Source organism: Streptomyces sp. NPDC008092, from assembly GCF_042957285.1.
In the GTDB taxonomy this organism is placed as follows: domain Bacteria; phylum Actinomycetota; class Actinomycetes; order Streptomycetales; family Streptomycetaceae; genus Streptomyces.
On sequence record NZ_JBIBHY010000004.1, the window covers coordinates 623,993 to 681,105 of the forward strand.

Genomic DNA, 57,113 nt, shown 5'->3' on the forward strand with positions numbered 1-57,113 from the left:
AGCGATCCGGCGACGCCCAGCACACCGCCACGAATCCTCGGGCTGACCCGGGCGGCGTTCGGCTTTCCGGTCGCTCCGTTGAAGACCCTGCCCGTGTCGAATCCTGAGTCGGGGTGCAGCACACGGACCCGAGAGTCGCCGGCATAGCTGTTGGCAACATCATTGGCTTGGTTGGCACTTTGGGCGATGTACATCACGTTGTTCGCCTGCCCCTTGCCGTTGGGATTCATCTTCCCGTTGATGTCACCCTGGATGTAATGGAGCGCCTTTCCGTCCTTGGAACTCGTCGCATCGAAGTCGATCACGTCGACTATCTTTCCGTCCTGGTAGGTGACCTCGATGAAGTCGGACGTGGTTCCGTTGAGCCGGACCTTTCCGTCCTTGTCCGTGAACGAGCCCTTGCCCACAAGCGGGTTGGCGTCATCCTGCGGCCCAGCAGCTGTCGTACGGCCTCAGCTCCGCCGATCTGACCTTCCGGCTCGACCCGGTCACCGGTGTGCTGGGCGCTGAGAACGCCTACGGGAACGAGGTCGCGGTCTCACCGACCCCGCTGATGTGGGACAGCACCGGCTCACCGGCGGTCACCGACGGCGGCGTCGGCGCCACCGCGCAGCCGACCGCCGAGGAGAACCCGCAGCCCAGCACCTCGGCCTCCGACGAGCCGAGCGGCAGCACGAGCCCGGCCGAGGAGCCGATCGAGACCGACGAGCAGGGCGACACCAACCCCGAGATCCTCCCGCCGGCCACGGACGGCCCCGCGCCCACGGTGTCGGAGTCCCCACCGCCGTCCGCCCCGGCCGAACCGACGCCTGCTCCCTCGCAGACCGGTTCCTCGGCCACGCTCAGCCTGCCAGGACTCGACGGGCCCTCGCCCGACTCGCGCGGTGAACTCGTCGAGGCCGGCTTGTCGGGCGCGAACTGGCTGCTCACCCCGGACCCGGACTTCCTCACCGACCCGGCCACCACCTACCCGGTGTTCGTCGACCCGTCGGTGAAGAAGCACACGCAGAACTGGACCACCGCGTACAGCCGCCACCCCAACGCCACGTTCTACAACGGCAAGGGCTTCAACAAGGGCGGTACCCACGAGGCCCGGGTCGGCTTCGAGTCGGACACCTGGGGCACTTCGCGCTCGTACTTCAACATCGCCTTCGACAAGGATCTCAAGGGCACGAAGATAACGAGTGCGAAGCTGCGCATGCTGGAGACATACTCCTGGTCGTGCAGCGCCCGATCGATGAGCGTCCACCTCACGGGCGCGATCGACGGTCACACCAACTGGAAGAACGCGCCCAGACTGCACGACGGCAACAAGTTCGCGTCCAAGAGCTTCGCACACGGATACAAGTCCGGATGCCGGGACGCATATGAGACCTTCGATGTGCGCAAGGCCGCACAGAAGCGAGCCGACGAGGGCAAGGACTCGATCACGTTCGGTCTGCGGGCCACGGACGAGAGTTCGCAGTACGCGTGGAAGAAGTTCCAGGCGAACGGCGACAACGCCCCGGTCCTGGAACTGGTCTACAACCGCAAGCCGACCATCGACTCCAAGTCGCTCGACCTCGGCCCGGACGCGAAGTGCACCACCACCGAGCCGTACGTCCGCATGGGCGCCGGAAACGTGACGTTCACCGCGCGCGGATCCGACAAGGACAAGAACCTCGACCATCTGGACTTCGACCTGTGGCCGCACGGCAAGTGGAACACCACCGGCGACCTGCTGGGCGCCACAGGCAAGGTCTCGGTCGGCGGCGACACGGACACCGCGCTGCGTACCACCGCAAACTTCCCGACGAGCAAGCTCACCAACGGCACCCTGTACTCCTGGCGGGTGCGGGCCGTGGACGACGCGAACACCAGCTCCGCGTACGCGCCGGCCACGACGCCCTGCCGGTTCGTCCTCGACACCACCGCGCCCAAGCCGCCGAAGGTCAGCTCCACCGACTTCCCGAACGCCGACGGCGACGAGAACGGCTTCGGCAACGACGCCGATGACGCCAACTGGTCCACGAAGAAGTTCGGAACGGCCGGTTCGTTCACCGTGCGTGCGCTCAACACGGACGTCGTCCGCTACGAGTACGGCTTCAACTCGGCGAACTACCCCTTCTCCCTGAGCCGCGTCTCCGGTACGGCCACGAGCGTCAGCGCGACCCTCGCGAACGCGAAGCCGCCGACAGCCGGACCCCATGTGCTGTACGTGCGGGCGGTCGACAGCGCGGGCAATCCCTCTCAGCCGACGAAGTACTTCTTCTACGTCACCCCTCGCGACCAGGCCGACTCCCCCGGCGACTTCACGGGCGACAAACTGCCCGACCTGATGGTCGTCACCGACGCCGGCAATCTCGCCATGTACCCGTCCCAGGCCACCGACAACGACCTGACCAAGGGCACCGGCGACCTGGACTACTCGATGTCGGGTGCCTACCGGAGCAACCCTGACAAGGACCCGAACGGCGACGACCTGCCCCCCTTCGTCGCCGCGCCCACCGGACACTTCAAGGGAGCGTTGATCACCCACAACGGCGACGTATACGGCGGTGACGGCCTCCAGGACCTGGTCGTCCGGCTCGGCGACAAGCTGTGGGTGTATCCCGGTGACGGCTACGGCGCGTTCAACATCGACCGGCGGGTGGAGATCCTCCTCCCGGCGAACGCGCCCAGCCCCGCGACTCTCACCCAGATCGTCTCGGCGGGCGACGCCACCGGAGACGGCCGCACGGACTTCTTCGCCACCATGGGCGACGAGCTGTGGGCCTTCACGGGATACCACGGCGCCACCATCGACCAGGCGATCCGATTGTCCGGCGCCGCCTGGACCGAGCGGGACATCGTCACCGTGGCGGACATCAGCGGCGACGGCGTGACGGACATGGTGTACCGCACCGACATCTCCAGCCGTCTCCTCTTCCGCAAGGGCATCAAGGCGAGCAGCGGTGGCACGGACCTGAACTCCCTGGCTGCCGCCGCCAACTCCGCCGACGGCGCGGACGGCGTCCACGGCACCTCGGGCTGGGGCAGCGACAACATCTACCTGCTCATCGGCACGCCGGACGCCGACGGCGACTCCATCCCCGACATCTGGACCGTCCACACCAACGGCACCGTGCGCTTCTACTCCGGCAGCCGCGCGGCCCTCTCGGGCTCGGGCACGGAGGTCATCGGCACCGCGAGCTACTGGAAGAACCGGATCGCCATCGGCTGAGGCTGTTCAGGGAAAGCCGATCAAGAGGGGCGGGTTACGCCCGCCCCTCTTCTCGCACTGCAGCTCGTACCAACAGAACCGTTCCACCGCTGCCGCTCGGCGTCGGTGACCGTCCGCCAGTCGTGCGCGCTGGACCACTTCGGCACCGAAGGCTTCTTACACAAGGGGGCTGTTCTGGGCAGCGGCTCCAACGGGAGCGTTTGGCCATGGCCAAACCGGAGGCCGCACAGCGTCATCCAGCGCCTTCACCCGTCACCCGTATGCCCGGATTCACCCACCTGCACAGCAGAGCCGCAGGTCACGCTATGGATACGAAACAGGTTCGAGTCCCGTCACTCACCCTTGCAGGAAAAGGTCCCCGTCCGGTCGAGCGGTGGTGCCCGGTGCCGCGTGGGACGGAGCGGTCGTCTCAATTTCCGCCCGCACCCTTCGGGTTGCGGGCTCCTCCGGTGGGTGCGGCCCGCTGGGGTCGGGCCCCGGTGCGAACGCCGCTCCCGGAGTGCTGTCCTGACGTGGCCCGTACGCCGCCCCGGGTACGGACGCCACCCGGCGCCCGGCCCGCGCCGCCTCCTGACCCGACGTCAGCCGCGCCGGGCGTGGTCCCGGCCGGGCAGCGCCCCTGGTCCACCCGACCCACGAAGGGAAACGACATGCCGTACATCACCGTCGGCCAGGAGAACTCCGCCGACATCGAGCTGTACTACGAGGACCACGGGAGCGGGCAGCCCGTCGTGCTGATCCACGGCTACCCGCTGGACGGCCACTCGTGGGAGAAGCAGCTGCCGGCCCTGCTCGACGCGGGCCACCGGGTCATCACCTACGACCGGCGCGGTTTCGGCCGGTCGTCACAGCCGACCACGGGCTACGACTACGACAGTTTCGCCGCCGATCTCGACGCGGTGCTGACCGAGCTGGACCTCACCGACGCGGTACTCGTCGGGTTCTCCATGGGCACCGGGGAAGTCGGCCGCTACCTGGGGACGTACGGCTCGCAGCGCGTCGCCAAGGCCGCCTTCCTGGCCTCCCTCGAACCCTTCCTGGTCAAGACCGACGACAACCCGGGCGGCGTCGACCAGTCGGTCTTCGACGGCATCCTGGCGGCGGTCACGAAGGACCGGTACGCCTATTTCACCGGCTTCTACGAGGCGTTCTACAACCTCGACGAGACGCTCGGCAGCCGGATCAGCGAGGAGGCCGTGCGGGCCTCCTGGAACGTGGCGGCGGGCGCGTCGGCGTACGCCTCGGTGGCCTGCGTGCCCACCTGGATCACCGACTTCCGCGCCGACGTCGCCAAGATCGACGTACCGGCCCTGATTCTGCACGGGACGGCCGACCGGATCCTGCCGATCGACGCCACCGGGCGGCCCTTCCACGCGCTGCTGCCCTCGGCGGAGTACGTCGAGATCGAGGGCGCCCCGCACGGTTTGCTGTGGACGCACGCCGAGGAGGTCAACGCCGCGCTGCTGGCGTTCCTGGCCAAGTAGTCGCGCGGCCGGGCCGTCGCCGGGGACCCGGACCGTGCTGCGGCGCGGTCCCGGTCCCCGGCGGCAGGCTCCGGGCACACACACCCTCACCTGCACGGACACCGCCCGGCGCAGCGAGCCCCTCATTGTGGATTGACTATTCCAGAAAGCGCGCTACGCTGTCCCCATGGCACGCATCAGGGAATTCGACATCGACCGGGCGGTGGACCGCGCCATGGACCTCTTCTGGCGCCAGGGCTATGCCGAGACCTCCCTGCAGGACCTGCTGAAGGAACTGTCGATAGGCAGCGGCAGCTTCTACGCGGCCTTCGGCTCGAAGGAGCAGCTCTACATCCACTCCCTCGACCGCTACCTCTCGCTCCAGGGCCGCGACCTGGAGACGACCCTGGACGAGACGCCCGGGATCCGGCCCGCGATCCGCCGGGTGCTCACCGCCCTGATCGAGGCGGACCTGGCCGACCCCACGCGCGGCTGCCTCGTGGTCAGCACCGCCACGCAGTGTGCCGACCAGCCCCTGGCGGCGGACCGCGTCAACACCGCGATCCGGCAGGTCGAGTCCGCCCTCACCGGCGCCCTGGAGCGGGCGCAGGCCCGAGGGGAGATACCTCCCGAGAAGAGCCCGAGAGAACTGGCCAGGTTCCTGACCACGTTCATCCAGGGGATCCGCGTGGTCGGCGGAGCGCGCATGGGGAGGGAGTTCATGGAGGACGCCCTGTCCACGGCGATGCACGCGCTGGACTGAGAGACCCCGGAAAAACCGCGGCGCCCACGTCCGTGGTTCGCCGCACCCAAATTGTGTATTGATCAATCCAGAAAGGATCCGTCATGGAACTGCACCTCAAGGACAAGGTCGCCGTCGTCACCGGAGCCAGCAAGGGCATCGGCCTGGCCGTGGTCGGGAAGCTGGCCCGCGAGGGCGTCAAGGTCGTGGCCGGCAGCCGCTCCTCCACTCCCGAGCTGGACGCCCTGGCGGCCGAGCACGACGTCACGATCGTGCCGGTCGACCTGGCCACCAGGGAGGGGGCGGAGACCCTGGTCCAGCAGGCCCTGGAGCACCACGGGCGCCTGGACATCCTGGTCAACAACGTCGGCGCCGCCGAACCCCGCGAGTCGTTCCTCAAGGTCGACGACGCCGACTGGCAGCGGATCTTCGACCTGACCTTCTTCAGCGCCGTCCGCGTCAGCCGCGCCGCCCTCCCCCACCTGATCGCGGCCGGGGACGCGGCCATCGTGAACATCAGCTCGATCAACGCCCGGCTGCCGTTCCCCATGGTGGTCGACTACTCGGCGGCCAAGGCCGCACTGACCAACCTCAACAAGTCCCTGTCCGAGGAGTTCGCGCCGCAGGGCGTGCGGGTCAACGCCATCGCCCCGGGCCCGGTCCGCACACCGTTCTGGACCGCGCCGGGCGGCTTCGCCGACGCCACCGCCGCGGCCGCCGGGACCACCGCGCAGGAAGCGCTGGACGTCGTCGTACCGCAGAGCATGGGCATCACGTCCGGACGGATCAGCGAGGCGCACGAGATCGCCGACCTCACCCTGTTCCTCGCCTCCCCCCTCGCCGCGAACATCACCGGCACGGAGACCGTCGTCGACGGCGGCCAGATCAAGACGCTCTGAGTCCCGGACGGCCGCGGGCGACCGCTGGCCAAAAACCGTTCACAAATCAACCTCTGATCCGAGTGGAGAGAGAAATGTCGGTCACCGACCCGATCACCCCTGAGCCGCTGCTGCAGCTTGGCCTGGGCTTCATGGCTTCCAGGACGCTGCTCAGCGCAGTGGAGCTGGGAGTCTTCACCACGCTGGCGGACGGCGGCCGCGACCGTGCGTCGATCGCCGCCGAGACCGGCCTGCACCCCAGGTCCGCCGCGGACTTCCTGGACGCCCTGGTCTCGCTCGGCGTGCTGACCCGCGACGAGGACGGCACCTACCGCAACACCCCCGCCGCGGACGCGTTCCTGGACCGGGCCAAACCGTCGTACGTGGGCGGGATCCTCGAAATGGCCGGCGCGCGTCTCTTCGGCTTCTGGAACAACCTCTCCGACGCGCTGCGGACCGGTACCCCGCAGAACGAGGTCGCGCAGAGCGGTGCCCCGTTCTTCGCGACGCTCAGCCAGGACCCGGCCGCCTGGCGGAACTTCCTCAACGGCATGAACGGCGTCAGCACCCCCTCGCCGCCGCGCTGGCCGCCGACTTCGACTGGACCGGCCGCCGGCACGTCGTCGACCTCGGCGGAGCCCTCGGCGCCGTGCCCGCCGCCGTCCTGCGCTCCCACCCCGACCTCACCGGAGCCGTCTTCGAGCTTCCCCCCGTCGGCCCGGTGTTCGAGGAGTTCGTCGCCACCCACGGCCTGACCGGCCGCCTCACCTTCCACGGCGGGGACTTCTTCTCCGACCCGCTGCCCGAGGCCGACGTCTACGTCATGGGACAGATCCTCCACGACTGGAACCTGGAGCAGCGCCGGTTCCTGCTCCGGAAGGCCTACGACGCCCTGCCCGAGGGCGGCACCCTCATCGTCTACGACGCCATGATCGACGACGACCGCCGCCACAACACCTACGGCCTGATGCTGTCGCTCAACATGCTCATCGACACCGAGGGCGGGTCGGAGTACACGGTCGCGGACGCCACCGGGTGGCTCCGGGACGCCGGCTTCGCCAAGGTGGAGGCCCGTCACCTCGTCGGTGGGTACACCGCCGTGTACGCCACCAAGTGAGCGCCGGTCACACCGCGGCGCGTCGACGCGCGGTCGGCGAACGGCCCGTACCGGGGCCGCCGCCGGACGCGCCGCGGCGCAGACCGCCCCGGGCACGGGCGGCCGCCGCCACGCCCACCACGGCAGCTCACGCCCGGTCCGGGAGATGCGGTTGCGCGCCCGCGTCCCCGCCGCCGACAGGGCCGTGACGGCCCCCCTGCGACGGAGCCGTGCGGGCCCCTAGGAAGACGCCCGGACCACCAGCTCCGCCGGCAGTACCGCGTGCCGCCGCTCCAGCTCCCGGGAGGCGGCCGGGCGGCGGTCGGCGATCTCCGCGAGGAGGAGGTCGATCATCGCGCGGCCCATCTCGACGATCGGCTGGCGGACACTGGTGAGCGGCGGGTCCATGTGGCGGGCGATGGCCGAGTCGTCGTACCCGACCAGCGCCACGTCGTCGGGGATCCGGCGGCCCGTCTCGCGCAGCACCTGGCGGGCGCCCGCCGCCATCACGTCCGAGCCGGCGAAGACGGCGTCGAGGCCGGGGTGCCGCTCCAGCAGCACGGACATCGCGCGCCGGCCGCCCTCCTCGGTGAAGTCGCCCGGCGCGATGAGGAGTTCGTCGACCTCGTGGCCGGCGTCGCGCAGGGCGTCGCGGTAGCCGTCGACGCGGCGCTGGGCGCCGTAGACGTCCAGGCGGCCGGTGATGTGGGCGATGGTGCGGCGGCCGGAGCCGAGCAGGTGCTCGACGGCCGAGCGGCCGCCGCCGTAGTTGTCGGAGTCGACGGAGGTCAGCGTCTCGGCGGCGGAGCGCGGGCCGCTGATCACGGCCGGGATCTCCAGCTGGGCGAGGAGGTCGGGCAGCGGGTCGTCGGCGTGCACGGAGACCAGCAGGACACCGTCGACGCGGTGCGCGGCCAGGTACTGGGCGAGCCGCTGCCGCTCCCGGTCGCTGCCCGCGAAGATCAGCAGCAACTGCATCTCGGTGTCGGAGAGTTCGGCACCGACACCGCGGAGCATGTCGGAGAAGTACGGCTCCGCGAAGAACCGGGTCTCCGGCTCGGGGACGACCAGGGCGATGGCGTCGGTGCGGTTGGCGGCGAGGGCGCGGGCGGCGGTGTTCGGCACGTAACCGAGCTCCGCGACGGCGGCCTCGACGGCGGCCCGGGTGGCATCGCTGACCCGCGGCGACCCGTTGATCACCCGGGACACGGTGCCGCGCCCCACCCCGGCACGCGCGGCCACCTCTTCGAGGGTGGGCCGACCCCCACTACGCCCCCGCGCTCCGTGGCTTGCCATGGGCTCCGCCCTCCTCACCGACGTACAACTCGCTGGCCTGGAATCTATCGCTGGCCTGGAATCTAACAGTGCCGTCCACCGGCCCAGCGGCGGCCGATTTGTCATGACATGTACCGCCGGATGCGTCACGCCCCGGAGTTAGTTAACAGGCAGATAACTGAACGCGGTTCGCCGTGCTCGCTCCCTTGACACCCCGCTCCGAACCGACGACTCTTCAACACATCACCGGTGGGAGCGCTCCCACAGTACCTGACACATACACATCCCGCACGTTCCCCGCCCGAGCCGCAGCGTGAAACAGACGGGCCCAACAGAGCAGTTGGCCGGGGGGTCGGCACGTCAGGGCAACAGGAGGACGTAATGCGCGCACGTACCCGAACCGCCTCGCACAGGGCGGTGGTCCTGGCGGCCGTCTTGGCACTGGGAGGAGCGCTGCTGGCCGGCTGTGCCGACGACAGCGGCGGCAGCAGCGACGGCACCAGCGGCGGCGGCAAGGGCAAGACGACGATCACGCTCGGCCTGTTCGGCACGTTCGGCTTCAAGGAGGCCGGGCTCTACAAGGAGTACGAGAAGCTCCACCCGAACATCACCATCAAGGACACCTCGGTCGAGCAGAACGCGAACTACTACCCGGCGCTGGTCAACCACCTGACCACCAACAGCGGCCTGATGGATGTCCAGGCCGTCGAGGTCAGCAACATCGCCGAGGTCACCAGCACGTTCGCGGACAAGCTGGAGGACCTGTCCAAGGTCTCCGGGGTGAAGGAGAGCAACTGGCTGGACTGGAAGTGGAAGCAGGCCACCACCAGCGGCGGCCAGACCATCGGGCTCGGCACCGACGTCGGTCCGCTCGCCATCTGCTACCGCACGGACCTCTTCAAGGCGGCCGGCCTGCCCACCGACCGCGACGCGGTGAGCAAGCTGTGGGCGGGCAGCTGGGACAAGTTCATCAGCGTCGGCGAGCAGTACAAGAAGAAGGCGCCCTCCGGCACCACCTTCATGGACTCCCCCGGTGGTCTGCTGAACGCGATCCTGTCCAGTGAGAGCACCAAGTTCTACGACTCCTCCGGCAAGATCATCTACAAGACGAACCCGGCCGTGAAGACCGCGTTCGACCAGACCGCGAAGGCCGCGCAGGAGGGCCTGGTCCAGGCGCAGACCCAGTTCCAGCCGTCCTGGAACAGCACGATCGCCAACAACAAGTTCGCGGTGATGTCCTGCCCGCCGTGGATGCTCGGCTACATCAAGGGCCAGTCGAAGGCGGACGCGGCCGGCAAGTGGGACGTCGCCCAGGCGCCGCAGGCCGGCAACTGGGGCGGGTCCTTCCTGACCGTGCCCAAGAGCGGCAAGAACGTCGCGGAGGCCGAGAAGCTGGTCGCCTGGCTGACCGCACCCGAGCAGCAGGCCAAGCTCTTCAGCGTGCAGGGCTCCTTCCCGAGCGCGCCGTCGACGTACACCTCGGCGGCGGTGACCGGCGCCAAGAACGACATGACCGGTGACGCCCCGATCGGCACGATCTTCGCCGAGGCCGCCAAGAACAGCCCGGTGCAGGTCATCGGCCCGAAGGACCAGATCATCCAGGACGGTCTGGCCAACAACGGCGTCGTCCTCGTCACCAAGGGCAAGACGGCCGCGGAGGCCTGGGCGAACGCCACCAAGACCATCGACAACAGCCTGGACAAGTGACCGATATGGCCACCCGGCACGACACCGCCGCGCCCCCCGCGAAGGAGGGGGGCGCGGCCCCGGCCCGCCCGCCCGCCGCCCCCACGGAGGCGGAGCGGCGGCGCCGCGCCCGTCTCTCGCGCCGCTGGCAGCGGGACATCAAGTGGAGCCCGTACGGGTTCATCTCGCCGTTCTTCGTGCTCTTCCTCGCCTTCGGGCTCTTCCCGCTGGTCTACACGGGCTGGGCCTCGCTGCACACGGTGGAGCTGACCGCCCCCACCGACATGCAGTGGGCGGGACTGCACAACTACACCCGGATCTTCGACGACGACTTCTTCTGGAACGCGGCGAAGAACACCCTGACCATCGGGATCATCTCGACGGTCCCGCAGCTGCTGATGGCGATGGGGCTCGCCCACATCCTCAACTACAAGCTGCGCGCCTCGACCTTCTACCGGGTCATCATGCTGGCGCCCTACGCCACCTCGATCGCCGCCGCCTCGCTCGTCTTCGTGCTGCTCTTCGGCCGCGACTACGGGATGATCAACTGGGCGCTGCACTTCTTCGGCGTCGGCAAGATCGACTGGCAGAACGACAAGTGGCCGTCCCAGATAGCCGTGTCGTCGATCGTGATCTGGCGGTGGACCGGCTACAACGCGCTGATCTACCTGGCGGCGATGCAGGCCATCCCGACGGACCTGTACGAGTCGGCGGCCCTGGACGGCGCCTCGCGCTGGCAGCAGTTCTTCCACGTCACGCTGCCGCAGCTGCGCCCGACGATCCTGTTCACCTGTGTCGTCTCGACGATCGGCGCGAGCCAGCTGTTCGGCGAGCCGCTGATCTTCGACGCGAACAAGGGCGCGTCGGGCGGCGCGGAGCACCAGTTCCAGACGCTCGGCCTGTACCTGTACGAGCAGGGCTGGGTGAACCAGCACCTGGGCCGGGCCTCCGCCATCGCCTGGACGATGTTCCTGATCCTCATCGTGATCGGGATCGTCAACTACGTCATCTCGCGCCGGCTGCGCGCCAGTAGTTAGGAGACCGGCCGTGACGACGACCCTGACCAAACCCTCCCCGTCGGTCGAGCCCAAGCGGGTCCGGCGCCCGAAGTCGGCGCGTGCCGGCGGCACCATGCACGCGGGCCCGATCGCGTACACGATCCTCGTCCTGTTCTCCATCGGCTCGCTGTTCCCGCTGGTGTGGACGGCGATCGCCGCGTCCCGGAACAACAACCGGCTGGCCGAGACCCCGCCGCCGTTCTGGTTCGGCGGGAACCTCTTCCACAACCTGGACGTGGCGTGGAACGAGGCCAACCTCGGGCAGGCCTTCCTCAACACCACGATCGTGGCGGGCATCTCGGCGATCACCATCGTCGTACTGTCGACGATCGCCGGGTTCGCCTTCGCCAAGCTGCGCTTCCGGGGCCGCAACATCCTGATGCTGACGGTGATCGGCACGATGATGGTGCCGCCGCAGCTGAGCATCATCCCGCTGTACATGATGGTCGCCAAGCTGAACTGGGCGGACCAGCTGCAGGCGGTCATCTTCCCGTCCCTGGTGAGCGCGTTCGGCGTGTTCTTCATGCGGCAGTACCTGATCCAGGCGCTGCCGGACGAGCTGATCGAGGCGGCCAGAGTGGACGGCGCGAGCAGCTGGCGGGTGGTGTGGCACATCGTGTTCCCCGCGGCGCGCCCGGCGATGGCGGTGCTCGGCATGCTGATGTTCGTGCAGGCCTGGAACGACTTCCTGTGGCCGTTCCTGGTCCTCACCCAGACCGGCAACCCGACCGTGCAGGTCGCCCTGGCGGGCCTGGGCCGCGGCTACACCCCGGACCAGTCCCTGATCATGGCGGGCGCGCTGCTCGGCACGCTGCCGCTGCTGCTCGTGTTCGCGATCTTCGGCAAGCAGATCGTGGGCGGCATCATGCAGGGCGCCGTGAAGGGCTGACCGCCTCCCTTCCGCGCGCCGCCGCCCGTGCGACGGGGGGCCGGGTCACCGCCGTCCCGGCCCCCTCTCCTCCCCCTCCCCACCCACTCACCCGTCGGTCTCCACGACCTCTTATGGGAGCGCTTCCATGCCTGAACCCATGACCTCCGTGACCTTTCCTCCCGCCTTCCTCTGGGGCGCCGCGACCTCCGCGTACCAGATCGAGGGGGCGGTGCGGGAGGACGGCCGCACCCCCTCGATCTGGGACACCTTCAGCCATACTCCGGGCAAGACCGCGGGCGGCGAGACCGGTGACATCGCTGTCGACCACTACCACCGCTACCGCGACGACGTGGCGCTGATGGCGGACCTCGGCCTGAACGCCTACCGGTTCTCGGTCTCCTGGTCGCGCGTCCAGCCGACCGGCCGCGGCCCGGCCGTCCAGGTCGGTCTCGACTTCTACCGCCGTCTGGTGGACGAACTGCTGGCCAAGGGCATCAAGCCCGCGATCACCCTCTACCACTGGGACCTGCCGCAGGAGCTGGAGGACGCGGGCGGCTGGCCGGAGCGGGACACGGCGTACCGGTTCGCCGAGTACGCGCACATCGTCGGCGAGGCGCTCGGCGACCGCGTGGAACAGTGGATCACCCTCAACGAGCCCTGGTGCAGCGCCTTCCTGGGCTACGGCTCCGGCGTGCACGCCCCCGGCCGTACCGACCCGGCGGCCACCCTGCGCGCCGCCCACCATCTCAACCTCGCGCACGGCCTGGGCACGTCGGCGCTGCGCTCGGTGATGCCGGCCCGCAACCAGGTGGCGATCAGCCTCAACTCCTCGGTGGTACGGCCGCTGTCGCAGAGCCCGGCCGACCTGGTCGCCGCCCGCACCATCGACGACCTGGCCAACGGGGTCTTCCACGGCCCGATCCTGCACGGCACGTACCCCCGGTCGCTGTTCGCGGCGACCGCGTCGGTGACGGACTGGTCGTACGTCCTGGACGGCGACCTCGCCGCGATCCACCAGCCGCTGGACGCCCTCGGCCTGAACTACTACACGCCCACCCTGGTGTCGGCCGCGTCCGACACGGCCGCCGGTCCCCGCGCGGACGGCCACGGCGCCAGCGCCCACTCGCCCTGGCCGGGCGCCGACGGCGTCGCCTTCCACCAGACGCCGGGCGAGCGCACGGAGATGGGCTGGACGATCGACCCGACGGGCCTGCACGACCTGATCATGCGCTACACCGTCGAGGCCCCGGGCCTGCCCCTCTACGTCACCGAGAACGGCGCGGCCTACGACGACAAGCCCGACCCCGACGGCAGGGTCCACGACCCGGAGCGCATCGCCTACCTGCACGGCCACCTGTCGGCGGTGCGCCGGGCGATCGCCGACGGCGCGGACGTGCGCGGCTACTACCTGTGGTCCCTGATGGACAACTTCGAGTGGGCGTACGGCTACGAGAAGCGGTTCGGTGCGGTGTACGTCGACTACGCGACGCTTGCGCGGACGCCGAAGTCGAGCGCCCGGTGGTATGCGGAGGCGGCCCGTACGGGGACGTTGCCTCCGGCGGGGGCGGCGGCCTGACACGCCGTTGTTCGGCCGCGGCGCCGTCGTGGCTGGTCGCGCAGTTCCTCCCCCAGCCTTCGGCCGGGGGTGCCCCCAGCGCCCCTTTGGGGCGCTGCCGAGCGGGGCGCGGAGGGGGCCGCGCCCCGCTCACAGGGAGTGCTCAGGCGTCGATCAGCGGTCTCTCAACTCCCGGGCGTCTCATGAGTCGTACGAGGTGACCGAGCGATCCTCGTGGACGTGGACACCGGAGGGCGTCATGGGATTCATCGCGCTGGTGCTGCTGGCGCTGGTCATCGGGTCGGTGGTGGCCGCCGTCGGCCGGAACCGGCAGCGCGCCGCGGCCGGCGCCGGGCAGACGGCGCAGCAGGACCTCGCCGCCGACGCGGGGGCGGAGGCCACCCGCTGGGTGGACCGGCTCGGCGGCGGCATCGCGACGCTGGCCGCGGGCGACGACCGGGCGGCCCGGCAGGCCCTGGCGGACGCGACCGAACGCCACCGCGCGGCCCAGGCCCAGCTGGCGACGGCGTACACCCCGGCGCAGTACGCCCTGGTCACCCAGACCGCCGTCGAGGGCCTGCACTACGTGCGGGCGGCCCGCACCGCCCTCGGTCTCGACCCCGGCCCGGCCCTGCCGCCGACGGGCACCGCCGCGGCCGGCCGGCAGGTGACGGTGAACGGCCGGACGTACACGTCGTCGGACCGCCCGGGCGCGGGCACCCCTTATTACTACCCCGGCGGCCTGGTAGGCGGCCGAACCGTCCCCGGCGGCTGGTACAGCACCCCCTGGTGGAAGACGGCCCTGGTCGCGGGCGCCGCGGGCGTCGGCGGCATGCTCCTGGCGGACGCCCTCCTCGACGGCTTCCACCACCACGGCCCGCCGATGGGCGGGCCGGGCGGTTTCGGGGGGTTCGGCGGGCCCGGCGCCTTCTGAACCGGGCTCCGGAACTCCGGGGGGCCGTCAGCCGATCGCGGCGAAGGCCTTCGAGAAGGCGTACTTGTCCTGGGTGACGGAGCTGCAGGTGGCGTCGGCGGTGGACTTGGCGCCGCCGGCGCACTGCTGGTCGCGGGTGGCCGACCACATGGAGAGCCAGCCGATCCCCTTGGACTTGGCGAAGTCGACGAGCTGGGTGGCGTCGTCCACCTTGAAGACCTCGGAGGAGACGTCGTTGACGCCGATCATCGGGGTGACGGCGACGGCCTTCCAGGCGGCGGCGTCGGAGAGGCCGAGGACGCTCTTGATCTGGGCCTGGGTGGCGGTGGCGGCCTGGGTGGCGTAGGTGCCCATGTCGCCGTTGTACGAGGCGCCGTAGTCCATCGCCATGATGTTGACGGCGCTGATCTTCACGCCGTTGGCCTTGGCGTTGGAGAGCAGGTTCACGCCGTCCTGGGTGAGGCCCTCGGGCATCACCGGGAGGGTGAAGGAGACGTCCAGGTTCGGGTGGGCGGCCTGGAGCTTGGCGATGGCCTTCGCGCGGTTGGTGTTCGCCGTGGTGTTGGGCAGCGCGCCGCCCTCCACGTCGAAGTCGACCTTGGTCAGGCTGTACGCGTCGACGACCTTGCCGTACGCCGCCGCCAGCGCGTCCGCCGAGGAGCAGGTGGTGGCGAGCTCGGAGCCGGAGGCGCCGCCGAAGGAGACCCGGACGTCACCGCCCTTCGCGCGCAGGGCGCCGATCTGGGACGCCACACCGTCGCTCGCCAGGTCCGTCACCCCGCCCCACTTGGGCGTGCAGCCGCCGCCGTCGGTGACGAAGGCGAGGTTGTAGTTCTTCACGCCGGTGGCGTTCGCGGCCGCGAGCAGGTCGAACGCCGGGTAGAGGGAGGTGTCGACGTAGGGGGCGAAGCCGGCGGAGGTGGTGGTGCCGCCTCCGGTGCCGGTGCTCTGGGTCGGGGAGGCGGTGGGGGTGGCCGTCGCGGTGGGGGTGGCGGTGGCCGTGGGCTTGGGGGTCGCCGTGGCCGTCGGGGTCGCGGTCGCGGTCGGGGTGGCCGACTGCGTCGGGCGGCCGCTCGGCTCCGGGGTCGCCGTACCGTCCGCCGAACAGCTCGCGTTGTCGATACGGCAGCCGGTCGGGTCCCCGCTGCCGTTGACCACGAAGCCCACGGTGTCCGACTCGCCGGCCGCGAGGCCGTCCGTGTCCCACTTCGGCGGCTTCACGGTGACGTGCTGGCCGCTGACGCTGTACTCGGCGTTCCACAGCGAGCTGAGCTTCGCACCCGCCGGCAGGTCGAACTCCAGCGTCCAGCTCTGCTCCCTGGCTCCGGTGTTGTTCGTGACGACGTACTGCGCGGTGTACCCGGTCGACCAGTCGCTGGTCTTCGTGTACGCGGCGCCGACCCCGGCCGCCTGCGCGATCCCGGTGAACAGGATCGCCCCGCCACCGACCACGGCCGCGGCGACCAGACCGCCTATCACCTTGTTCCTGCTGCTGATTCTGCGCCGGTGCGTGCTCATGCCGTGCCTGCCTTCGCCTGCCAAAGGGGGTGGGGTGCGGCAGCACGCTAGCGGCCGTGAACCGGACAAACGGCCTGATAGGGACGGCTGTTGAGGATCTTAGGGTGCGCTTAAGGAAGGCATCGGGAGCGATTAAAGGTCGAGACCAATTCGCCCGGTGGTTCCCCCGGTTCCGCCGGTTCCTCTCCGGCCCGGGTCCCCCGGCTGCCTGCGCGAACGGCGTCGGCGCACCGCTCCCCGGTGCCCCTTGCGCTCCGGCTTGCGGCCGTCCAGCTGGATCCAGATCCGCACCTCGGTCCCGCCGAGCACCGACGACCCGATCCGCACGTCGCCGCCGGTCGACTCGGCGAGCCGGCGCACGATGTCCAGGCCGAGGCCCGTCGACCCCGCCGCCCCCGAACCCCGCCCCCGGGCCATCGCCGCCTCCGGGTCCCGGATGCCCTGTCCCGCGTCGGAGACCAGCACGATCACCGCGTCCTCCGCGTTGTGCACGTCGACCGCGAAGGCGGTGCCCTCGGCGGTGTGCCGGAAGACGTTGCCCAGCAGTGCGTCGAGCGCGGCGGCCAGGTCGGCGCGGGCGACGGGTATGCGCACCGGCCGGTCCGCGCCGGCCACCCGCCACTTGCGGCCCTCGTCCTCCGCGAGCGCCGACCAGAAGCCCATCCGCTCCCGCACCACCTCGGCCGCGTCGCACCCGGCGCCCGGCCCGGCGGCCGCGGTCTGCGGCTTGGCCTCCCGGGCGGTCCGGATGATGGTGTCGACCTCGCGCTCCAGCTGCGCGACGGCGGCCCGGGTCTGCTCGGCGGCGGTCCCCTCCCCGAGCGAGGCCGCGTTCAGCCGCAGCACGGTGAGCGGAGTGCGCAGCCGGTGCGACAGATCGGCGGCCAGCTCCCGCTCGTTCGCCAGCAGTTGGACGACCTGGTCGGCCATCGAGTTGAACGCGACCGCCGCCAGCCGCAGTTCGTTGGGCCCCTCCTCGGGCACCCGCGCCCCCAGCTTGCCCTCCCCCAGTTCGTGCGCGCCCTCGACCAGCCGCTGGGCGGGCTGCACCATCCGTACGCCCAGCCGGTCGGCGACCGCGACCGAGCCGACGATCAGCGCCAGGCCGACGGCGGCGAGCACCGCCCAGGCCGTGCCGACCCCGTTGGTCACCTCGGACTCGGGCACGTACACCTCGACGACCGCGATGGCACCGGAGCTGAGTGCGACGGGCTGCAGCAGGGTCGACCCGCCGGCCACCCCGGTCGTGGAGGCCCGGCCCAGCTTCCGTACGGCCGCGATGTCCCGGTCGGCGGCGCGCTGCCGCCCGATGTCGACGGCGCCCTGGCCGCCGGCCGCCGGTATGTGCACGGCCATGCCCCGGTCGGCGCCGGCCGAGGCCACCACCCGCTCCAGCTTGTCCCGGTCGGTGGTGATGGACAGCGCCGGGGCGACGGCCGCGGCCTCCCGCTCGGCGTTGGAGAACGCCCGGTCCCGGGCCAGCTCCTTGACGACCAGGCCGAGCGGGACCGCGAAGGCGACCACGACCATCGCGGTGACCGCCAGACAGACCTTGACCAGAGCCCATCTCATCCGACCGGCCTCGCTTCCCCGCCGGGCGGCTCCAGCTTCACGCCGACCCCCCGCAGCGTGTGCAGATACCGCGGCCGGGCCGCCGTCTCCCCCAACTTCCGCCGCAGCCAGGACAGATGCACGTCGATGGTCTGGTCGTCCCCGTACGACTGCTGCCAGACCTCCGCCAGCAGCTCCTTGCGCGGCACCACGACCCCCGGCCGCCCGGCGAGGAAGGCCAGCAGGTCGAACTCCCGCCGGGTGAGGTCGAGCCGCACCCCGTCCAACTCGGCCTGCCTGCGCAGTGGATCGACGGCCAGTCCGCCGACCCGCAGCACGCTCGACGGTGCCGGCTCGCCCCCGCCGGACCGCGCCCGGCGCAGCACGGCGGCCATCCGCGCCGACAGGTGCTCGACGGAGAACGGCTTCGTCAGATAGTCGTCCGCCCCCGCGTTGAGCAGCCGGACGATCTCCGTCTCGTCGTCCCGGGCGGTGGCGATGATGACGGGCACGTCGGTGATGCCGCGCAGCATCTTCAGCGCCTCGGAGCCGTCCAGGTCCGGCAGTCCGAGGTCCAGCACGACCACGTCGAAACGGAAATGGGCGACCTCGCGCAGCGCCTCCAGTGCCGTGCCGACACTGCGCACGGTGTGCGCGGCGTCGGTGAGATGCCGGATGAGCGCCGAGCGTACGAACTGGTCGTCCTCGACCACGAGCACACTTGCCATGCGCCGCACCGTACGCCATGCGGCAGGCGCCGGTCGGAGCCTGTGGATAACTCGGGTCGAGTGCGCATGGCGGTACCCCTGAGGCAGTATGGCCCGCGATGCGCAGAGGACTCGTACACGTAATGGCCTGGCTGCTCGCCACGGGCGCGGCGGTCACGCTGTCGTGGTGGGGTGTCCACACGGTGATGGCGGCCACGGCCTACGCCCCGCCCCGCGCCCTGCCCGTCACGGCGGCGGACGACGACCCGACGGCCCAGGGCGCCAAGGCCCTCGCGTCTGCCACGTCCCGCGCGCCGCGCCCTTCGCGCACCGCTTCCCCGCACCCGTCGGCCTCTCCCACGCCGACGCCGTCCAGGTCCCTCGCGACCACCCCGAGCCCGTCCGCCACCGCTTCTTCCTCCCCTTCCGCCTCGGGCCAGGTCAAGGCCTACGACACCGACGGCGGGCGGGCCGTGTTCGACCTGGGCACCACCAGCGCGACCCTGGTGTCGGCGACGCCGGGGACGGGCTGGTCGATGCAGGTCTGGAAGACGGAGACGTGGATCCGCGTCGAGTTCAGCAGGAGCACGGACCGGGTGACGGTCTTCTGCACGTGGCACGACACCGCGCCGCAGGTGCAGGTGGAGACCTACTGAGCGTTGGCTGGGGCCGGGGGGTGGGGACGCTCACCGGCGCTTGCCGAGTGCCGCTGCGCCCACCCGTGCCGCCCCAGCGGCACGACTGCCCGCAGCTGTGTCTTTGTCTTTTAGGGGCGCGGGGAACTGCGCGATCAGCCCCCGCCGGCCCGCAGGTTCAACGAAACACCGAAGGCGGCGGCGGAGGCGAAGCCACCGCCACCGCGTCCGTCACGGGAACCGCCCCACCCGTGAAGTCCCTCAAGGACCGCCCGTGTTCGACCCGCCCGGGGTGCGGATCGGATGCGCAGCGCCGGGTGAACTCCCCGACAGGGAGCTGTACGTCGGCCGCCACCAGCACCGCGTTGCCGAACCGCTTCCCCCGCCACACCCCCGCGTCCGCCACCACCGCGACCTCCGCGAACCGCGCCCCCGCGGTGGCGATCTGCCCCCTCAGATGGGTCAACGGCGGCCCGTCGGCGAGGTTGGCGGCGTACACACCCCCCGGCCGCAGCACCCTCCGCACGGCGTCCAGGAACTCCGTGGACGTCAGATGCGCCGGAGTGCGCGCCCCGCTGAACACGTCCGCTATGACCAGGTCCGCCCAGGCGTCCGGGACCTTGCCCAGTCCCTCCCGGGCGTCCACGGACCGCACCCGTATCCGCGCGTTCGCGTCCAGCGGCAGCTCGCGCCGGACCAGTTGGACCAGGGCCGCGTCCCGCTCCACGACCTGCTGCGTGGACCTGGGCCGGGTCGCGGCGACGTACCGTGCCAGCGTCAGCGCACCGCCGCCGAGGTGCACGACCTGCACGGGCCTGCCGGGCGGTGCCACCAGGTCGATCACATGGCCGAGCCGGCGCTGGTACTCGAAGGAGAGGTACGCCGGGTCGTCGAGGTCGACGTGCGACTGCGGGGCGCCGTCGATGAGCAGCGTCCAGGCCCGGCCCCGGTCGGGGTCGGGGATGAGCTGGGCGAGGCCGCCGTCGACGGCCTCGACCACGGCCTCGGCAGCGGCGGCCGACCGGCGACGTGAGTTCCTGGACTTGCCCATTCCGCCATTTTCCCAGGCGGCGGCCGTCCGGGAAATTCAGCGGCAGCTGTCCGCGGCCGCGATCATCCGGGCCGCCTCCCCGAGCGCCCGCCGCAGCACCGCCGGATCGGTCGCCAGCTCGGCCTCACCGGGCGGCAGCAGCCAGTCGGAGCCCTCGACCGGAGGCTCCGGGTTGAGCCGCAGCCCGCGCCCCTCGGTCTCGGTACAGGTGCTGCCGGGTACGTCCCAGCACGCCGCCGTACCGGCCGGCACCACGAAGGCGAGGGTGCCTCCCCCGTCGTCGTGGAGCACGGGTCCCACCGCCTCCCCGGCCCCCCGGCGCAGGATGTCGACCGCCTCCAGGCCCTGCCGGGCCGGCACCGTCACGAGGTCGCATCCCGCATCGTCACAAGGATCGTTGCTCTGGCTGGTCTCCATCCCGGCCTCCACCGCGCAGCCCTCTTGCCGTCCATGAGGTCCAACGCGCCACCGCGTCAACGGCTACGGCGGAAGTCAGCCGCAAAGGATGGCAGTTCATGGCAGATCGTGGATGAGATATCCGGTTTGTAGCCAAACCCAGCGTCACGGGTCCGACACAGCAGGTACGTTCTTGCCCGCCGGAATCAAGGGTCCACTCGGACAACTCACCATGAGTCCGGCATGGTTCGACGGTTCGCACGAGAGGACCCGGCCATGACGTCGTCAACCACGACCTCGTCGCAGCCCGATCGGCCGGTACGGCCGAACGTCGCCTTCCGGCAGGTACGCGGCCGGCACTCGCCGGCCGAGTTCGCCGCGCTGGTACGGCGTGCCGCCCGCGAGATCGGCGAGCGGGTGAGCTGTGACGCGCGCTACATCGGCCGGGTCGAGGCGGGTGAGATCCGCTGCCCGAACTACGCCTACGAACGGGTGTTCCTGCACATGTTTCCCGGTCGCACGCTCGCCGACCTCGGTTTCGCACCCCGCTCGTCCGTCCGCGGACGGGCGGCGCGGCCGCCTGAGGACGTGCCCCTGGTTCTCGCCCCGGGTGAGACGCAAGGGGCCGCCGAACCGTATGACCCGCATGAGATGCGGTACCCGCAGGACCCGTACGAGACGCACGACAACTACGAGGAGAGCGACGTGCTGCGTCGCCTATTCATGACCGGCGGGGGCGCCACCGTGGCCGCCGCCACGCTGGGCCCGCTGGGGTTCACCATCGACGCCGTGGCAGCGGACCGGCCGGTGCGCCGTGCCGGGTCCTCGCACGCGGCCGCCCTGGAGGAGGCCGTACGCCGGATCCGGCTGCTCGACGACCGGCACGGCGCGGACGGGCTGTACCGGCGCGCGGCGGCTCCGCTGCGCGCGGCGTACGCGCTCCTCGACGCGGGCGCGACCCGGCAGACGACCGCCGAGCGGTTGCACTCGGGCGCCGGTGAGCTGGCCATCTCGGTGGGCTGGCTGGCCCATGACTCCGGCCGCTTCGACGACGCCCGCTCGCACTACGCGGAGGCGCTGGCGACGGCAAGGATGACCGGGGACCCGGGGCTGGAGGCGCACGCCTTCTGCAACACGGCGTTCCTGGCGCGGGACGCCGGGCGCCCCCGGGAGGCGGTCCGCGCCGCCCAGGCCGCGCAGCGCGTCGGGCGCCCGCTGGGCTCGGCCCGCCTCATGTCCCTCCTCGCCCTGCGCGAGGCGGGCGGCTGGGCGGGGCTCGCCGACCGCACCGGCACCGAACAGGCGCTGGCCCGCGCACAGGCCCTCTTCGAGCGGGGCCACTCGGACGCCGACCCCGAGTGGATGAGCTTCTACGGAGAGGCCGAGCTGGAGGGCCTGGAGGCGCAGTGCTGGTCCATGCTGGGCGACTGGCGACGCGCCGCACGCCACGCGCACCGGGCCGCCGAGCTGCAGGATCCGCACTTCACGAGGAACATCGCGCTGTACACGGCGGAACTCGCGGACGACCTCGCGCGCGGGGGGCGTCCCGACGAGGCGGCGACGGCGGGCATGCGGGTGCTGGACCTCCTGGACCAGGTCCAGTCGTCCCGGATCCAGGGGATGCTGGCGGGCACGGCCCGGGTACTGCTGCCGCACCGCCGGGCGAGCGGGGTCCAGGAGTTCCTGGACCGGCACGCGTCCACGCCAAGGGTTGTGTAGGCCGGGTTTCGGCCGCGGGCCGGTGGGGGCCGTTCGCGCAGTTCCCCGCGCCCCTTACGGGGCGCTGCAGTCGCGTCAGCCACCCAGCTGCGGGCAATCGTGCCGCAGGGCGGCACGGGTGGGCGCAGCGGCACCCGGCAAGCGCCGGTAAGCGCCCCCCCAGCCCCCACCAGCCGTCGGCCGTCAGCCGAACAGGTGCCCCAAGTCGTTCCAGCTCTCGATGGCGGGCTCCCCGTACGCCCACCCGAGTACCGAGAGCGACGTCGGGTTCAGCCGGATGCGTGCCGCGAAGTCCAGCGGCAGGCCCAGCCACCGCGCCCCGATCGACCGCAGGATGTGCCCGTGGGCGAACACCAGGACGTCCCGGTCCGCCGACCGCGCCCAGGACACCACCTCGTCCGCCCGCTCGGCCACCTCCGCCAGGGACTCGCCCCCGGGGACACCGTCCCGCCAGATCAGCCAGCCGGGGCGGGCGGCCTGGATCTCGGCCGGGGTCAGGCCCTCGTACGCCCCGTAGTCCCACTCCATCAGCGTGTCCCAGCGGGCGGCACGCTCGCCGAACCCGGCGAGTTCGCAGGTCTCACGCGCGCGTGCCAGCGGGCTGGTGCGTATCTCGGCGTCGGCGAGGCCGTCGAACGGCGGCCGGTGCAGGCGCTCGCCGAGCAGCTTGGCCCCCCGCCGGCCCTCCTCCAGGAGCGGTACGTCGGTCCTGCCGGTGTGCTTGCCGGACAGCGACCACTCCGTCTGTCCGTGCCGGGCCAGCAGGATGCGCGGTGCCATGGAGGGAGAACCTTTCGGGAGAAATTCGGAAGCGGGACACCTCCATCATCGCCCACCCTGGGAAGGCGCCGGGAAGACACCGGAAACGGGCCGGGAGGGCGGGCAACCCGGCACGCGTTCTCCGCGTCTTTGAGTGCTGAGCGCCCTGCATGGGCGGGAATACGCGCAACGTAAAGTGTCACGGTCGGCCCGCCGGGTGCCGCGCGGACAGGGACCAGAAGGGGGAGGCAGTCGGATGCCGCAGACCGAGAAACCAGGCACCGAGGTGGCTGCGCGAACCCGGCTGCGCTGGTGGACCGAGCTGCCGCTGATCCTCCTGGTGTACGGCTGCTACACGGCCGGCCGCCTGCTCGCGCGCGGGGACACCGCAACCGCCGTCGACCACGGCCTGGCGATCCTGCGCGTCGAGAAGGCCCTGCACCTCAACGCCGAGCACCCGCTCAACCGCCTCTTCACGCGGGAGGCGTGGCTCGGCGTGCCGGCGGACTTCTGGTACGCCTCGCTGCACTACCTGGTCACCCCGGTGATCCTGGTCTTCCTGTTCCGCAAGCGTGCCGAGGTCTACCGGCGGGCCCGCACCTGGCTGATGACGTCCACGTTCATAGGCCTGATCGGCTTCACCCTGCTGCCGACCTGCCCGCCCCGGCTGCTGGACGTGAAGTACGGGTTCGTCGACACGATGGCCCAGTACAGCTCGTACGGCTGGTGGGGCGGCGACGCCAGCGCCCCGCGCGGTCTCGGCGGCATGACCAACCAGTACGCGGCGATGCCGAGCCTGCACTGCGGCTGGGCGCTGTGGTGCGGGGTGATGCTCTGGCGCCACGGCGGCAACCGCCTGACCAAGGTGCTCGGCGTGGCGTACCCGCTGCTGACCGCGATCGTGGTCATGGGCACCGCCAACCACTACTTCCTGGACGCGGTCGCGGGCGTCTTCGTGATGGGCGTGGGCTACCTGCTGGCGCCGTACGTGATGCGGGTCGCGGACCTCATCAGGGTGCGGATCACCCCGCGCGCCTCCCTCGTCGCGGCCCGCTCGGACGGCGCAGGCTCCCCGATTGTCAGTGCCGGATGCCAGACTTCGGCGGGTGAGCGAATTCCATCGCAGCGCGAGTCCCGGCTCGCCGCCGCAGCCGAACCGGACGCTTCCCCCACAGACGCGGGGGACGGCGCTCCGGCACCGGCTCGCTGAGCTGCGCGGCCCCGCCGTCCCGGCCAAGGCCCTCGACGCGCGCGCCCTCGCGGCGCTCGCCGCGAACCCGGGGTGCCGGCGGCGGGCGATCCTGGACGGCGCCGGGGTGGACAAGACCGCGCTGGCGAGCGCCCTCGGCTCACCGTCGGCCTTCGGCCAGTCCCAGTTCGCGCTGACCCGGGGCAACGCCTTCGAGGCGAAGGTGAAGGCGGACGGCGGCGCCGAGCTGCTGCGGCTGGTGCGCACCCGCCTCGACCCGGGCGCCGAGCCCGCCGAGCGGGCCGCCGTGCCGGACCTGTCCGCGATCGGGCCCGAGGGGCGTACGGCCCGTACGGCGCTGGCGCTGCGCGAGGCCGTCGAGGCGGGCGGCTGGGCGCTGTTCGACCATCCGATGCTGGCCCTGGAAGTGGCCGGCTCGCCCGCGTTCCTGGAGCCGGACGCGGTGGTCGTGCACCCGGACGGCAGCTGGACGGTCGTGGAGATCAAGTCCTTCCCGATGCTGGACGGCGCCGCCGACCCCGCGAAGGTGGGCGCGGCCGCCCGGCAGGCCGCGGTGTACGTGCTGGCCCTGGAGCAGGTCGCGGCCCGGCTCACCCCGGCCCCGCGGGTCCGCCATGACGTGCTGCTGGTCTGCCCCAAGGACTTCGCCAACCTGCCGACCGCCGCCGCGGTGGACGTCCGCAAGCAGCGCGCGGTCACCGCCCGCCAGCTGGCCCGGCTCACCCGCGTCCAGGACATCGCCGACGCCCTCCCCGAGGGCACCTGCTTCGCCCCGGACCTGCCGGCGGAGCGGCTCACGGCCGCCGTGGACGCCGTCCCCGCGGCGTACGCGCCGGAGTGCCTGTCCGCCTGCGAGCTGGCCTTCCACTGCCGGCAGCGGTCCCGCGCGGCCGACGAGGTGACCGCGCTGGGCCGCGCGGCCCGCGCCGAGCTGGGCGGGCTGGCCACCGTCGAGGACGTACTGTCGGCGGCGCGCGGCGAGAGCGGCGATCCGGCCGACCCGGCGGTGGCGGCCCTGCGCCGGGCGGCGGCCCTGCGGGCGGAGGTTCTGCAGGGGGCCCGGTGTCCCTGATCACCACCCTCGCCCGCCTGGAAGCCGTGAGCTCGGGCACCGCCCAGCCCGCCGCGACCGTCCGCCACCGGCACCTCTCCGACCACCCGCTGGTCTTCGTGCCGCTCACCACCGCCGGTGAGGCCGGTGCCCCGCTCGGCGCCCTGGTCGGCACCGACCGGGACGCCCCGCGCCTGCTGACCGTGCCCCAGCCGCGCGACCGCGACCTGCGGTTCGCGTTCCTCGCCCAGCTCGCCGACGTCGTCCTGCCCTACCTGGACTCCTACGCGGACAGCGTCGAGGCCGCCGAGCGCACCGAGACCGACCCGGAGACCGGCAAGCGGGTCAAGGTCGAGGTCGAACTGTGCGCGGACGCACCCCAGCTGATCGTCCCGGGCCGCGCGGGCATCGAGTACGTACGGCTGCTGGGGCGGTCGATGCGGTTCCGGCGCACGGCGGAGCAGGACCCGGAGACGCCCTACCCGGCACCGCCCCGGGTGCCGTTGCTCGGCCGCTGGCTCACCCACTTCGGCGAGCGTGCCCGGGTCCCCGGCTCCTCCCTCCTGCTCGCCATGACGGACCTGCTGTCCCGGCACTGGGCGACCGGCCAGTCCGGCATCGAGGACCAGCACCTGGGCGCGCTGCTCGCCTGGATCGCCCCGCCGGCGGGCAGTACGGGCGCGGCGGCCGCGCGGGTGGCCGAGCTGGCGCGGGACGGCGACGGGCAGTTGCTGTGCCCGCCGGCCGGCCCGGCCACCGACCCGGCCTTCGACAACAGGCTGCTGGCCCCCGCCTTCGAGCGCTACGACCGGGCCCGTACCGCCCTCGCCGAGGCCGAGGACGGTCTCCAGGCCGACGACCGGCTGGTGATCCTCACCGCCGCCGAGCGGGAGATCCGCGACCTGGTCGAGAGCCGTACCCGGCCCACCTGGGACGCGGTCTGGCAGGGCCTGGACCTGCTGCGCGGGCTGCCGGAGGGGGCCAGGGCCGAGGAGCGGTGGACGCGCGACCGCTGGTCGTTCACCGGTCACCGCGACCGGGTGCTGGCCGGAGAGCCCCCGCAGCCGCGCCGCGACGACGCGGTGACCGCCGCCAACAAGCTGGCCACGCGCGAGCGCGAACAGGCCCGTCTCGACGCCCAGGAGGCGCTCGACGACCCGCTGGTGATGGCGGGGCGGCGGCTGTCCGGGGAGGCGTTCGCGGGCGAGGTCCTCGACGTCGTCATGGCGTACAGCGAGGGCAAGCGGCCCAGCCCGCGCCCGCTGGTGACCGTGCGCACGGAGGACCGGCCGCAGCTGGGCGAGCGCGCCAAGGCGTACCGCTCGCTGGGCGGCAAGCCGCAGTCCATGGAGTTCGTCGGGTACGAGGCGGAGGGGGTCCTGGTGCTGCGCGTCCTGGACAAGATGGGCCGCGGCAAGGAACCGGAGGAGGGCTCCGTGCCGGAGAAGGGCGACCGGCTCGTCTTCACCCTGTTCGAACACGAGCAGCGCGGCGGCGCCAAGCTGCCCGACCCGGAGGACACCCCGTGGACGCACGGCGGCCCGCCGGGCGAGACGGCACCGGAGGCGGCCGACACCATGACGGCGGAGGACGTCCTGTGACGACCACGGACTTCGATCCGGGGACGGCCGCCGCGCAGGCCACCGCCGCGATCCTGCGCGACACCCTGCACGGCACCGACCGGGGCGTGGTCGTGGACTCCCCGCCGGGCGCCGGCAAGTCCACGCTGGTGGTCCGCGCCGCGCTGGAACTCGCGGACGCCGGCCGCCCGCTGATGGTGGTCGCGCAGACGAACGCCCAGGTGGACGACCTGGTCCTGCGGCTCGCCGAGAAGAACCCGGAGCTGCCCGTCGGCCGCCTGCACAGCAGCGACGCCGACCCGTACGACAAGGCGCTGGACGACCTGCCGAGCGTCCGCAAGTCGGCGAAGGCGGCCGACCTCAGGGAGGCGCAGGTCGTGCTGTCCACCGCCGCGAAGTGGGCGCACGTGAAGGTGGACGAGCCCTGGCGGCACGCGATCGTCGACGAGGCGTACCAGATGCGCTCGGACTCGCTGCTCGCCGTGGCCGGCCTGTTCGAACGGGCGCTGTTCGTCGGCGACCCCGGCCAGCTGGACCCGTTCGCGATCGTGGGCAGCGAGCAGTGGGCGGGCCTGTCGTACGACCCGTCGGCCTCCGCCGTCTCCACGCTCCTCGCCCACAACCCGGGCCTGCCCCAGCACCGCCTCCCGGTCTCCTGGCGCCTGCCGGCCTCTGCGGCCCCGCTGGTCTCCGGCGCGTTCTACCCCTACACGCCCTTCCGCAGCGGCACCGGCCACGGCGACCGGCGCCTCGCCTTCGCCGTCCCCTCCGACGGCTCAGGGCCCGACCGGGTGATCGACGAGGCGGCGGAGTCCGGCTGGGGCCTGCTGGAGCTGCCCGCCCGGCACACCCCGCGCACCGACCCGGAGGCGGTCCGGGCGGTGGCGACGGTGGTACGACGCCTCCTCGACCGCGGCGGCGCGGCCCTCTCGGAACGCTCCCCCGACCCCTCCCCCCTCACCGCCGACCGGATCGCCGTCGGCACCGCCCACCGCGACCAGGCGGCGGCCGTCCGCGCGGCCCTGGCGGAGCTGGGCGTGCCCGAGGTCACCGTCGACACGGCGAACCGCCTCCAGGGCCGGGAGTACGACGTGACGGTCGTCCTCCACCCGCTCTCCGGCCGCCCCGACGCCACCGCCTTCCACCTGGAGACGGGCCGCCTCTGCGTCCTCGCCTCCCGCCACCGCCACGCCTGCATCGTGATCTGCCGCGCCGGCGTGACCGACCTCCTGGACGACTACCCGTCGACAGAACCGGTCCAGCTGGGAACCCTCGTGAAGTTCCCCGACGGCTGGGAGGCGAACCACGCGGTGCTGGCGCATCTGGCCGAGCACCGGGTGACCTGGCGGCCGTGACCGGCACACCGGGCACCAGACCGGCGGACACCCGCCTCAGCGCCGCCCCCCTCGCCGGACGGAGTCCGGCACGCCGCCGGAGGCGGCCAATGGTCACAGCCCCCGACGGCTGGGAGGCGAACCACGCCGTGCCGGCGCATCTGGCCTAGCACCGGGTGGGCTGGCGGTCCTGACGGGCAGCTGTGCGGCCGGGCGAGCGCAGCGTGAGCCACCGGCCTCAGGGTCCCCTTGCGCGGGCGCGGGACAATGGACGGTGGTCATCGGACCGTAGTCATCGACACCGTACGAGGAGGACCAGACATGGCGGAGCCCACGCCGCGTCGGAACGAACCGCGGCTACGCCCCGCGCCCCTGCTCTTCGAGCCTGTGGAAGCGGTCGCCGACCCCGAGCACTTCTTCGGCCTGGAGTCGGTCGACGACCCCGGGGCGCTGCTGGCCCGGGCGACGGAGCTGGCCCAGGCGTTCCGGATCGCCACCGACCGGGCGGTGGAGTTCCAGGCCATGGCCGCCGCCCAGCTCGCCGACCCGCGCCGTTTCGACCGTCTGACCCCGGCCGACATCGCCGAGCAGGCCGAGTGGACCGAGGACTACGCGAAGAAGATGGTCGAGTTCGGCCGGGATCTGCTGCGCGGGAGGGAGGGGCAGGGACCCGAGCAGATCTAGGCGGATCCAGCGGGTGGCATATGCCGGGTGGGCAAGATACGCCTCTCCGTTCGGCCCTGTCCGGGTTTTCCGCAACTGACGGCGAGCGGGCGTTCACGAGGGGTATCAATTCCCCATGAGCCGCACACCGTACGAGACCTTCCCCGGCAGCCTCGCCGACCTCGGCGACGCGGCCGGGGTCACCTCCGACGGAGCCGCCTGGCTGGCCTCCGCAGGAACGTATCCGCGGAGCACGCTCGCGTTCTGGGAGGAGCGGCCGGACGCCCCGGTCGTCCTGCCCTGCGGGGCCGTGTTCGACGTGGTGAACGCCCCGGCGATCTTCGGCCGCCGCATGCTGGACCGGCTGTGGGACGAGGGGCCGGGCTCCGGGCCGGTCGCGGTCTTCCGGGGCCGGATGCTCCTGTTCGCCGCTCCCGGCACCGCCGCCCGGCTGCCGTCGCTGCTGGGCTGGGAGGAGTGGGGCGGCCGCGGCGGGACCGTACCGCCGCTGCTGTGCCACGGCACCGGCGACGCGGTGACCGTCCCGGCGCCGGGCATCGGCCCCTCCCCCGCCCCGGCCGGCACCCGCTGGCTGGTCGCCCCGGACACCCGGCACCCGTGGCTTCCCGGCCCGGAGATCCTGCTCTGGGCGGCCGTCCGCGCGGCCCGCTCGACCGTGCGCATATCGATTTTTCCTCCCGCCGATCAGGATGCTAAGGTCTACGACGTCAGCAGGCGCCGCTAGCTCAGTTGGTTAGAGCAGCTGACTCTTAATCAGCGGGTCCGGGGTTCGAGTCCCTGGCGGCGCACGCGAAGTAGGCGAAGGCCAAGCTCCTGTGAGCTTGGCCTTCGGCTTTTGGCCGGCTGGGTTCGGCAGGGTTCAGTCCGGCTTCGCCGGTGTGATCTTCACGTTCCAGGCGCCGGACTCCGTCCGCCCCTCCACCGCCACCCGCACGCCGTCGCCGGGCACGGTGAAGCTCTCGCCGAGGGCGACCGGGGCGTCGGCCAGCGGCGGGTAGACCGAGTTCTCCCAGCAGGCCTCGGTGTGCGGATGGGCGTCGATCACCTCGACCGGGCCGCTGCCGGAGGCCGTCTCGTCGCGGACCCGGTAGACGAGGACGCCCTGCCGGCAGGCCGCGCTGTCGTTGCCGGACGCGCCGCGCGCCTCGAAGGCCAGCACGGTGTCGGGCCCGGTGCGCACCACCGCCAGCTTGGTGCCGTCGCCGAGCCCGAAGGCCGGGGCGCCTGCGGCGCCCTGCGCGGGCACGCCCGGCCCGGCGGAGAGCGGTTCCAGGGTCAGCCGGGTCGGCGCGGTCCCCCGGACGCACACCACCTGGCGCGGATCCAGCCATCCGAGCTTCCACTTGTGCCAGGCGAACAGGTCCGGGGAGAGCCCGAACTGGCTGCCCATCAGATCCCAGTCGCCGACGTAGGTGTCCCAGTCGCCCTTGCCGTCCACCGGGCGGTGGTAGAGGTCGGGGAGGTCGAAGACGTGCCCGGTCTCATGGGCGAGAACCAGCCGGTCCGGCGGGTGCTTCTCGAAGACCGTGACGACCCGGCGGACGTCGGTGCCGTCCAGGTGCACCGGGGTGTCGAGGTTGACCACCTTCGTGGCGTCGGAGTCGACGCCGGGCGCGTCCGGGTCGGCCACGAGGTACACGACGTCGTAGCGCGAGAAGTCGACCTCGGGATCGGCCGCCGCGAACGCGTCCCGCAGGTAGGCGGCCCGCAGCGGGACGCTCCAGTCGCGCCTTATGCCGTACGAGACCGAGGGCCGGGGCATCCGCAGCCAGTGGGTGAGCGGGTGCGGGCGGATGGTGAACTTCCCGTAGGAGGCCTGCTCGTAGTAGCGGCTGGTGGCCGGGAAGTGGTCGGCGGCGAGCTCCGCGGGCGTGGTCTGCGGGACCGCGTCCGGGAAGGAGAGGAACACCATCACGGCCGAAAGCGGGTGGGTGGGGCGGGTGTAGTCGGGGTTCCAGGTGTCCACGCCCTCGGAGTGGTGCGCGTCGGTGCGGTGCAGGGCGCAGGGGGCCGTGGAGAACGGCTCGGCGGACGACGGCCCGGTCAGGATCGTCGTTGCGACGAGCGCCGACATCGTGGTGAACACGGCGGCGGAACTGCGCAGCAGGAGACGCGGCACGGAAGGACCTCCGGGGGCGGTTCGCGGGACACCGCACCCAGCCTGTGTGAGTTTGTCACCTTATGACCTGTTTATCTGAACCAGAAGGGTGAGGAACCACCTGGTCACCACAGGCTGACCCGAACGGCCGACACCCCGGGACGCTAACGGAACGTCACAAGTGGTCGGGCGACTCAAGAACCCGTCCAGGTGCGGGCAGAAACGATCTGTCAGAATCACCGGTTCATCGGGGACACTGGACAGTGGCTGGAAGGCCCTCGGGCCAGCCTCTATGATCGGCACACTTTCCTGCACGGACAGAGATCGAGTGCACTGCGGGAGCGAGCGGTGAGCGGAACGTCCGAAGGGCCGACGCCCGCGGCAGACCTCGACCGGTCCGCCGTCACAGAGAGTGACAAGACCTACCGGAAGTCGTACGAGCAGACAGACGAGAAGACAGAACCGACGACATACGAACACGCCTTCGCGGCCGCCGCGCTGCCGATGGCCGTGGTCGACCGCGAAGGGCTGGTCACCGCCGCCAACGAGGCGTTCGCCACCCTGATCGGCGCCGATCAGGCCGGGCTGCCCGGGCGGATCGCCGCGGACCTGGTGGACCTGGCCTCCGACGCCCGTACCTGGCACGCCTACCGCGAGGTACTGCGCGGCCGGCAGGCCAAGCTGCGCTGCACCCGGCGGCTGAAGCACCCCGACGGGCACTCCGTCTGGGTCCAGGTCACCATCGCCCCGCTGGCCAGGACCGCGCCCGGCGTACTGATCTCGGTCTCCGACATCAGCGACCGCCGCGAACTCCAGGCCCGGCTGCGGCACTTGCAGATGCACGACCCGGTGACCCGGCTGCCCAACCGGACGCTGTTCTTCGAGCGGCTGTCGGCGGCGCTGGAGGCGGAGTCGTACGAGCAGAGCGGCACCGGCCGGATCGGCCTGTGCTACCTGGACCTCGACGGCTTCAAGGCGGTCAACGACACCCTCGGCCACCGGGTCGGCGACCGGCTGCTTGCCGCCGTCGCCGAGCGGCTGACCCGGGTCGCCGACGAGGCCGGCTTCGCCCGGGCCGGCGCGCCGCTGGTGGCCCGGCTCGGCGGCGACGAGTTCGCCCTGCTGGTCGAGGACTCGACCGGTACGGAGCAGCTGGCCGACCTCGCGGAGTCCGCCCTGGCGGCCCTCCAGGCGCCGTTCGACCTGGCCGGCCAGCGGCTGTCGCTGTCGGCGTCGATCGGGGTGGTGGAGCGGCACGCCGCCGGCACCACCGCGACCGGCCTGATGCAGGCCGCCGACACGACCCTCTACTGGGCGAAGGCCGACGGCAAGTCCCGCTGGACGCTCTTCGATCCGGAGCGCAACGCCCACCTGGTGACCCGGCAGGCGCTCTCCTCCACCCTCCGCCCGGCCATCGAACGCGGCGAGTTCGTGCTGGAGTACCAGCCGCTGGTGGGCATGGGGGACGGGCGGCTGAACGGGGTCGAAGCCCTTGTCCGCTGGCACCACCCCGAGTTCGGCACACTAACGCCGAATCGGTTCATCGGATTGGCGGAGGAGGACGGCTCGATCGTCCCGCTCGGCCGCTGGGCCCTGACCACCGCCTGCCGGCAGGCCCGCCGCTGGCAGCTGGACCACCCCGGCGAGCCGCCGATCTTCGTCAGCGTGAACGTGGCCGTCCGCCAGGTCTGGGACTCCGACCTGGTCGCGGACGTGGCCGAGACCCTGGCGGAGACGGGCCTGGCCCCGCACCTGCTCCAGCTGGAGCTCACGGAGTCGGCCGTCATGGGCTCCGCGGGCCGCCCGCTGCAGGCCCTCCAGGCCCTCAGCGACATGGGCGTCCGCATCGCGATCGACGACTTCGGCACCGGCTACTCGAACCTCGCCTACCTCAGCCGGCTCCCGGTCTCGGTCCTCAAGCTGGACGGTTCCTTCGTCCGGGGCTTCCAGTACGACGACCCGGGCGACCGCCCGAACCCGGCCGACGAGGTCGTCGTCGAGGCGATGATCCAGCTCGCCCACCGGCTGGGCCTCACCGTCACCGCCGAATGCGTCGAGACCTCGGCGCAGGCCTCCCGCCTCCGTCACATCGGCTGCGACACCGGCCAGGGGTGGCTCTACTCCCGGCCGGTGACGCCGGATCGTATCTCCGAGCTGCTGGACACCCGGACCTACGCGGACACCCCGGCCGGCAAGCCGTAGGCGTCGGCGACCAGTTCGTAGGAGCGCAGGCGCAGCTCGCCGCGGTGGGCGTGCGTGGTGAGCATCAGCTCGTCGGCGCCGGTGCGCTTCTGCAGGTCGTCGAGGCCGGCGCGGACCTCGTCGGCGGTGCCGTGCACGATGTTGGCGGTCCAGGAGTGCACGAACTCCTCCTCCATCGGGGAGAACTCGTGCTGCTCGACGTCGTCGGGGTCGGGGAACAGACCGGGCCGCCCGGTGCGCAGCCGCAGCATGTTCACCGCACCGGCCCGCACCTGGCGGCGCGCCTCGCGCTCCTCGTCGACGGCGAGGACGGAGACGCCGATGAGGGCGTAGGGCTCGTCGAGCACGGCGGACGGGCTGAAGGACTCGCGGTACAGGTCGAGGGCCGGGACGGTGTTCTGCGCGGAGAAGTGGTGCGCGAAGGCGAACGGCAGCCCGAGCATGCCGGCCAGCCGGGCGCTGAACCCGGAGGAGCCGAGCAGCCAGACCGGCGGCCGGTGCGGGGACTGCACACCGCCGGCGGCGGTGCTCTGGACCGGCCCGGGGATGGCGTGGATCCGCCGGTAGGGGTGCCCGTCCGGGAAGTCGTCGTCCAGGAACCGGATCAGCTCGGCGAGCTGCTGCGGGAAATCGTCGGCGCCCTCGTTGAGGGTCTGGGTCCGGCGCAGCGCGGCCGCGGTGGCGCCGTCGGTCCCCGGCGCCCGCCCGAGCCCCAGGTCGACCCGCCCCGGCGCCAGCGCCTCCAGCGTGCCGAACTGCTCCGCGATGACGAGGGGCGCGTGGTTCGGCAGCATCACCCCGCCCGACCCGAGCCGGATCCGCTCCGTGTGGGCGGCGAGGTGGGCGAGGATCACGGCGGGCGAGGAGGACGCCACGCCGGGCATCGAGTGGTGCTCGGCGACCCAGTACCGGTGGAACCCGCGCGCCTCGGTGAGCCGCGCGAGCGAGGCGCTGGTGCGCAGGGCGTCGGTGGCGGTACTGCCGGTGCCGACGGTCACCAGGTCCAGTACGGAGAGGGGGACGGGGGCGGTCCCGTGGGTGATGCCCCGGATCTCGTCTGCCGACACGGTGAGAGCCTCCTGATTTACGGCTGTGAGCTGTCCTGGGGGGCGATAACAGGAGGAGGTCTCCGTTTATTCCGTGCGGGCGGGGCGTGCGGGCGGGGGGGTGGGGACGCCTACCGGCGCCGGCAGGGCGCCTCCTGGGTGATCATGCAGCGCCGTGCGAGGGCAGGGGCACGAGGAACACACCTGCGGGCGCACGGCGCCCCGTGCCCGCCTCGCTGCCCGGTCCGGCCCGGGCCGGCTACGCCTCGCGGCGCTGTGCTTCCTCCCGTGTGGGCTGGAACGGGATTCTCGTCGTGAGCGGTGCGATGGGGCGGGTGCTGGTGCGGGAGGCTCCTTCGTAGCGGCTCGGGAAGGGGTATTTGCGGTCCAGGAACCCGCGGATGGCGGCCTGGGCAGCCGTTCTGGCCTCCGGGGGCGTGTCCACGTCGTTGAGGCAGAAGAAGTCGACGTCCTCGCCGGCCGCGAGGCGGGCCAGACGGCGGTGCATGTCCGGTGTGCCCAGCTGGACGTAGCGGAAGCGGTAGTCGGCGGGGACGGCCCGGCCCGTTGCCATCGCCCAGTGGTGGTGGAGCGTGGATGCCGGAGCGACGTCGGAGATGGAGCGGAAACGGGAATAGGAGGTCCGGTCGAGTTCCTCGATTCCCAGGCTCTCCATCTCGCGCATCACGGACAGCAGCTGGGGGTGCGGGGTGTGCAGCGACTTGTGCGTGATGTGTCTGCCGTGGAAGCGCCTGATCACCTCGCGGGCGTTCTTGCCGGCGGAGTTCGGGGCCGGTTCGAGCGGGTGCGGGGCGCCTGTGCCGAGTTTCAGGGGAGACAGGGGGATGCGGGCGATGCCGTTGCCGTGGAAGAAGTGCCCGGGGTGTACCGGGCGGTTGATGAAGACGTCGTCGTTGAAGTAGAGGTAGTGCTCCGACAGGCCCGGGATGCGGTGCAGGCGGCTCTCTATCGCGTGCGAGTTGAAGACCGGGAGCGCGTCGGGCGGGAGGATCTCCCGGTGGTCGATCACCGTCAGGCCTTCCGCCTCCGGGTCCAGCCAGGACGGGATCTGGGAGTCGGTGACCAGGTAGACGTGCCGAACGAACCCGGCGTACATCTCCAGCGAGCGCAGCGCGTACTTCAGTTCGTCGTGGCTGGTGTAGCGGGAGGCGCCGGTCTCGCGCGGAGCGATGACGTTGTCGGAGAGTTCCTGGTGGGCCCGGCGCTTCGCGGCCATCGCCGGGTCGTCCCCGTCCACCCAGGTGTACACGGCGTCGACGGGGAACAGCACCTCGTCGATGCCGGGCCCGGCGAACGGGACGAACGTCGGGACGGTGCGGCGGCGAAGCGCCACCGCCGCCGGTTGGCGCGCCGTCACCGGCAGCACTTCCGCCACGGGGTTGCGGCGCGGGGCGACGAGCGCCGGCCCGAAGACGTCCGGCAGCCGGCTGCCGGGCACGGTGAGCCAGGCGGGATCGGTGCCGCCGGCGCTGCCCCCGGCTGAATCCGAGGGGGCGCCGAGGTCCCGGCCGTGCCGCCAGAACTCGATGTCGCACCCCGTCTCCAGGCCGTTGAGCACCTGCCCCACCGGGCCGAGGCGCACCACGCCGGTGCGGAGTACGGCGGCCCGCCGCAGCGCCCGGGGCAGCCTGCCGTCGGCCCACAGCACCGCGTTCGTCACGGTGCCGCCCGGTCCGACGGCGCCGACGTACCCGGCGGTGCCGGCGAAGCGCTGGGCGGCCCGGGCGAGGATCGCGTCGCGGTACGTCTCCTCGACGCCGACGACCTGCCGCGGCGCGCCGTGTCCGTGGTCGGAGGGGACCAGGAAGTACGGGACGTGCAGCCCTTCCAGGAGGGTGCAGACCCGTTCGAGATCGGCTTCGGCGGCGTCCGCGGCCGTGTAGGCGCCGACCGTACGGCCGTACAGCCGCGTCGGTCCGAAGGTGATCCCGCACCCGGGGACGGCGGCGCGCAGGCGTCGTCGGGCCCGGGTCGCGCGCAGCGCCCAGAGCCTGGCCGACAGCCAGGCGCACAGGCTCGCCGGCAGGTCCCGGGCGGCGCGCAGGCCCGCGGGCGCCGTGAAAGTGAAGCGGTGACGGATGTCCATGCCCCCCAGCCCCCGTCAGTTCTGCTTCTCGGCGGACTTCGCGGCGGACTTCGCGGCGGACTTCTCGGCGGACTTCTCGAAGGGGCTCGCGAAGGGGAAGTAGTCCTCCAGGAACTCGTGCATCCGGACGCCGACCCGCTCCCGCTCCTCCGGCGGCACGTCGACGTCGTTGAGGCAGAAGAAGTCGAAGCGGCGGGTGCGGCGCAGGTCGGCCAGGCGGGCCTCGGCGTCCGGGCGGCTGATGTTGACGTACCGGAAGCCGAACCGGCCCGGCACACCGCGGCCGGTCATCAGCGCGTACTGGTAGAGCAGCGGGGCCGTCACAGCGATGTCCTGCGGCGAACGGAAGCGGGACGCCGTGGTGCGGCCGATGTCCTCCGGGAAGAGGTCCTCCAGGTCCCGCAGGGTCTCGCGCTGCTGCGGCAGCGGGGTGTGCATGAAGTTGTTCGTGGTCATCCGCCCGAACTTCTCCAGCAGCAGCCGGCGGACGTTCTTGCTCGCGGAGTTGGTGGCGGTCTCCTCGGCGTGCGGCTTGCCGATCCCGATCTTGAGCGGGGACACCGGGATCTTCATCAGACCGCTGCCGTGGAAGAAGTGCTCCGCGGTGACCCGGCGGCCGACGAACACGTCGTCGTTGAAGTAGAGGTAGTGGTCCGACAGGCCGGGGATGTGGTGCAGCCGGGTCTCGATCGCGTGCGAGTTGAACACCGGCAGGACGTCCGCCGGGAAGATGTCGCGGTGGTCGACGACCGTGATCCCCGGGGCCGTGTCGTCGAGCCAGTGCGGCTTCTGGCCGTCGGTCACGAGGTAGATGTGCCGGACGAAGTCGGCGTACATGGCGAGCGAGCGCAGGGAGTACTTCAGCTCGTCGTGGCTGGTGTAGCGGGAGGCGTTGGTCTCCTTGTCCAGGATCTCGGCGGTGCCGCGCTCCTGGTGGCGGGCGCGCTTGGCCCGCATCTCCGGCTCCTCGCCGTCCACCCAGGTGTAGACGACGTCGACGGGGAAGGTCACGTCGTTCACGGTCGGCAGGGTGAGCGCGGCGAAGCTCGGCAGCTCCCGGTCGCCGATCCGGACCACGGCCGGTGTCTGCTCGGACGCGGGCAGTACGTCCGTGATGCCGTTGTTCCGGGGTGCGACGAGGGACTCGGCGAAGACGTCCTCGGAGGCCTGCGGCTGGACCGAGGCCAGGCGCCGGGGCCCTGCGGCGGAGGCGAGGAGCTGTGCCCCGTCCTCCCAGAACTCGACGTCGCAGGCGAGCTCCGGGCCGGCGAGCAGCTGGCCCGCGGGGCCCAGGAGGTTCTCCCCGATCCGCAGGACCGGGGCCGTACGCAGCGCGGCCGGCAGGACACCGTCCATGAACAGGGCGGGGTGCCTGAGCCTTCCGCCGGGCAGCGGTCTGCCGATGAACACCGCCTTCCCCGCGTTCTGCGCCTCCAGGGCGGTGAGGAGACGCTCCCGGTCCACGGCATTCACACCGACCGTGTGGCGCGTGCGCGAGGCCGGCACCAGGAAGTAGGGGATGCCGTCCTGCTCCAGCGCGGCGAGGACCAGTCCGAGGTTGGCGGCGGCCGCCTCGGCGGCGCTGAACCGGGTCACGACCCGTCCGTAGAGCTGCTGGCCGCGCACCGCCACCGGGCGGAGCACCGGGTCCGTGACCGCCGCCGTGCGGCGGCGCCGCATGGTGCGCAGCTGCCAGACCTTCTCGGCGGCCTTCCGCTCGACTCGCGGTCGCATCCGCCGGGCAAAGGAACGCACGGTCACGTCCTGAACTCCTCTACATCAACCTCTACACACCCTTGTGTTAACCAGACGGACACCTGTGCCGGATGGTTGTAGAAAATTTCTCAGAGAATTAAGGAAACACCGAACGTGCACACAACCACCTCACACCTGGATCTGATACAGCTCATCGGCGGTAGGCGGTGCCCGCCCTCGGCGACGACGAGGGCGGGGCTCAGGATTACCGATTTCGCAGCCCCCACAGGGTCCAGGGGGCGCCCCCTGGTGCGCCGGGCGTGTCAGGCCTGGATGATCGGTTCGCGGGTGAACAGGGTGCCGAGGGACGGGGCGTTCACCCGGCGGTCGGCCAGGCGGAGGCCCTCCCAGACGGTCACCTGGTTCGCCGTGAACACCGGCTTCGACAGCGCCTTCTCCAGGAGGGACACGTGGGCCGCCGTGTGCAGTGCCGTGTCCGGCAGCAGTACCGCCTCCGCGCCGGAGACGTCGGCCGCCCGCGCCAGGGTCAGGACCTCTTCCTCCCCCCACGTCCCCACCTCCGCCGCCGTCACGGTCCCCGAGGACCGCACGCCGGTCACCTCCAGGCCCCCGGCCGCCAGGAAGCCGGCGAAGAGGGACGCCACGTCGTCGGGGTAGGTCGCGCCGACCGCCACCCGCCGTACCCCGAGCTCCCGCGCCGCGTGCACGAACGCGAACGACGTCGACGACGCCGGCATCCCGGCCGCCAGGGCGAGCGCGCGGACCTGCTGCCGGGCGCCCTCCCAGCCGTATACGAAGCTGCCGCCGGTGGACGCCCACACCACCGCGTCCGCGCCCGCGAGCCGCAGCTCCGCCACCCCGGCGGCCAGCCGCTCCGCGGCCCCCGTCGCGCGCAACGCGTCCACCCGGTGCGCGTCCTCACCGATGTCGGTGTGGACGACGTCCACCCGGATGTCGCTGCCGAGGAGCTGCTCGATACGGGGGTAGTCGTCCTCCGCGGAGTGCCCCGGGTAGAGGAGTCCGAGCGCTGTCATGTCCACCCTTCCTGCTGTTCGGCCGGCAGTACGGACCGCTGGCGGGGAGACGCCGATCCGTCCAGGTGACGGACCGGCGCCCGACAAGGGCCCACCGCTCGGGTACCCCGCCTGCGCGGCGCCGCCCACATCGTGACCTGGTTGGCCGACAGGACCGGCCGGGTGCCACCAGGACGAAGCCGGGATCGTGTTGACGAAGGTGGGTTCGGGTGCCAGCGTGGTCAATCCGCGCATCCGAGACGTCCCGTCCGCCCATGTCAGACGCTGTCGGACACCGGGAGACCGCCCCGCATGACACCGCCCGTGCCCACTCTGCTGGTCCTCGACGCCGACCCGCCCCCGCGGCTGGGCCGGCTCACCGGCCGTGCCCGGATCGTGCGCACGGACGCGGCGGGCCTGGCGGCCCGGCTGCCGGCCGCGGACGTCCTCCTGGTCTGGGACTTCGCCTCGCACGCCGTCCGCGAGGCCTGGCCGGGCGAGGGGCCCCGGCCGGGCTGGGTGCACACCGCGAGCGCGGGTGTCGACCATCTGATGTGCCCGGAGCTGGCCGCGTCCGGCACGGTCGTCACCAACGCGCGCGGGGTCTTCGACGCGCCCGTCGCCGAGTACGTGGCCGCGCTGGTGCTGGCCATCGCCAAGGACCTGCCGCGCACCCTCGACCTCCAGCGGGAGCGGACCTGGCGGCACCGCGAGGCGCGCCGGGTGGCCGGCACGCGCGCGTGCGTGGTCGGCACCGGGCCGATCGGCCGGGCGATCGTCCGCACCCTCAAGGCGCTCGGCGTCACCACGGCCCTGGTCGGCCGTGTCCCGCGCACCGGCATCCACGGCCCGGACGACCTGGACCGGCTGATGTCCCGGGCGGACTGGGTGATCGCGGCCGCCCCGCTGACCGAGCAGACGTACGGCATGTTCGACGCGCACCGCTTCGGCGTGATGCAGCCGTCGGCCTGCTTCATCAACGTCGGCCGGGGCCGGCTGGTCGACGAGGAGGCCCTGGTCCGGGCGCTGACCCGGCGCTGGATCGCGGCCGCGGCCCTGGACGTCTTCGCGACCGAGCCGCTGCCCGCCGACAGTCCGTTGTGGCACGTGCCGGGCCTGCTGGTCTCTCCCCACATGGGCGGGGACACGGTCGGCTGGCGGGACGAACTGGGCATCCAGTTCGTGGAGTTGTACGAGCGGTGGGCGGCGGGCAGATCCCTGCCCAACGTGGTCGACAAGAAGCGCGGGTACGTGCCGGGGCACTGACCCTCGCGGTCGTGGTGCATAAGTCGGTCGGGGTCGGGTAGCCGCGCCGCCATGGCTCCACCACACAGGAACGAATCAGCCACATCAGGGCACGAATCCGGACACGGCCGGCGGGCCGTGCTCGCGGGCGCCGCCGCGGTCGGCGCACTCGGCGCGCTCGGCACCGCCGGTTGCACGCGCGTGGCCACCGCCACCGGCACCGACGGCGGTGACCTGCTGCAACGGCTGCGCGCCCAGGGTGTCGTACGGCTCGGCATCGCCGGCGAGATCCCCTTCGGGTACATCGACAAGGACGGGCACCTGACCGGGGAGGCGCCGGAGCTGGCCAAGGCCGTCTTCGGGCGGCTCGGGGTGGACCGGGTGCAGCCGGTGCCGACCGAGTTCGGTTCGCTGATACCCGGGCTGAACTCGCAGCAGTTCGACGTCGTGGCCGCCGGGATGTACGTCAACCCGGAGCGGTGCGAGCAGGTGATCTTCGCGGATCCCGACTACCGGATGCTCGACTCCTTCATCGTGCGCAAGGGCAACCCCAAGGGGCTGCACGACTACGAGGACGTCGTCAGGAAGAAGGCGAGGTTCGCGACGGGGACGGGCTATGCGGAGATCCGGTACGCGGTCGAGGCCGGGTACCGGGAGAGCGACATCCTGATCGTGCCCGACCAGGTCGCCGGGTTGAACGCCGTGGAGGCGGGACGGGTCGACGTGTTCGCCGGTACGGCGCTCACCACCCGTGCGGTGGCCGGGAAGTCGGCGAAGGCGGAGGCGACCGAGGCCTTCGCGCCGCTCGTGGACGGGAAGCCGCACGTGGACGGGGGCGCGTTCGCGTTCCGGCCGGCGGAGACGCGGCTGCGGGACGCCTTCGACGTGGAGCTGCGCAAGCTGAAGAAGAGCGGCGAAGTGTTCCGGATCCTGCGCCCGTTCGGCTTCACCGAGGACGAGATGACCGACCTGACGGCGAAGGAGCTGTGCGCGGGAGGGAAGAGCGGATGACCTCGGGACTGTGGGACCTCGTGCTCGACGGGGTCTGGACGACCGTCCAGCTGCTGCTGTTCAGCGGTCTGCTGATGACAGGGGTGGCACTGGTGGCGGGCGTGGCCCGGACGGACCGGCGCTGGATCGTGCGGTTCCTGGCCGGGCTCTACACCGAGGTGTTCCGCGGCACTTCGGCGCTGGTGATGATCTTCTGGGTGTTCTTCGTGCTGCCGGTCGCCTTCGGCTGGCAGCTGGTACCGATGTGGGCGGGGACGCTCGCGCTCGGCCTGACGTACGGCGCGTACGGCGCGGAGATCGTGCGCGCGGCCCTGGGCGCGGTGGACCCGGCGCAGCGGGAGGGCGGGGTCGCGCTCGGCTTCACGCCCTGGCAGCGGCTGCGGCTGATCCTGCTGCCGCAGGCGGTGCCGGAGATGATCCCCTCCTACTGCAACCTGCTCGTGGAGCTGCTCAAGGGCACCGCCCTGGTGTCGGTCACCGGCATGGGCGACCTCGCGTTCAGCGGGAACCTGGTCCGGCTGGCCCTGCAGGAGAGCGCGCACGTCTACACGTACCTGCTGGTGATCTACTTCGTGATCGCGTTCGTCATCACCCGGCTGCTGCGCGGCCTGGAGAAGCGGCTGCGGGCCGGGCTCGGCGGTGTCGCGTGACGTGGGACTGGAGTGCCGTCAGCGAGTTCATGCCGCACTTCCGGGACGGCCTGCTGGTCACCCTGCAGGCGCTGGTGCTCGGCTCGCTGATCTCGTTCTCGCTGGGGCTGGTGTGGACGCTGCTGATGCGGACGCCGTCGAGGTGGGTGCGGTGGCCGGTCGGGGTGGTGACCGAGTTCGTGCGCAACACCCCGCTGCTGGTGCAGCTGTTCTTCCTCTTCTACGTGCTGCCCGAGTGGGGGCTGACGTTCTCCGCGCTGACCACCGGGGTCTTCGCGATCGGCCTGCACTACTCGACGTACACCATGCAGGTCTACCGGGCCGGTGTCGAGGCCGTGCCGGCCGGGCAGTGGGAGGCGGCCACCGCGCTCAGCCTGCCGGCGCGGCGGACCTGGTTCGCGGTGATCCTGCCGCAGGCGGTGCGCCGGGTGGTGCCGCCGCTCGGCAACTACGTGATCTCGATGCTGAAGGACACGCCGGTCCTGATGTCGATCACCGTGCTGGAGATGCTCGGCCAGGCCCGGCTCTTCTCCCAGCAGCACTTCCGGTTCACCGAGCCGGTGACGGTGATCGGCGTCGCCTTCGTCGTCGTCTCCTACCTCGCCTCCCTTCTCCTGCGCACCCTGGAGCGTCGCCTTGTCCGTTGAGACCAGTGACCCGCTGACCGCCACCGACACCCTGATCCGGCTGGAGGGGGTGACCAAGCGGTTCGGGGACAACACCGTCCTCGACGGGCTCGACCTCGCCGTGCAGGCGGGCCGGCACGTCACCCTGATCGGGCCCTCCGGCTCCGGCAAGACCACGATCCTGCGGCTGCTGATGACCCTGGCCAAGCCGGACACCGGCACCATCACCGTCGACGGGCAGCGGCTCTTCCCGGCGTCCGAGAAGGAGATCCGGGAGGTCCGCAAGCAGATCGGGATGGTGTTCCAGCAGTTCAACCTGTTCCCGAACATGAGCGTGCTGCGCAACATCACCGAGGCCCCGGTGACCGTGCTCGGCCTGCCCAGGGACGAGGCGGAGGCGCGCGCCCGGGAGCTGCTCGACCTGGTGGGCCTGGCCGACAGGGCCGACGCGCGGCCGACCCGGCTCTCCGGCGGCCAGCAGCAGCGCGTCGCGATCGCCAGGGCGCTGGCCATGCGGCCGAAGGTGCTGCTCCTCGACGAGGTGACCTCGGCGCTCGACCCGGAGCTGGTGGCGGGCGTCCTCGACCTGCTCAGGGACATCGCCCGCACCACCGACATCACCATGCTCTGCGTGACCCACGAGATGAACTTCGCCCGGGACATCTCCGACCAGGTCCTGATGTTCGACTCGGGCCGGGTCATCGAGGCGGGCCCGCCGGAGCGGATCTTCAGCGAGCCCGGGCACGAGCGGACCCGGGAGTTCCTCGGCGCGGTGCTGTAGATAATTCCACCGCCGACGCCGTAAAAGTTTCCCCACACGGTGGCACGACTACAGGAAGTGAACGCTCGATCACCCGAGGTCCGGCGGACGGGTCATTCCGTTGGCATATGCCAGCGGGTCTTTTCCGCAGTTGAGAGGGCTGGAATCTCGCCAACACCCCCTCCGTTTCGGGTGCTTGCCCGTTATCGTGGAGAGGATCCGTTGTCCGGATCGCGGCCCAAGCAGTGCTGCCGAAGCAGCATCGCCGAGCGAGCGCAGGGGGACCACCGTGGCGCTGATGCACGAGCCGACCGCCCCGTACCACTCCGCCCAGGACGCCCTTCGGGTCCTGGAGACGGTGGCGGGGCACGCCACCGGCGTCACCGACACCGAACTGGCCCGCAGGACCGGCCTGGACCCGGAGCGGCTGACCGCGCTGCTGCGCATGCTGCGCCGCGAGGGCTACGTCGAGCAGGTCGCCGACGGCGCGTACGTGACCGGCGAGACGCTGCGCCGGCTCGGCTCCACGCACGAGCGGGAGCAGGCCCTCGGCGAGCAGCTCCAGCAGACCCTCGACCGGCTGCGGGACTCGGTCGGCGCCGCCGTCTACCTCAGCCGGTACGTCGACGGCGAGGTGCGGATCGGCCAGTACGCGGACGGCCCGGCCACCCCCGCGGTCAACGAGTGGGTGGACTTCCGCTCCTCCGCGCACGCCACCGCGATCGGCAAGAGCCTGCTCACCCAGCTCGACCACAACGCCCGCCGCGACCACCTCTCCCGGCACAAGATGGCCCGCCTCACCTCGCGCACCATCACCAGCGACAAGCTCCTGCTCTCCCGGCTGGAGGCGCAGCCGCCGACGGTCCCCGTCCTGGACCTCCAGGAGTACGCCATCGGCACGGTGTGCGCGGCGGTCCCGATCACCGCCGGCTCGGCCGTGGGCTGCCTGGCACTCTCCCTGCCGGTCGAGCACGCGCACCGGCTCCGCCAGGCCGCCGACACCCTGAACCGCGGCGCGGCTCCGCTGCTGCTCTCCCTCGCCATCTAGGCCCTGGGCCCCGGCCCCGGCGGTGGTCGGAAGCACCCCGCCGGACCAGGTAGTATTTTCTTCGTCGCCAGCCGGACGACCCAGTCGAGAGACGGTTCGAACGGTCGGCGTGAGTCATGCGCCGCTAGCTCAGTTGGTTAGAGCAGCTGACTCTTAATCAGCGGGTCCGGGGTTCGAGTCCCTGGCGGCGCACCTTTGATGACCTGGGGTTTTACCACCCCAGGTCATTTTTTATGCGCCGCGTGCCGGACCCTGTGCCAGACCCTGCGCCGGGCCGTGTGCGCCCTAGTGCGGGTCCCCCAGGAAGGGGAAGTCGGAGCCGAGGTCGTCATGGGGCCGCAGCCCGTCGTGGGGCGCGGCGCCGTTGGTCAGCAGCGCGATCCCCTCGTTGATGACGTCGTCGGTGAGGTTGCGGCCGTTCGGGTACCCCGCGGCGCTCGTGTAGTCGTACGTCACGAGGTCGGGGAGCAGGCCCTCCGCGAGGGCGGCCGCCCGGTCCGCGGAGTAGCCCCCGTGTTCGAGGACGTGTGCGAACTTGTCGAGGAAGAGCTCGCGGTCCCGGACCGGCTCCTGCTGGTTCCATATCCGCTTGTCGTCGTCGCTGTGGTTGAAGTTGTTGTCGATCCCGGGCCGTCCCGCCCGGTCGCCCTGGACCAGGCGGCCGTCGTGCGGAACCAGGACCCGGGCCCAGACGCCGACCTGCGGATCCGGGCCGAGCACGGTGTTCGGGACCTCCAGCACGATGCCGAACACGTTCTTGTCGAGGAAGAAGTCCTGGCCGGTCCACTGGAAGTCGTTCCCGGCCCCGATCGGGTCGGCGAAGAACGGGTCGCTGCGGAGCCCGGCGAAGAACCGGAAGTCGCCGGCCGTGGTGATCTCCGGCTTCGGGCCGAAGGTGACCGGGGCGTCCGCGACGACCGTCTCCCCCGCCTCGACATCGGCCGCGGGGCCCCGGCCGGCCGCCAGCTGCACACTGGCGCTCTGCGACTCCGCCACCACCGGCGAGAACCGCACCCGGATGGCGACGTCGTTCACCGCGTCGCCGTCGTTGTCCACGCCGAACTCGTAGACCGACTCGGAGTCGACGGCGTCCGCGGTGACCGGCGAGTGCGGGTTGATGCACATGACCAGGACCGTCCGGTCCGCATCACCCGGGTTCTGGAAGACGAAGATGTCGGTGATGTGGCTCCTCGGGTCCATGCTCGTGGGGCTGATGCCCAGGCCGGAGACGTGGTGCGCCATGTCGATGGCTCCTCTCGGATGGCCGTGCAGGTCGACTTCGGCGCACGCTAACACGGGGTCAATTGCCCAAGTGTCCACGTATGAACGGCCTTTCGGGCAGTACGCCGTCGCCCCGCGGCGGACCCCACGCTTCCGCGTCCTGCGGGGTCAGCCTGCGGTACGTCCGCTCCCCCGGCGGCCGCCACCACACCGGGTCGGCACACCGCACGCCCTCCCTGCGCAGCGCCGCCCGCTGGATCTTGTTGGTCGCCGTCACCGGCATCCGCTCCACCACCCGCACGAACCGGGGCGCCATCTTCGTCCCCAGGTCGGGCTGGGCGAGCAGGAACTCGGCGAAGTCCAGCGGCTCGAACCGGCCGGCGACCGTCGCCATCACCTGGTCCCCGGTCACCGGGTCCGGCACCCCGTACACGGCGACGGCCTCCGCACCCTCGTACCGGGCCACGATGTTCTCGATCACCGCGGCGGCCAGGTTCTCCCCGTCGACCCGGATCCGGTCGTCGGTGCGCCCCGCGAAGTACAGGTATCCCGCCGCGTCCCGGTAGAAGAGGTCCCCGGTCCAGTACCACCCGCCCCTGCGCCGCTCCGCCTCCGCCGCCGCGTTCCGCCAGTACCCCTCGAACGGGTTCGGCGCCCGGTTCACCAGCTCCCCTATCGCCGCCTCCCCGTTCAGCAGCCGGCCCGTGGAGTCGAAGACGGCGGGCGGGCACTCCTCCCCCGACCCCTGGTCGAGCACGACGAGCCCCGGCGCCGCCCGCCCCACCGCCCCGGCCGGCGTCCCCGGCGACCACTGGATCGCCGCCCCGCCCTCAGAGGACCCGTACCCCTCGACGAGCCGCACCCCGAACCGCTCCTCGAAGGCCGCCGCGTCCACGGCCCCGGCCTCCGTCCCGAACCCGAGCCGCAGCGGGTTGTCCCGGTCGTCGGCGCGCGGCTCGGTCGCGAGTATGTACTGCACGGCCCGGCCGACGTAGGTGAAGTAGGTGGCCCGGTAGCGCCGTACATCGTCCAGGAAACCGGACGCCGAGAACCGCCGCCGCAACGCCACCCCGGCGCCCGCCACCAGTGCGGGCGCCCAGTCGGCGATCACGGCGTTGCCGTGGAACATCGGCATGCAGACGTAGTGCACGTCGTCGGGACGCACCCCGAACTGCCCGGCGAGCGACCGCCCGGCCGCGGCCAGCCGGCCCTGGGAGCAGAGGGCGGCCTTCGGAGCGCCGGTGGACCCGGAGGTGAAGTAGAGCAGGATCCGGTCGGCGGGGACGGCCCGGGAGGCGTCGGGAGAGGCGCCGAAGTAGGGGGCGAGCAGGGCGCCGTACTCCGGTTCGTCGGTGACGAGGAGCCGGACGCCGGGCAGTTCGAGCCCGGCGAGCAGCGGCAGGTGGGCCCGCTCGGTGACGAGCACCGGGCACTCGGTGTGCCGGATGTCCCGGGCCAGTTCGGCCCCCCGGCGGGTCGGGTTGACCCCCGCCACGGCGGCTCCGGCGAGCGCGGCGGCGCCCAGCCAGAGCGGGAACTCGGGGGTGTTGTCGAGCAGGACCCCGACGTGGGGCACGGCGCCGGCAGGCAGCAGATCGGCGAACAGCGCCGCCCGGGCGGCAGCCCCGGCGGCCACCTCGTGGTGCGTCAGCACCTGCTCCTCGAACCACATCCCGGGCCGGTGATCGCCCCACCGGGCGGCGACGGCTTCAGCAACGGTGGACCCATCGACGGCCATGGAGAAGCAGAATAATTGACACTCCGTCAGATCAACACCCTGGGGGCGCGGGGCTGTGTCAATTTGCGGCTGCCGCCGCGTGGGCGCGACAAGCCCCCACCGACCCGCGGAGACCCACGACCTCACCAGCCCCCCACCGGTCCACCGAGGCCCACGGCCTCCCCCGCACTCACGGCGCCATCCCGTCCGCCGCCGAGAAGATGAAGTGCGCCACCCCCATGAAGACCAGCGCGAACCCGATGATCACTCCGAAGAACGCCACCGCGCACCCGGTCCCCACCGCCAGCTTCCCCTGGGCGGGCGGCCGCGTCGTCGCCCCCTCCGGCTTCTCCGGCAGGTAGTACACCGTCACGAAGTCGCCCTCGATCACGGTCGACCGCCCGCTCGCCTCGTCGAAGCGGACGACCCGCCCCTCGGCCGTCGTGAACTCGTAGACATGGTGCAGCGTGGTCGTCACGGACGTGTCCCCGCCACCGCCGCTGGTCCTCGTGTACGACCGCAGACAGCGCGCCTCGGCGGTACGCCCGTGACGCCACGTCCGGCTGATCTCGCTCGACCGCCGCAGCGTCTTGTACAGCCCGAGGACACCGACGACGACGAAGATGCCGGGAAGGATGTAGAAGAACGCTTCCATCAGGCCCATGAGAGTCCCCCGCCTCCGAACACCGGTCCGACTGACCGGTGTGGCGGGAACGTACCCCCGCGGCCCGCGGCGGGTCCTCAAGCGAAGCTCAGATCAGCCGGGTGTTACCCGGTTGTCGAACGATGCCGGTCAGAACGTGACGTCCGAGCAGGCGTAGAACGCGTTGGTCGTGTCGGCGATCGTCCAGACCGCCACGATCACGTGGTGGCCGCTCAGCCCCGACGGCAGGGTGCCGCTGTGGCTGAGGGTGGCCGGCGGGCGCTGGCCGTTGTAGGGGACGGTGAGGAAGGGGGTGGTGTTGAGGTCCGAACGGGCGAGGGCGTGGTTCTGGTTCCAGCCCTGCTTGGTGACGTAGTACTTGAAGTCGGTCGTGGCGTGCATCGCCGTGAACTGCCACCGGAAGGTGTACGACTGACCGCCCGTCACCTTCGTCGTCGGCCAGGCCCCGCCCGAGGGCGTGGTGGGCGAGCTGAGCTGGGCGAACCTGCTCAGCCCGCCGTTGCAGATCTGGCCGTCGGCGGGACCGGACGCCGGGAAGCCCTTCGGGCCCTCGACGCTCTGCGGCTCGTACTGGATGTCGCCGCAGTTGGTCACCGTGCCGTTGGCACAGAGCTTCTGCCGGCTGATGGGGAGGTCGGTGTAGCCGTGCCCGCTGGCGCCGCCGGTGGAGAGTGCGAAGGCTCCGGCGGTCGCCACGCCGAGCACGACGGCCGACACCTTGGTCCGTTTACGCATGCTGCCGCTCCTGGAGAACGTGGGGGAAGTTCGGTGAGCCGTGCAGGTCTAGACCAAGTCCCAGATTATTGCCGCTTGTTGAACATGTCCATACCAAAAGGAGTGTCCGTGCCCGTCACGGTGCGGAGTCGGCACGTCCCGAGCAGAACGCCACCGTCAGGTCGCGCACCAGCACCTTGCGCTCGTAGTCGTCGAGTTCGACGAGTCCGCGCATGGTCAGCCGGGTCACCGTGTCCTCGACCGAGTCCACGACCGAGGTGAGCATGGTGGCCCGCTGCCGTGCGTCGAGCGCGGCGATCCGGCGCCGCTGCATGGCCGCGGCGACCTCCGGGGCGTACTCCACCCGGACCGGCTGCACGGCGAACACCTCCAGGCCGATGCCCGCCGCGTCCGCCGACACCAGCCGGGTCAGCGCGTCCGTGGCCATCTCCACCGAACCCCGGGCGGTGCCCGGCGGCTCCACCGGCACCCGGACCAGCGCGGCCTCCACGCACTCGCGCAGGTACGTCTCGTGGTCCTCGACGCCGAGCACCGCCCGCGCGGTGTCCCGCACCCGCCACACCACCAGGACGACGACCCGCAGCGCGACCCCGTTGCCGTCCGCCGCCGGCATCTCCTCGCTGCGCCAGTGCCGCAGCCGGACGTCGGCCCGGCGGCGCATCAGCAGCGGGTTGACCCAGAGCAGGCCGGTGCGCCGTACCGTCCCGCGGTAGCGGCCGAACAGGCCGAGCACCCAGGCCCGCCCGGTCGTCCCGCGCGCGAGTCCCCCGAAACCGGCCAGGCCGAGCGCACCGGCCCCGGCGTACGCCGCCCACTGCGCCGGTCCGAGCCCCGCGCCCCCGTACGCCGGCAGGTGCAGCGCGTGCGCCGCGAGCGACGGCAGCACCCCCGCCCACCAGGAGGTCGCGAGCCCCCCGGCCACTCCACCGAGCCCGGCGCACACGCCGGCCGCGCCGGGCAGCACCCGGGCCGGACGCTCCACCAGGTCGGGGTCGACGGCGGCGACCGGCCGGGGCTTGGCCGGGAGCGGGCGGCGCAGCCGGGGCTGTTCCCCGGTGCCCTGCCGACGGCCGACCACGGCCGGCCGCAACGGCACCGACACGGGGTCGGGGTCGTCGCGGAACAGCAGGTGGACGGGGATCTCGGTGGTGATCTCGTTCTGGATGAGCCGGGGAGTCGGGCGGGTGGGCGGCCCGCCGTCCGGGGGCCCGTCCGCGTCGGGGGTGTGTTCCGTGGTCGTACTCATGCCTGCCTCCAGCCTCCGCGCCAGATGCTTCAGGTGGTTCTCAGGTGGTCCTCAGGTGGTTCCCGGACGGCTCCTCGGGGGGTCCTCAGGGCGCCCTCGGGGGACCGGGGTCGTCACAGGAACAGGCGTCGCCAGGTCTCCGGCCCCGGGTAGCCGTCGGCCGCGCCGCCGCGCCAGCCCTGGGCCCGCTGGAACGCCTCGACGGCCCTGCGGTCCGCCTCGCCCCAGGCGGGATGCGGGCCGTCGGGGTAGAACCGGCCGTACCCCTTCTTGACCAGCTGCCTGCCGAGCCGGGTGACGTGGTCGTTCGCGGCGCCCGGACGGAAGAAGTTCTTGCCGGGGTAGCCCGGGACCCCGTGCGAGGCGGGGGCGGACGGTGCCGCGGGGGCGGACCTGATGTTCTTGCCCCTGCCGGTGGCGAGGAGTTCCCAGGTGCCCGGTCCGGGCAGGCCGTCGGCGGCGGCGCCGGTCCAGCCCTGGGCCCGCTGGAACGCCTGGGTGGCCCGCTGGTCCGACAGGCCCCAGACCGGCCCGGGGCCCTTGGCGTAGTAGCCGCCGGCGCCCCGGGCGACCAGCAGCTGCCCGAGGAGGGTGACGTACTTGTTGTGGGCGCCGGGCCCGAAGTAGGCCGCCCCCGGGAACGCCACCGACGTCTTCGCGGCCTGGGCGCCGGGCGTGGCCGGGTCCGCGATCAGGCCGTTGTAGCGGTAGGGGACGTACTTCGCGGAGTTGGTCCAGTAGGCGTAGGGCGTGGACTGGCTGCGGGCGTGCGGGGGTGTCTGCTCGTACACCGTGTAGTAGGTGTGCGTGTAGTCCGTCCAGCCGCCGAAGAGCACTACGTGGGAGCCCTTCTCGGGGTCGTCCGGGTTGTGGAAGAGCAGCATGTCGCCGGGCTGGAGCTCCTCCTTGGTGATCTTCGTGCCGAACTGGTCGAGGCTCCCGGTCCACTCGTTGCCGGTCAGCCCCCAGGCCATGGAGACGTAGCCCGAGCAGTCCTGCCGGTACCCGTCCGTCCAGTAGAGGGACATGCTGTACGGCACCTTGGCGGTGACCCAGGTCTTGGCGCGGTTGATGATCTGCGTGCGGGTGATGGGGGGCGTGGTGACCGGGCCTTTGACGGGCTTGCCGTTCGGGCCGTGCAGGGGGGACTTGGTGCCCTGCGGGGTCTGGGGCTCGGGGTCCACGGGAGCGGCGGACCGGTGCGGGGCGGGCGGGGCGCTGTGGGCGGCGGCGGCCGGGGCGCCCGCGGCGAAGGCGGCGGACGCGGCGGCCACGACCAGGACGCCGCGGGCGGCCGGGTGCCCGCCGAAGCGGCCGGGCAGCGGGGAGGGGGTCACCCGGCGCCAGTGGACGCAGCCGGGGCATTCGCAGGTGGTCGCGGGGTCGAATTCCTGGAAGACCGGGGCCGGCATGCGATTCCCCTCACACTTCATGTTGATATGTCCGGGACTGTGCACGTTGATCAGCTTCCCAACTTTGGTCCCGGTGCGCATGCTGACGGTCCGAATGATGTACGGCAGAGGGCGGACGGGGGTCGCCCTGGTGGCCGATGGTCAGGAGCACGGTTCGCCGTCGGGTAGAGTTCTCGATGTCAGCAGGCGCCGCTAGCTCAGTTGGTTAGAGCAGCTGACTCTTAATCAGCGGGTCCGGGGTTCGAGTCCCTGGCGGCGCACAGACACCCAGAAGGCCCTCCGCAGCAGCGGGGGGCCTTCTGGCGTACACCCCGTCGGTCACGCGAGGTCACTTCGGCACCCCGCACCCCCCATTGCCCCTCCATGTCAACAACCGACACGTCCGGTCCACATAATCACCACACGCTCCACAATGAACGCTTATGCCCGGTAAACACGACGTTTCGCTCTTGCGATCATGCTGAGCACCGTAGAACCCTGGATGTCCAAAGTGCCGGTGTTTCGCGGCACTTGGGGGGTAGATAGCCGGTTGCCAGATCTGCGGGGTTGAGGGGCCCCGGTCATGAATCGGTGCCGAGGGGGGCACCATGCAACCGGCCGGTCACGGTCCGTGTCCATATTCTGTGGGACGGCTGTGCCCCACCACTGACGCGCCCGACAGGGTCGAGGGGGACCCGCGCGGGCTCCAGTACCGATGAAACACGCGCCGACCTGCGTGTGGGGGGATGACTCATGACGTCGACACCGATGGGCGCCCGGCAGGAACAGGACTACGACCCGTCACGGACAACACAACTCCGGGTACCCGGGCACCGCACCACCGCCGGCGCCCTGGGCCGCATAAAGAAGACCCTGCCCAGATACGACTACGAGCACTACAGCAGGCTCGCCGGCCCCCTCACCCAGCCCGACCCGGGCCGGCCGTACACCGTGCAGTACCGCTCGCTGCTCTCCCAGGAACCGCACCGCGTCCGCGCCGCGCTGATGCTGGGCGCGGCCCCGCTGCTGTCGCTGGTCCTGCTGGCCTGGCTGCTGCAGCCCGAGCACTGGACCCAGCGGGACTACCCGGCGTACGACTTCCTGCCGGCCCTCGACATCGTGATGCTGGTGTCGATCGGCCTGATCGAGTTCTTCCGCTGCATGAACGTGCTGTCCAACGCGCATGCCACCCTGGTCGCCCGCGACCCGGTCCCGGTGATCCCGGAGACCGGCACCCGGGTCGCCTTCATCACCACGTTCGTGCCCGGCAAGGAACCCCTCGACATGGTCACCCGGACCCTGGAGGCGGCGGTCCGGCTGCGCCACCGGGGCCTGCTGCACGTGTGGCTGCTCGACGAGGGCGACGACCCGGAGGTGAAGGAGGTCTGCGCGCGCCTGGGCGTGCACCACTTCACCCGCAAGGGTGTCGAGAAGTGGAACCGGCCGAAGGGCCCGCACCGCGCGAAGACCAAGCACGGCAACTACAACGCCTGGCTGGAGGCGCACGGCGACGAGTACGACTTCTTCGCCTCCGTCGACACCGACCACGTGCCGCTGCCCAACTACCTGGAGCGGATGCTGGGCTACTTCCGCGACCCGGACGTCGGCTTCGTCATCGGCCCGCAGGTCTACGGCAACTACGACACGTTCGTCACCAAGGCCGCCGAGTCCCAGCAGTTCCTGTTCCACGCCCTCATCCAGCGCGCCGGCAACCGCTACGGCGCCCCCATGTTCGTCGGCACCTCCAACGCCGTACGGATCAGGGCGCTCCAGCAGATCGGCGGCCTGTACGACTCGATCACCGAGGACATGGCGACCGGCTTCGAGATGCACCGCGCCAAGAACCCGGCGACCGGCCGCAAGTGGCGCTCGGTCTACACCCCGGACGTGCTCGCGGTCGGCGAGGGCCCGAACGCCTGGACCGACTTCTTCACCCAGCAGCTGCGCTGGTCCCGGGGCACGTACGAGACGATCCTCAAGCAGTACTGGAAGGGCCTGTTCAGCCTGGGTCCGGGCAAGCTCTTCAACTACACGATGATGATCATCTTCTATCCGATGTCGGCCATCAACTGGATCCTGGCGGCGCTCAGCTGCGCCCTGTTCCTGGGCCTCGGCGCCTCGGGCGTCAACATCGACCCGACCGTGTGGCTGATGCTCTACGGCAACGCCTCCGCGCTCCAGATCGGCCTCTACATCTGGAACCGCCGGCACAACGTCTCCCCGCACGAACCGGAGGGCTCCGGCGGGGTCGCCGGCATGGTGATGTCGGCCCTGTCCGCGCCGATCTACGCCCGCTCGCTCATGGACGCGGTGCTGCGCCGCAAGAGCAGGTTCGTGGTCACCCCGAAGGGCGAGTCGGCGAGCCCGGACACCGTCTTCGGGACGTTCCGGATCCACTGGTTCTTCATCCTGGTCTTCGGCGGCTCGCTCGCCGCCGGCTTCCTGGGCGGCCACGCGCAGCCGGCGATGCTGACCTGGGCGACGCTGGCGCTGCTGATCACGGCGGCCCCGATCTTCGCCTGGCAGTACACCCTGCGGACGGAGAGCAGGGCGCCCGAGCCGTCGGCCGAGCCGGAGGACGCGGTGCCGGCCGGGTACCGGCCCGCGGGGCACGCGCCGCAGCAGCGGCCGACCTGGACGCCGCCCGCCGGCACCCCTGTGGAACAGACCCTGCGGATAGCACTCGGCGGACGCGGCGGTCTCGGCGCCCGTCGCGGGCCGGGAGGGCGTGAGGAATGAACGACAGCGCCGGCCGTCGCCGGGCCCGTCGGCTCGCGATCAGTACGGTGGTCGTTCTCGCCCTGGCAGGCATGAACGGACCGTGGCTGTACCGCTTCGGGACCGAGCGGTACCACCAGTACAAGATCAACAGACCCGAGTACAAGGCCGCGAACGGCCACTGGGACATCATCGAGTTCCCGAAGGAGTACCGCCAGGACACCATCCACGCGGTGCTCCTGCACACCGGGAAGGTGCTGCTGGTCGCGGGCTCGGGCAACAACCAGGACAACTTCGACGCGAAGATCTACGACAGCCGGATCTGGGACCCGGTGAAGGGCACGATCAAGAAGGTGCCCACCCCGGCCGACCTGTTCTGCACCGGCCACACCCAGCTCGCCAACGGCAACATCCTGATCGCGGGCGGCACCAAGCAGTACGAGAAACTCAAGGGCGACGTCAAGAAGGCCGGCGGCGTCATGATCCTCTACAACGAGAACCCGGACAAACCGATGACCCTGCCCAAGGGCACCCGGTTCACCGGCAAGCAGAACGGCAAGACGTTCGTCTCCGACGACTCGGCGCTGATCCCGCGCGCGACGAAGGTCTTCGACAAGAAGACCGGCAGGTTCCTGCGGAACAACCCGGGTTACGCCCGGGTCGTCGTGGAGGCGCCCGAGCAGGGCACCAAGTACGAGACCGGCACCCAGGACAACTACAGCATCGCGGGACTGACCGGCGCCGACGCCCGCAACACCTACGGCATCGCCAACAAACTCGGCATGGACAAGCGGGACTTCGAGGGCATCAGGAACGCCTACGAATTCGATCCGGTCGCCGAGAAGTACATCAAGGTCGACCCGATGAACGAGGCCCGCTGGTATCCGACGCTCACCACCCTGTCCGACGGAAAGATCCTCAGCGTCTCCGGACTCGACGACATCGGGCAGCTGGTGCCCGGCAAGAACGAGGTCTTCGACCCGAGGGCCAAGACCTGGACGTACACGAAGTACAAGCGCCAGTTCCCCACCTATCCGGCACTGTTCCTGCTCCAGAACGGCAAGCTCTTCTACTCCGGTTCCAACGCCGGGTACGGCCCGGACGACGTCGGCCGGGACCCCGGCATCTGGGACGTCGACACCAACCGGTTCACCAAGCTGTCCGGGCTCAGCGACCCGAACATGCTGGAGACGTCCGGGACCGTGCTGCTGCCTCCGGCGCAGGACGAGAAGTACCTGGTGGTCGGGGGCGGCGGGGTCGGCGAGTCCGCGCTGTCCACGAAGAAGACGCGGCTGATCGACCTGAAGGACCCCGACCCGAGGTTCACGGACGGGCCCTCGCTGGAGAAGGGGACGCGGTACCCGCAGATCTCGGTGCTGCCGGACGACAGCGTCCTGGTGTCGGGCGGCTCCGAGGACTACCGGGGCCGCGGCGACTCCGACATCAGGCAGGCGCGGATCTACGACACCGCGAGCAACTCCTTCCGGAGGGTGGCCGATCCGCTGGTGGGCCGGAACTACCACTCCGGGTCGATCCTGCTGCCCGACGGCCGGGTCATGTTCTTCGGCTCCAACCCGCTCTTCGCGGACAAGGCGGACACCAAGCCGGGCGTCTTCGAGCAGCGGATCGAGATCTACACGCCGCCGTACCTGTACCGGGACTCACGGCCGTCGCTGAGCGGGGGGCCGCAGACGATCGCCCGGGGCGGGACGGGGACGTTCACGTCGCGGCATGCGTCGACGATCAGGAAGGTGCGGTTGATCCGGCCGAGTGCGACCACGCATGTGACGGATGTGGACCAGCGGAGCGTGGCCCTCGACTTCAAGACGTCGGGCAACCGGATCACTGTGACGGTGCCGGAGAACCGGAATCTGGTTCCTTCGGGGTGGTACATGATTTTTGTGGATGACGATCAGGGGACGCCGAGCAAGGCGCAGTGGGTGAAGGTGCCCTAGCGCTCCCGCGGGTTGGGGCTTTGGGTGCGGGAGCGCTGTGGCTGGTCGCGCAGTTCCCCGCGCCCCTAGGTTTCTGATCCCTGCGCCAGTTTCAAGGCGTAGGTGGGCCACCAGTTGCCTGCTTGTGGGCCGCCCTTGCAGGTGCCGTCGGATTCGCCGGGGCGCTTGACCCACAGGTAGGCGTCCACCAGGGGGTCGGCCGTCTTTGTCGTCGGGGTTTCTCCCAGGGCGCGGCCCGGGGGGTTGCACCAGCGTTCGTCCGGGTTGCCGCCTGCGTACGGGCCGTTGCCGTTTCGGCTGGTGTCGATGACGAAGTGCTTGTTGCCGACCTTTGCCGAGAGCTGCTTGCCGTAGGTGATGGAGTCCTGGGTGGAGTAGAAGTTGGAGACGTTGACGGCGAAGCCGTCCGCCTGGGCGATGCCCGCCTGCTGGAGGGGACGGTAGATCTGGTCGGGGTGGCCCCAGCCGGCGTTGCCGGCGTCCAGGTAGACCTTGGTGGACTTGAGGGACTTGAGCTTGCCGACCGCGTAGTTGAGCAGGCTGTAGCGCTCCTCCTGGAACTGGGGCCGTGTGCAGCCGTCGACCATGTGCAGGACGGCGTCCGGTTCGAGGACCACCGTGGCGGGACGGTCCTGGATGCCGCGTGCGACCCCGTCGATCCACGCCCGGTACGCGTCGCCGTCGGCCGCGCCGCCCTGGCTGTACTGGCCGCAGTCGCGGTGCGGGATGTCGTAGAGGACCAGGAGGGCCGTGCGGTCGGACTTCTGCGCGGCCTCGGTGAAGCCGCGCGCCTCCTGCTCCGGGTTCTCCGGGCCGATCCACTCACCGGTCGGCTGTGCCGCTATCTTGCGGATCTGCTCGGCGTCGCCGTCCTTGCCGGCCTTCGCGTAGGCCTTCACCTGCCGGGCCGCGTTGGAGTCCGGGTTCACCCAGAACGGGTCCGCTTCCTTGGGCTGTTGGGTGATCACCGCCTGCGGACCCGCGGCCGG

The 57,113-nt window shown here is 71.5% G+C and carries 47 protein-coding genes, 3 tRNA genes and 2 pseudogenes (2 of these 52 running past the window's edge); 31 read left to right on the forward strand and 21 right to left on the reverse strand.

Annotated elements, in window-relative coordinates:
* Positions 1-407 carry the 5' portion of a hypothetical protein gene (locus ACFZB3_RS15750; RefSeq protein ID WP_391375412.1) on the reverse strand. Its footprint begins 157 nt before the window's first position, so 407 of the gene's 564 nt are visible here — the first part of the coding sequence; it begins with the start codon at positions 405-407; the stop codon falls past the left edge of the window.
* A gap of 89 nt (positions 408-496) precedes the next feature.
* Here ACFZB3_RS15750 and ACFZB3_RS15755 point away from each other — a divergent pair, with 89 nt between their 5' ends.
* The 6 genes and pseudogenes from ACFZB3_RS15755 (at position 497) to ACFZB3_RS15780 (ending at position 7,402) form a co-directional block, all read left to right on the forward strand.
* A complete protein-coding gene (locus ACFZB3_RS15755) occupies positions 497-3,202 on the forward strand; it encodes a DNRLRE domain-containing protein (RefSeq protein WP_391375415.1) in 2,706 nt (901 codons plus the stop codon).
* A 650-nt stretch (positions 3,203-3,852) separates the two neighbouring features.
* Positions 3,853-4,686: an alpha/beta fold hydrolase gene (locus tag ACFZB3_RS15760; RefSeq protein WP_391375417.1), complete on the forward strand. Its 834-nt coding sequence runs from the start codon at positions 3,853-3,855 to the stop codon at positions 4,684-4,686.
* Positions 4,687-4,852: 166 nt separating this feature from the next.
* Entirely contained in the window at positions 4,853-5,428 is a 576-nt protein-coding gene (locus tag ACFZB3_RS15765; RefSeq protein WP_391375420.1) for a TetR family transcriptional regulator, read from the forward strand.
* 83 nt (positions 5,429-5,511) lie between these two features.
* Complete coding sequence (locus tag ACFZB3_RS15770; RefSeq protein WP_391375423.1) at positions 5,512-6,306, forward strand: oxidoreductase; 795 nt, start codon at positions 5,512-5,514, stop codon at positions 6,304-6,306.
* A gap of 131 nt (positions 6,307-6,437) precedes the next feature.
* Positions 6,438-6,599, forward strand: a pseudogene (locus ACFZB3_RS15775) (methyltransferase dimerization domain-containing protein); the annotation flags it as partial.
* A gap of 269 nt (positions 6,600-6,868) precedes the next feature.
* A complete protein-coding gene (locus tag ACFZB3_RS15780) occupies positions 6,869-7,402 on the forward strand; it encodes a methyltransferase (protein WP_391375821.1) in 534 nt (177 codons plus the stop codon).
* Between the two features lie 219 nt (positions 7,403-7,621).
* Here ACFZB3_RS15780 and ACFZB3_RS15785 read toward each other — a convergent pair whose 3' ends face one another.
* Positions 7,622-8,677 (reverse strand): substrate-binding domain-containing protein, encoded by a 1,056-nt coding sequence (locus tag ACFZB3_RS15785; RefSeq protein ID WP_391375426.1) that lies wholly within the window; start codon positions 8,675-8,677, stop codon positions 7,622-7,624.
* Between the two features lie 360 nt (positions 8,678-9,037).
* Here ACFZB3_RS15785 and ACFZB3_RS15790 point away from each other — a divergent pair, with 360 nt between their 5' ends.
* The 5 genes from ACFZB3_RS15790 to ACFZB3_RS15810 all read left to right on the forward strand — a co-directional run bounded on the left by ACFZB3_RS15790 (position 9,038) and on the right by ACFZB3_RS15810 (position 14,760).
* Entirely contained in the window at positions 9,038-10,363 is a 1,326-nt protein-coding gene (locus ACFZB3_RS15790) for an extracellular solute-binding protein (RefSeq protein WP_391375429.1), read from the forward strand.
* Positions 10,364-10,368: 5 nt separating this feature from the next.
* The gene (locus tag ACFZB3_RS15795; RefSeq protein ID WP_391375824.1) at positions 10,369-11,379 is read left to right on the forward strand and encodes an ABC transporter permease subunit; all 1,011 of its coding nucleotides are present in this window, start codon (positions 10,369-10,371) and stop codon (positions 11,377-11,379) included.
* 10 nt (positions 11,380-11,389) lie between these two features.
* Complete coding sequence (locus tag ACFZB3_RS15800; protein ID WP_391375432.1) at positions 11,390-12,289, forward strand: ABC transporter permease subunit; 900 nt, start codon at positions 11,390-11,392, stop codon at positions 12,287-12,289.
* Between the two features lie 139 nt (positions 12,290-12,428).
* Positions 12,429-13,847: a GH1 family beta-glucosidase gene (locus tag ACFZB3_RS15805; protein ID WP_391375827.1), complete on the forward strand. Its 1,419-nt coding sequence runs from the start codon at positions 12,429-12,431 to the stop codon at positions 13,845-13,847.
* Positions 13,848-14,085: 238 nt separating this feature from the next.
* Complete coding sequence (locus tag ACFZB3_RS15810; protein ID WP_391375435.1) at positions 14,086-14,760, forward strand: hypothetical protein; 675 nt, start codon at positions 14,086-14,088, stop codon at positions 14,758-14,760.
* A gap of 27 nt (positions 14,761-14,787) precedes the next feature.
* Here the strand turns inward: ACFZB3_RS15810 and ACFZB3_RS15815 are convergent, their stop codons facing one another.
* The 3 genes from ACFZB3_RS15815 to ACFZB3_RS15825 all read right to left on the reverse strand — a co-directional run bounded on the left by ACFZB3_RS15815 (position 14,788) and on the right by ACFZB3_RS15825 (position 18,557).
* On the reverse strand, positions 14,788-16,278 hold the full coding sequence (locus ACFZB3_RS15815) for a cellulose binding domain-containing protein (RefSeq protein ID WP_391375438.1): 1,491 nt from the start codon (positions 16,276-16,278) through the stop codon (positions 14,788-14,790).
* A 132-nt stretch (positions 16,279-16,410) separates the two neighbouring features.
* Positions 16,411-17,850, reverse strand: a complete 1,440-nt coding sequence (locus ACFZB3_RS15820) for an ATP-binding protein (protein ID WP_391375441.1) — start codon at positions 17,848-17,850, stop codon at positions 16,411-16,413.
* Complete coding sequence (locus ACFZB3_RS15825) at positions 17,847-18,557, reverse strand: response regulator transcription factor (RefSeq protein WP_362654302.1); 711 nt, start codon at positions 18,555-18,557, stop codon at positions 17,847-17,849. Before ACFZB3_RS15825 ends, ACFZB3_RS15820 begins: the two co-directional genes overlap by 4 nt.
* A gap of 98 nt (positions 18,558-18,655) precedes the next feature.
* Between ACFZB3_RS15825 and ACFZB3_RS15830 the strand changes: the two genes are divergently transcribed.
* The gene (locus ACFZB3_RS15830) at positions 18,656-19,192 is read left to right on the forward strand and encodes a hypothetical protein (RefSeq protein WP_391375444.1); all 537 of its coding nucleotides are present in this window, start codon (positions 18,656-18,658) and stop codon (positions 19,190-19,192) included.
* A gap of 157 nt (positions 19,193-19,349) precedes the next feature.
* Here ACFZB3_RS15830 and ACFZB3_RS15835 read toward each other — a convergent pair whose 3' ends face one another.
* Both ACFZB3_RS15835 and ACFZB3_RS15840 read right to left on the reverse strand, forming a co-directional pair.
* Positions 19,350-20,222: a fused MFS/spermidine synthase gene (locus tag ACFZB3_RS15835; protein ID WP_391375447.1), complete on the reverse strand. Its 873-nt coding sequence runs from the start codon at positions 20,220-20,222 to the stop codon at positions 19,350-19,352.
* A 36-nt stretch (positions 20,223-20,258) separates the two neighbouring features.
* Complete coding sequence (locus ACFZB3_RS15840) at positions 20,259-20,639, reverse strand: hypothetical protein (protein WP_391375450.1); 381 nt, start codon at positions 20,637-20,639, stop codon at positions 20,259-20,261.
* 255 nt (positions 20,640-20,894) lie between these two features.
* On the opposite strand from ACFZB3_RS15840, the gene ACFZB3_RS15845 reads away from it, so the two are divergent.
* Entirely contained in the window at positions 20,895-22,337 is a 1,443-nt protein-coding gene (locus tag ACFZB3_RS15845) for a hypothetical protein (RefSeq protein ID WP_391375452.1), read from the forward strand.
* 183 nt (positions 22,338-22,520) lie between these two features.
* Here ACFZB3_RS15845 and ACFZB3_RS15850 read toward each other — a convergent pair whose 3' ends face one another.
* A complete protein-coding gene (locus ACFZB3_RS15850) occupies positions 22,521-23,117 on the reverse strand; it encodes a histidine phosphatase family protein (RefSeq protein ID WP_391375455.1) in 597 nt (198 codons plus the stop codon).
* A gap of 235 nt (positions 23,118-23,352) precedes the next feature.
* On the opposite strand from ACFZB3_RS15850, the gene ACFZB3_RS15855 reads away from it, so the two are divergent.
* From ACFZB3_RS15855 to ACFZB3_RS15885, 7 genes are all read left to right on the forward strand, one after another.
* Entirely contained in the window at positions 23,353-24,306 is a 954-nt protein-coding gene (locus ACFZB3_RS15855; RefSeq protein ID WP_391375458.1) for a phosphatase PAP2 family protein, read from the forward strand.
* On the forward strand, positions 24,203-25,378 hold the full coding sequence (locus ACFZB3_RS15860) for a hypothetical protein (RefSeq protein ID WP_391375460.1): 1,176 nt from the start codon (positions 24,203-24,205) through the stop codon (positions 25,376-25,378). The genes ACFZB3_RS15855 and ACFZB3_RS15860 overlap by 104 nt, the downstream gene beginning before the upstream one ends.
* Positions 25,369-26,958, forward strand: a complete 1,590-nt coding sequence (locus ACFZB3_RS15865; RefSeq protein WP_391375462.1) for a hypothetical protein — start codon at positions 25,369-25,371, stop codon at positions 26,956-26,958. Before ACFZB3_RS15860 ends, ACFZB3_RS15865 begins: the two co-directional genes overlap by 10 nt.
* Entirely contained in the window at positions 26,955-28,292 is a 1,338-nt protein-coding gene (locus ACFZB3_RS15870) for an AAA family ATPase (protein WP_391375465.1), read from the forward strand. The genes ACFZB3_RS15865 and ACFZB3_RS15870 overlap by 4 nt, the downstream gene beginning before the upstream one ends.
* A 300-nt stretch (positions 28,293-28,592) precedes the next feature.
* Complete coding sequence (locus tag ACFZB3_RS15875; protein ID WP_391375468.1) at positions 28,593-28,955, forward strand: hypothetical protein; 363 nt, start codon at positions 28,593-28,595, stop codon at positions 28,953-28,955.
* A 115-nt stretch (positions 28,956-29,070) separates the two neighbouring features.
* Positions 29,071-29,679 carry a bifunctional DNA primase/polymerase gene (locus ACFZB3_RS15880; protein ID WP_391375471.1) on the forward strand — a complete coding sequence of 203 codons (609 nt, stop codon included), beginning with the start codon at positions 29,071-29,073 and terminating at the stop codon, positions 29,677-29,679.
* Positions 29,670-29,743: transfer RNA gene (locus ACFZB3_RS15885), tRNA-Lys, on the forward strand. Before ACFZB3_RS15880 ends, ACFZB3_RS15885 begins: the two co-directional genes overlap by 10 nt.
* 71 nt (positions 29,744-29,814) lie before the next feature.
* On the opposite strand, the gene ACFZB3_RS15890 is transcribed toward ACFZB3_RS15885, so the two are convergent.
* Positions 29,815-31,029 carry a M6 family metalloprotease domain-containing protein gene (locus ACFZB3_RS15890; RefSeq protein ID WP_391375829.1) on the reverse strand — a complete coding sequence of 405 codons (1,215 nt, stop codon included), beginning with the start codon at positions 31,027-31,029 and terminating at the stop codon, positions 29,815-29,817.
* A 372-nt stretch (positions 31,030-31,401) separates the two neighbouring features.
* Between ACFZB3_RS15890 and ACFZB3_RS15895 the strand changes: the two genes are divergently transcribed.
* On the forward strand, positions 31,402-33,255 hold the full coding sequence (locus ACFZB3_RS15895; protein ID WP_391375474.1) for an EAL domain-containing protein: 1,854 nt from the start codon (positions 31,402-31,404) through the stop codon (positions 33,253-33,255).
* On the opposite strand, the gene ACFZB3_RS15900 is transcribed toward ACFZB3_RS15895, so the two are convergent.
* The 5 genes and pseudogenes from ACFZB3_RS15900 to ACFZB3_RS15920 all read right to left on the reverse strand — a co-directional run.
* On the reverse strand, positions 33,225-34,322 hold the full coding sequence (locus ACFZB3_RS15900) for an MsnO8 family LLM class oxidoreductase (protein ID WP_391375477.1): 1,098 nt from the start codon (positions 34,320-34,322) through the stop codon (positions 33,225-33,227). The two genes, ACFZB3_RS15895 and ACFZB3_RS15900, sit on opposite strands and share 31 nt — an antisense overlap.
* A 238-nt stretch (positions 34,323-34,560) precedes the next feature.
* Positions 34,561-36,408, reverse strand: a complete 1,848-nt coding sequence (locus ACFZB3_RS15905; protein ID WP_391375480.1) for a stealth conserved region 3 domain-containing protein — start codon at positions 36,406-36,408, stop codon at positions 34,561-34,563.
* A gap of 15 nt (positions 36,409-36,423) precedes the next feature.
* A complete protein-coding gene (locus ACFZB3_RS15910) occupies positions 36,424-38,169 on the reverse strand; it encodes a stealth conserved region 3 domain-containing protein (protein ID WP_391375482.1) in 1,746 nt (581 codons plus the stop codon).
* A 257-nt stretch (positions 38,170-38,426) separates the two neighbouring features.
* Positions 38,427-39,158, reverse strand: a complete 732-nt coding sequence (locus ACFZB3_RS15915) for a decarboxylase (RefSeq protein ID WP_391375485.1) — start codon at positions 39,156-39,158, stop codon at positions 38,427-38,429.
* Positions 39,155-39,316: pseudogene (locus ACFZB3_RS15920) on the reverse strand (decarboxylase); the annotation flags it as partial. The gene ACFZB3_RS15915 and the pseudogene ACFZB3_RS15920, both read right to left, overlap by 4 nt.
* A gap of 133 nt (positions 39,317-39,449) precedes the next feature.
* Here ACFZB3_RS15920 and ACFZB3_RS15925 point away from each other — a divergent pair.
* The 7 genes from ACFZB3_RS15925 (at position 39,450) to ACFZB3_RS15955 (ending at position 44,669) form a co-directional block, all read left to right on the forward strand.
* Complete coding sequence (locus ACFZB3_RS15925; RefSeq protein ID WP_391375488.1) at positions 39,450-40,403, forward strand: NAD(P)-dependent oxidoreductase; 954 nt, start codon at positions 39,450-39,452, stop codon at positions 40,401-40,403.
* A 51-nt stretch (positions 40,404-40,454) separates the two neighbouring features.
* Positions 40,455-41,393, forward strand: a complete 939-nt coding sequence (gene ehuB / locus ACFZB3_RS15930; RefSeq protein ID WP_391375491.1) for an ectoine/hydroxyectoine ABC transporter substrate-binding protein EhuB — start codon at positions 40,455-40,457, stop codon at positions 41,391-41,393.
* Positions 41,390-42,043 carry an ectoine/hydroxyectoine ABC transporter permease subunit EhuC gene (gene ehuC / locus ACFZB3_RS15935; RefSeq protein WP_391375493.1) on the forward strand — a complete coding sequence of 218 codons (654 nt, stop codon included), beginning with the start codon at positions 41,390-41,392 and terminating at the stop codon, positions 42,041-42,043. Before ehuB ends, ehuC begins: the two co-directional genes overlap by 4 nt.
* Positions 42,040-42,690 (forward strand): ectoine/hydroxyectoine ABC transporter permease subunit EhuD, encoded by a 651-nt coding sequence (gene ehuD, locus ACFZB3_RS15940; protein ID WP_391375496.1) that lies wholly within the window; start codon positions 42,040-42,042, stop codon positions 42,688-42,690. The genes ehuC and ehuD overlap by 4 nt, the downstream gene beginning before the upstream one ends.
* The gene (locus tag ACFZB3_RS15945; RefSeq protein ID WP_391375499.1) at positions 42,680-43,450 is read left to right on the forward strand and encodes an ATP-binding cassette domain-containing protein; all 771 of its coding nucleotides are present in this window, start codon (positions 42,680-42,682) and stop codon (positions 43,448-43,450) included. Before ehuD ends, ACFZB3_RS15945 begins: the two co-directional genes overlap by 11 nt.
* 268 nt (positions 43,451-43,718) lie before the next feature.
* On the forward strand, positions 43,719-44,477 hold the full coding sequence (locus ACFZB3_RS15950; protein WP_391375502.1) for an IclR family transcriptional regulator C-terminal domain-containing protein: 759 nt from the start codon (positions 43,719-43,721) through the stop codon (positions 44,475-44,477).
* Positions 44,478-44,595: 118 nt separating this feature from the next.
* A tRNA-Lys gene (locus ACFZB3_RS15955) sits at positions 44,596-44,669 on the forward strand.
* Between the two features lie 93 nt (positions 44,670-44,762).
* Here the strand turns inward: ACFZB3_RS15955 and ACFZB3_RS15960 are convergent.
* The 6 genes from ACFZB3_RS15960 to ACFZB3_RS15985 form a co-directional block, all read right to left on the reverse strand.
* Positions 44,763-45,719 (reverse strand): DUF4331 family protein, encoded by a 957-nt coding sequence (locus tag ACFZB3_RS15960; protein WP_391375505.1) that lies wholly within the window; start codon positions 45,717-45,719, stop codon positions 44,763-44,765.
* A gap of 58 nt (positions 45,720-45,777) precedes the next feature.
* Entirely contained in the window at positions 45,778-47,436 is a 1,659-nt protein-coding gene (locus tag ACFZB3_RS15965) for an AMP-binding protein (protein ID WP_391375508.1), read from the reverse strand.
* Between the two features lie 169 nt (positions 47,437-47,605).
* Entirely contained in the window at positions 47,606-48,079 is a 474-nt protein-coding gene (locus ACFZB3_RS15970; RefSeq protein ID WP_391375511.1) for a DUF3592 domain-containing protein, read from the reverse strand.
* A 129-nt stretch (positions 48,080-48,208) separates the two neighbouring features.
* Positions 48,209-48,814, reverse strand: coding sequence for a lytic polysaccharide monooxygenase (locus ACFZB3_RS15975; RefSeq protein ID WP_391375514.1), 606 nt, complete (start codon positions 48,812-48,814; stop codon positions 48,209-48,211).
* A 115-nt stretch (positions 48,815-48,929) separates the two neighbouring features.
* Positions 48,930-50,060, reverse strand: a complete 1,131-nt coding sequence (locus ACFZB3_RS15980; protein WP_391375517.1) for an SPFH domain-containing protein — start codon at positions 50,058-50,060, stop codon at positions 48,930-48,932.
* A gap of 113 nt (positions 50,061-50,173) precedes the next feature.
* Entirely contained in the window at positions 50,174-51,472 is a 1,299-nt protein-coding gene (locus tag ACFZB3_RS15985) for a peptidoglycan-binding protein (RefSeq protein ID WP_391375519.1), read from the reverse strand.
* A 186-nt stretch (positions 51,473-51,658) separates the two neighbouring features.
* On the opposite strand from ACFZB3_RS15985, the gene ACFZB3_RS15990 reads away from it, so the two are divergent.
* The 3 genes from ACFZB3_RS15990 (at position 51,659) to ACFZB3_RS16000 (ending at position 56,124) form a co-directional block, all read left to right on the forward strand.
* Positions 51,659-51,732: transfer RNA gene (locus tag ACFZB3_RS15990), tRNA-Lys, on the forward strand.
* 472 nt (positions 51,733-52,204) lie between these two features.
* On the forward strand, positions 52,205-54,190 hold the full coding sequence (locus ACFZB3_RS15995) for a glycosyltransferase family 2 protein (RefSeq protein ID WP_391375522.1): 1,986 nt from the start codon (positions 52,205-52,207) through the stop codon (positions 54,188-54,190).
* A complete protein-coding gene (locus tag ACFZB3_RS16000; RefSeq protein WP_391375525.1) occupies positions 54,187-56,124 on the forward strand; it encodes a galactose oxidase-like domain-containing protein in 1,938 nt (645 codons plus the stop codon). The genes ACFZB3_RS15995 and ACFZB3_RS16000 overlap by 4 nt, the downstream gene beginning before the upstream one ends.
* Positions 56,125-56,189: 65 nt before the next feature.
* Here ACFZB3_RS16000 and ACFZB3_RS16005 read toward each other — a convergent pair whose 3' ends face one another.
* A protein-coding gene (locus ACFZB3_RS16005; RefSeq protein ID WP_391375527.1) for a glycoside hydrolase family 6 protein crosses the window boundary here: on the reverse strand, positions 56,190-57,113 show its 3' portion. The gene runs 105 nt beyond the window's last position; only the last 924 of its 1,029 coding nucleotides appear in the window; the start codon falls outside the window, past its right edge — the gene reads right to left on this strand; it ends in the stop codon at positions 56,190-56,192.

Coding starts and splice junctions, on each gene's coding strand:
- ACFZB3_RS15760 (WP_391375417.1), top strand. CDS start 3,853: ATGCCGTACATCACCGTCGGCCAGGAGAACTCCGCCGACATCGAGCTG.
- ACFZB3_RS15765 (WP_391375420.1), top strand. CDS start 4,853: ATGGCACGCATCAGGGAATTCGACATCGACCGGGCGGTGGACCGCGCC.
- ACFZB3_RS15770 (WP_391375423.1), top strand. CDS start 5,512: ATGGAACTGCACCTCAAGGACAAGGTCGCCGTCGTCACCGGAGCCAGC.
- ACFZB3_RS15785 (WP_391375426.1), bottom strand. CDS start 8,677: ATGGCAAGCCACGGAGCGCGGGGGCGTAGTGGGGGTCGGCCCACCCTC.
- ACFZB3_RS15790 (WP_391375429.1), top strand. CDS start 9,038: ATGCGCGCACGTACCCGAACCGCCTCGCACAGGGCGGTGGTCCTGGCG.
- ACFZB3_RS15795 (WP_391375824.1), top strand. CDS start 10,369: ATGGCCACCCGGCACGACACCGCCGCGCCCCCCGCGAAGGAGGGGGGC.
- ACFZB3_RS15805 (WP_391375827.1), top strand. CDS start 12,429: ATGACCTCCGTGACCTTTCCTCCCGCCTTCCTCTGGGGCGCCGCGACC.
- ACFZB3_RS15810 (WP_391375435.1), top strand. CDS start 14,086: ATGGGATTCATCGCGCTGGTGCTGCTGGCGCTGGTCATCGGGTCGGTG.
- ACFZB3_RS15815 (WP_391375438.1), bottom strand. CDS start 16,278: ATGAGCACGCACCGGCGCAGAATCAGCAGCAGGAACAAGGTGATAGGC.
- ACFZB3_RS15820 (WP_391375441.1), bottom strand. CDS start 17,850: ATGAGATGGGCTCTGGTCAAGGTCTGTCTGGCGGTCACCGCGATGGTC.
- ACFZB3_RS15825 (WP_362654302.1), bottom strand. CDS start 18,557: ATGGCAAGTGTGCTCGTGGTCGAGGACGACCAGTTCGTACGCTCGGCG.
- ACFZB3_RS15830 (WP_391375444.1), top strand. CDS start 18,656: ATGCGCAGAGGACTCGTACACGTAATGGCCTGGCTGCTCGCCACGGGC.
- ACFZB3_RS15835 (WP_391375447.1), bottom strand. CDS start 20,222: ATGGGCAAGTCCAGGAACTCACGTCGCCGGTCGGCCGCCGCTGCCGAG.
- ACFZB3_RS15840 (WP_391375450.1), bottom strand. CDS start 20,639: ATGGAGACCAGCCAGAGCAACGATCCTTGTGACGATGCGGGATGCGAC.
- ACFZB3_RS15845 (WP_391375452.1), top strand. CDS start 20,895: ATGACGTCGTCAACCACGACCTCGTCGCAGCCCGATCGGCCGGTACGG.
- ACFZB3_RS15850 (WP_391375455.1), bottom strand. CDS start 23,117: ATGGCACCGCGCATCCTGCTGGCCCGGCACGGACAGACGGAGTGGTCG.
- ACFZB3_RS15855 (WP_391375458.1), top strand. CDS start 23,353: ATGCCGCAGACCGAGAAACCAGGCACCGAGGTGGCTGCGCGAACCCGG.
- ACFZB3_RS15875 (WP_391375468.1), top strand. CDS start 28,593: ATGGCGGAGCCCACGCCGCGTCGGAACGAACCGCGGCTACGCCCCGCG.
- ACFZB3_RS15880 (WP_391375471.1), top strand. CDS start 29,071: ATGAGCCGCACACCGTACGAGACCTTCCCCGGCAGCCTCGCCGACCTC.
- ACFZB3_RS15890 (WP_391375829.1), bottom strand. CDS start 31,029: ATGTCGGCGCTCGTCGCAACGACGATCCTGACCGGGCCGTCGTCCGCC.
- ACFZB3_RS15905 (WP_391375480.1), bottom strand. CDS start 36,408: ATGGACATCCGTCACCGCTTCACTTTCACGGCGCCCGCGGGCCTGCGC.
- ACFZB3_RS15915 (WP_391375485.1), bottom strand. CDS start 39,158: ATGACAGCGCTCGGACTCCTCTACCCGGGGCACTCCGCGGAGGACGAC.
- ACFZB3_RS15925 (WP_391375488.1), top strand. CDS start 39,450: ATGACACCGCCCGTGCCCACTCTGCTGGTCCTCGACGCCGACCCGCCC.
- ehuB (WP_391375491.1), top strand. CDS start 40,455: ATGGCTCCACCACACAGGAACGAATCAGCCACATCAGGGCACGAATCC.
- ehuC (WP_391375493.1), top strand. CDS start 41,390: ATGACCTCGGGACTGTGGGACCTCGTGCTCGACGGGGTCTGGACGACC.
- ACFZB3_RS15960 (WP_391375505.1), bottom strand. CDS start 45,719: ATGGCGCACCACGTCTCCGGCCTGGGCATCAGCCCCACGAGCATGGAC.
- ACFZB3_RS15965 (WP_391375508.1), bottom strand. CDS start 47,436: ATGGCCGTCGATGGGTCCACCGTTGCTGAAGCCGTCGCCGCCCGGTGG.
- ACFZB3_RS15970 (WP_391375511.1), bottom strand. CDS start 48,079: ATGGGCCTGATGGAAGCGTTCTTCTACATCCTTCCCGGCATCTTCGTC.
- ACFZB3_RS15975 (WP_391375514.1), bottom strand. CDS start 48,814: ATGCGTAAACGGACCAAGGTGTCGGCCGTCGTGCTCGGCGTGGCGACC.
- ACFZB3_RS15980 (WP_391375517.1), bottom strand. CDS start 50,060: ATGAGTACGACCACGGAACACACCCCCGACGCGGACGGGCCCCCGGAC.
- ACFZB3_RS15985 (WP_391375519.1), bottom strand. CDS start 51,472: ATGCCGGCCCCGGTCTTCCAGGAATTCGACCCCGCGACCACCTGCGAA.
- ACFZB3_RS15995 (WP_391375522.1), top strand. CDS start 52,205: ATGACGTCGACACCGATGGGCGCCCGGCAGGAACAGGACTACGACCCG.
- ACFZB3_RS16000 (WP_391375525.1), top strand. CDS start 54,187: ATGAACGACAGCGCCGGCCGTCGCCGGGCCCGTCGGCTCGCGATCAGT.